Origin of the sequence: Nodosilinea sp. FACHB-141, assembly GCF_014696135.1 — a bacterium.
Taxonomy (GTDB): Bacteria; Cyanobacteriota; Cyanobacteriia; order Phormidesmidales; family Phormidesmidaceae; genus Nodosilinea.
Window position 1 is genome coordinate 230,686 of sequence record NZ_JACJPP010000007.1, and the last position, 56,957, is coordinate 287,642.

Genomic DNA, 56,957 nt, shown 5'->3' on the forward strand with positions numbered 1-56,957 from the left:
GATCGACTGTCAGAATCTGACTGGCAAAAAGGCCGTGGTGTTTGGCGACAGCACCCACGCCGCCGCCATGGTCAAGATTCTCGCCCGCGAGATGGGCATTCACGTGGTGCTGGCAGGTACTTACTGCAAGTACGACGCCGAGTGGTTTGCCGCTGAAGTGGGCGAGTACTGCGACGAGATTTTGGTCAGCGAAGACAATGGGGAGATCGGCGATCGCATTGCCCAACTCGAACCCGCCGCTATTTTCGGCACCCAGATGGAGCGCCACGTGGGCAAGCGGCTCGACATCCCCTGCGGTGTGATTGCTGCCCCCATTCACATTCAAAACTTCCCAGTGGGCTATCGCCCATTCATGGGCTATGAAGGGGCCAACCAGATTGTTGACCTGGTCTACAACTCCTTCACCCTGGGCATGGAAGACCACCTGCTGGAGTTCTTTGGCGGTCACGACACCAAAGAGATCCTTACCAAAACCATGAGCGCCGATGCCGCTGTCGAGGCGGGCCTGGGCTGGAGCGCCGATGGCCTGGCCGAGCTGCAAAAAATCCCCGGCTTTGTGCGCGGCAAGGTGAAGCGCAACACCGAGAAGTTTGCCCGTGAGCAGGGGGTTGCCAGCATCACAGCCGAGGTGCTGTACGCGGCCAAAGAAGCGGTGGGAGCGTAACCGCAAATTGCATCCCGTCTCTGTAGGGGCAAACGGTTGTTTGCCCGGCGGGGTTCTTGCCCAATCAGGGTGAACACCGTTCGCTCCTACAGGCCTACCTGGTTGAGGCAGGGCTCAACTTCAAACAATAACCCCCAGACTTTTCCCGTTGGAAAAGTCTGGGGGTTAATCGATTCAAACGCTTTTACGGATTGAAGGACTAGCTGCCCTGGCAGCCAATCCAAGTTCCCTGGTCTTCGTAGATAAAGGGAGTGCCGGTTTCGCAGAGTACAGAAACAGCGCTCTGGGGGCCAGGGATAGTCACCATAGAAACCGTGCCGCCGACGGGGCTGGGCACATCAGATAGCTCGGGCTCGGTCAGTGCCGACTCGGGGCCGACGGCATCATCGGGGTTAGGCACTTCGCAGCCCACCCAATCCATGCCCATGTCGCTGTAGGCGAAGGGCAAAAAGCCCTCTTGGTCGCAGGCCACCATCACGCCGGTCTCGGGGCCGGGCAGCCGAAGCTGTTTCACCGTACCGCCCTCTGGGCTCTCGACATCACCGAAAAATACATCAATCGTGGCTCCAGGCTCTTCGGGCGTGGGCTGCTCGGTAGAGGGAGCCTCTTCATAGGGATCCATAACTTCTACGGGGGTGGTGCAGCCTACGGCACCCACGAGGCAAAGTGCTGCCGCAGCACCCAGACGACCCCAGGCAGAGGCCGACAATTTAATACCAAGTAGACGAGAAAGAGCCATAGCAAAACTACCTATCGAGAGAGTACTTTTGAGCATTGAGCATTATAAACACTCTTGCGATGGATTTTTTAAGTCGCTAAAGGTACATTTTTGGCCAGACCGGGGCTTTTTTGCTCAAAAACCTCCGCTGGCTATGCCGTTTGATTGCCCGCTCAGCCCTTCGCCCTCAGACTTGATAGCGCGGAGGTAGGGTTAGCCGTGCAGTCGGGCGATCGCACAGATTCATCATTGGCGGCAGCGACCCAAAACTGGGGCAATATGATGGCAACACCACATTTTGTATAACGGTTAACTAATGCCTCAGGCTGCCCCTGTCCCCCCAACCCCTTCAGGTGGAAGCAACACAGCTAAATGGGTGGCGCTGGGTTGCGGTGGCTGCCTCGGCGTGACGGTGTTAGCTGGGCTAACCTTAGCGTTTTTCATCAACCGCACTATGCGGTTTACCGTTGGCCCCGACCAAGGCTCAGTCGATAGCCAAGAGCTGTTTACCTACACCATTCCCGGCGAGACTCAAACTATTTTGAACATGGGCATGTTTGGTATGCAGATGATTCAGGTGGCAAACACCGACTCGCCGCCCTCGATACTGCTAACTATGGGCCAGCTACCCAGCTACCTCAAAGGCAACGACGCTCAGCAAAGCTTTGTCGAGGAGTTTCAAAACAGCATTACTACTGAGGGCAACTATCAACTCACTGAGCAACGGGTTGAAGAGCGCACCCTCTGCGACCAACCCGTATCGGTCGTGATTCAGACAGGCAGCTTTGAAGACGGAACCACAACCTACAATGCCGCCAGCCTGTTGACCTTAGTCGAGCACAACAACGACGCTCGTTTTGTGTGGGTGCTGGCCCACGGCGATGCGCCCCAAACTACCGCTGACCAGGTGTTTGCTACCCTCGACTGCCGTTGAAAGGCCGGTCGAGGGTATTAGGTATAAAGTTCAAGGGGTTGGCCTGAGACCCTACACCTCAAACCCTAAACCCTCTATTTCACCTGCGTCACCCGCCAGCTCAGCTTGAGGTTGAGCCAGAAGTTCCAGAAAGTGACAATCGCGATCGCCACCAGATTTGCCAGGTAGGGCCAGCGCTGGTCAAACACCAGGTTGTAGATCACGTTGAGCACCAGCACATTCAGCACCAGCCCCGCCAGACATACCAGGTTGAACTTAAGAAACCGCTTTAGCCGGGCCGACCAGCCCTGTTGCAACATGCTGATATCGGCAAAGGTCCAGGCGTCATTCCAAATAAAGTTGTTGATAATTGCTACTTCGGCCGCCCCAATTTTGCTGCGGGTCAGGGGTAGCCCTAGGGGGCTGTGCAACAGGTAGAGAATCACCATATCCACTACCACGCCGCTGAGCCCGACCACGCCAAAGCGCACAAATCGCTGCATAGGAAAGCGCTGGTGCAGCTGTGACAACCGCCCCCCCAGCCGCAGCCGCAGCAGGTGGTGAATGTAGTCGATGTACTGGCGCCAGGTGACCTTGCTCGCCCCCTCCTGCCGCTCCTGAAAGACGTAGCCCACCTCGGCGATGGTGTCGATGGTGCCGCGCCCCAGCACCTCTAGCAAAATCTTGTAGCCCTTGGGGTTGAGCAGAGGTCCGGCGATCGCCTTCCGCTGCACCATAAAGTAGCCACTCATGGGGTCGCTCACTCGACCCACCACCCGGGGCAGCAGCAGCAGACCCACCGTCTGCGCCCCCCGCGACAGCACTCGCCGCGCCAGGCTCCACTCGCTAACGCCGCCGCCCTCGACGTGGCGACTGCCCACCGCCAAATCAGCCCCTTGCTGAATGGCTTTCAACAGCCCCAGAAGCACCTCTGGGGGATGCTGCAAATCAGCGTCGATCACCCCTAAAATGCGCCCTCGGGCGCTCTGCCAGCCGCGAATTACCGCCGAAGACAGGCCTCGCTCATCCTGCCGTCGCAGCACTCGCACCTGGGGATAGGTAGCCTGCAATTCTAGAGCTGTATTCCAGGTCAGGTCAGGGCTGTTGTCGTCAACCACAATCAGCTCGTAGTCTTGAGGAATCGCGCTGTCGAGTAGTGTGACCAGGCGTTCCACTAGGGGGCCAATGTTCTGGCCTTCGTTGTAGGTAGGTATAGCTAAGGACAAGGTTAGGGCTTGTAGCGCAACCCCATCATCCCCAGCTAGAGCTGGCAACGGCTCAATTTGCAATAGGCCGCTGGGGCAAGGCTCAAGCTTTTGCAATTGGGATGGGGGAATCATGGCACCGGCGCAACACACCAAGCATTCCGGTAGCCCGAGCCCTAGAGCGCACTAAGAATCTAGCGCTAATGCCTGAACCTAGCCGAAATTTTACATAGGCACCCATCCTACAGCAGTCGCTCCCCCAACGTAAATGACTGGGGTGTCTCGGCAGAAACCGTGCTATGGGCTTCTCTCGATTCCAAGTTCTGTGTTAGGAGCGGATTTGAAACTGTAAGTCTTAAGTTGTTCAAGCAAGTCCTATCTGCCGCTAAAACTCAGCCCGTAAGATGTGCCTGGGGGTAGAGAGTTGCCAGCATTAAGTCTCATATTATACAGTTCAATCTGTTATTAGTTGTCAGCGGCTCTATTCTGTCGCTTCCTTACAGAACCGGATTTTCCCCACCTATTACTAAGGACTTTAAGAACTTTATGCAAAGTCTCATAATGCTCTCAAAAGAATTTATTAGCCGCCGCTTACGCGCGATCGCCCTAGTATGCCTAGCTGGGCTAATGAGCTGGCTAACATTGGCTACTCAGCCTGCTTTCGCTGCTAACAACAGGGGCACTGCGACCCCATCGGTAGATCAAACGATGACCGAAGAACCCCGTGACCAGGCCTACGAAGAGGCTGTAGAGGTCATTGATAATCCCAACGGCGTGCAAGAAACTTACGAAAAAAATCTAAAGCAGTACAAGCAGGAAAACCCTGATCAAAAGAGCCTAGTTGAAGGTGCCAAAGACCTAGTCGAAAAAGTCACAGGCGACAAATAGAGTGAGAGATTTTCAGCCTAGGCCAATACTTTTGCAGAGTTTTTAGCTAGGGCGAACTCCTAGATACGCTATTTAAGTTGCTCGGATGCAAGGTTCAAATATTCGAACCTTGCATCCGAGCAACTTTGTTTTGTCCAGAGTTCAGATTTACTCTCCATTCAAGCTCGGCAAGCTTTTAGCGGTTGCTAAAGCAGTAGTGTAGCTGTAGAGTTTTAGCGGCTCAAACTGGACTTGAGCGTCTGATGCTAGGGCTGCTCTATTTCGGTCACCACCCCAGCCTCTATGGGGCGATTGGTAGTTTGAATCGAGCAGTTGGCCGGGGAGCTTTGGCTTTGGAGCACCCGAGTCGTTTGCTCACCGCGAATGTTGATGTAAGTTGTGGCCCCAGAGCCAGTTTCCAACCGGGCGGGGACATCGAGCCAGGTGAGGTTGTCGAGGCGATCGTGCACCCGCAGCTTGAGCTCGCCGTTTTGGCGGTACACGCGGGCCGTCGTGCGGTTAGTGCCATTGCAGACCATGACGGTGGTTACCGGAGAGTCGATGCCCGGCCCTGGCTGATCCAAAACGGTGACGTAGGGGGCGTAGACCCAACCCTCAATCGGGCCGGTAACAACATAGAGCCAGTCTCCTTGGGTTTGAATGATCTTGGCCTGGGCACCCCTGGGTATGGTGCCGCGAACACTGTGGTTAAGGCCGGGACCAGAGCGCACGTTGAGACTATCGATGTTGACCTCGGCGACCTGGGCAAAGGCCGCAGACATGGATAGGCCAACGGCAACAGCGGTGGAGAGCAGGGCAACAGCCAGGGTTTTGAGTTTCATAGTTGGTAGAGTTCTCACTGAGAAAAAGGATGCCGCAGGCCTTAGACAACGGCCCTGATGAAGCGATGGTGAATAAATCGCCCGCACCAATCTAAGTGATGAATCTAAGGAACCAATAAAGCTGTAATTACGGATACCGGACGGCGCCCCAACTACCCCTTGACCCCACTCCCTGTCTCCGTGGGCACAATGTAGCGCTGTAGCAGCACAAACACCACTATGGCGGGCAGCACCGACAAAATCGACCCAGCCGCAATCAGCCGCCAGTCGAGGGAGAAGCTGCCCGCTAGCCGGGCGACACCTAGGGGTAGGGTGTAACGCTCGGGGCGATCGAGCAAAATCAGGGGCCAAAGAAACTCGCTCCAGGTGCCAATGAACACAAAGATCCCGAGCGTTACTAGGGCAGGGCGAGTGGCGGGCAGCATGACATTCCACCAGATGCCGAGGTCAGAGCAGCCATCCATGCGAGCGGCTTCTTCTAGCTCCTTGGGCACGCCCTGAAATGCCTGACGCATGAGAAAAATGCCAAAGGCCGAGGCCAGGTAGGGCAGCACTAGCCCTAGGTATGTGTTCCGCAGGCCCAAATTGACCGCCAAAATATACAGCGGTATCATCACCACCTGAAACGGAATCATGATGGTGGCCACAATCAGTGCCAGCAAGGTATCGCGGCCCAAGAACGATAGCCGTGCCAGGGGATAGGCTGCTAGCGAGCACAGCAGCAGGTTTGCTGCCACCGTCAGCACCGCCACCACGGTGCTGTTGAGGAAATATTGACCAAAGGGGTTTGACTGCCATACCTGTCGGTAGTTAGCCAAGGTTGGCTGCTGGGGCAGGAGCTGGGGTGGGTTTGCTAGCAGATTCTCCGCTGATCCTTTGAAGGATGTGCTGAGCAGCCATAGCAACGGGAAAACCATGATCACGGCGATCGCCAACAGCAATACATAAATACCCAAGTTGCGCCAGTGAGGCCACCGGGTAAGGGATTGAACTATGGGTTGCTGCTTACGATTGGGCATGGGTACACCTGCCTGAAGCATTGGGAGACTGGAGCCAAAGAATTCAAAAGAACCTTTGAGACGGCTAGCGAGAAACGTTTGAGATGGGGCCTTTTCTAACTACCCCAAAAGCAGCTCTTGCAGCAGCCAAAATCCGGCGAAAGATTCACTCTCGCGGCTGTCTTGGATGCCAATGAAGTGTACCTGGTTGGCCTTGGCTTTGGCAGCTTCAAAGGCTTGGGCCTCAGCCAGCAGCTTAGGGCCAGGCAGACCTGCCAAAACCCAACTATCGGAGGCTCCGGTTTCCAGAATGATTTGGGGAGTTTTGCTGGATTCTATGCGCCAGTAGGCTAACTCTAGGCCCGACATCCAGGCGGCGAGGGCGGTGGCGCGGGGGGAGAAAATCAGCAGTCCGGGTATTGGGGTATTGGGGGCTAGATTCACCATGTCTAGCGGAAAGGATTCCCCAAAGTCAATCTCCCAATCGGGTAGATCGTCAAAGGCGGCGGCTTCAAGGGTGACAAAGGTCCACTGCTGCCCCAGCAGGGCATCGGGTAGAGCCTGGGGGCTCGGGGGTGGCGCTGCTACGAAGGGGGAAGGAGCGCTGGTGTAGCCCTCCATCTGGGGGTACACGGTTTGGTTGCGATCGCTCAACCACCGCTGCAAGGCTACGGTGCGACGGCTGGGCCGAGCCGGAATGCCTGCGTCTTCACAAGCTCGCAGAATCATGTTTTGCATTTGGTAGCGAAAGTACCGAATGCGGCTGGGGGGAGCGATGCCCTGGCTAGTGGCCTCAGCGATCGCCTCCTCGATCGCTCCCTTGAGCACAATAGAGTTGACGTCGCTGCTGGGCAAAAACTTGCTGTAGCGAAACAGCTGATCGGCTTTCGCTCCGGTGCCAACTAACCCTTCGCAGAGCAGCACTTCCCAAAGTTTTTTGCCATTTTCATCCAGCACGGGCCGGGAGTAAAAGTCGAGTTCCCACACGGTGCCCATAGCGCCTAGGCCTCGCTGTCGTTCAGCATACGGCTGACGTCGCCCAAACGGTTCTCAGCGTCTTCAAACACGGCTTCAGCTTCTTTAATGATCTCGCCAGGATATTTTTCTAACACCTTAGTCGAGAGAGAAATGCGGTTGCGCTCGGGGTCGAGGCCCACCACCACCGCTTTGATCGACTGGCCCACCTGTAGCACCGAGGGCAGCGACTCGACATAGTTTTTGCTGATCTGCTTGATGTGCAGCAAGCCGCTAATGCCGTCAAACTCCACAAACGCGCCAAAGGGCTTGAGGCTGGCCACGGTACCCTCGACGAGCTGACCCAGCGCTAGGGTGCTCATCACCTGGCTGCGGGCGGCGGTGCGGGCCGACATCACTAGCTTGTTGGCGGCGGGGTTGACCTCTAAGAAGCCCACGGTGAGGCGCTGGCCTACTGCATCTTCTAGATTTTCGTAGGTGCGGCCTATGTGCGATCGCGGCACAAATCCTCGCAGGCCTTCCACATCGACGGTCACACCGCCCTTGTTGAAGCCGGTGACTTTGACATCCATGACGGCGCCCTCTTCGGCCTGCTGGGCTAGCTTATTCCACAGCTGCTTGAGCTGGAGCTTGCGGATGGATAGCAGCACCTGACCGTCGGCATCCTGATCGCGAATCACCTGAAACGAGTACTCACCGCCCGGTTCGAGCACACCCTCAAAGGAGGTAATGGCGCGCACCGCTGCTTCACGAATGGGCAAAAAGGCCGCTGACTTGCCGCCAATATCCACTGTGGCCCCATCGGGAGCAAAGGAGATGACGGTGCCCCGCACGGTGCTGCCCACCTGAAAGTCGTAGTCGTGGGCCTCAAGGGCTTTGGCAAAATCTTCGGCGGAGAAAGTCAAGGGTGAGGCTCCTGGACAACAAACATAATTTAACTAGCTTTCTACTATACAACGCCTTGCCTGGGGCACCGCTGAGCAATGGCCCCGGCAAGGCAGGCCGAGACCCTTTACAATAAATGCCAAGCGGATGATGTTGCCCCCAAGAATCGATGGCCGACGAGCAATTTAGCTTATTTAACGCTGGCATTGGCGCTACCGAAGGCGCGATCGCAGACCCCAGCACCGTAGACTTTGATGCCATTCCCACTGATGGCTCGGTGCCCATTCCCTCCGGCATTTACCCTGACCTGGAGACTCTGGGCACCCACTGTCGCGGTTGTGTACGCTGCGACCTGTCAGAAACGCGCACCAATGTGGTGGTCAGTCGGGGCAGCCCCACCGCCCCGGTGCTGATTATTGGCGAAGGCCCCGGTCAGCAGGAGGACGAGCAGGGGATACCTTTTGTGGGCAAGTCGGGCCAGCTGCTGGAGAAAATTCTCGAATCAGTGCGGTTTAACACCGAGACCGATGTATACATTTGCAACATCGTGAAGTGTCGCCCGCCTGAGAACCGAGTGCCCACCACGGCGGAGGTAGCCGCCTGCAAGGGCTACCTGCTAGAGCAAATTCGTATGGTGGATCCTAAGATCATTCTTCTCACCGGGGCAACCGCTCTAAAGGCGCTTTTGGGGGTGAAGTCGGGCATTAGCAAAGTGCGCGGTCAATGGATGGAGTGGGAAGGCCGCCTGTGTATGCCCATTTTCCACCCGGCCTACCTACTGCGCAACCCGTCGCGCGATAAGGGCAGCCCCAAGTGGTTGATGTGGCAAGACATTCAAGCAGTGCGGGCTAAAGTCAATGAACTGTCAGGCAGCTGAGGGCATCCGGCAGGTTGAGTTCGGCTTTCAATACCCAGGGGCCAACAAGATCTCTGACAGAATGAATGGGTGGCTAATTGGATGCAAGGTCAAAGGTTAAGGTTCAAGGCATGGCTCTAAGTGCCCTAAGCCTTGGTAAAACCCCTGGATCGATCGCCTGATGCCGCCATCGATCGCGCCCCGCAAATAGCAAGGAGATTTTAATGGATACCAACAACCTTTTACGCCAGTTGCTGATGATTGGCGTGGGCACCACCTCTCTGGTCGCTGAGCGGGTCAAGCAGGTCAGCGAGGAGTGGGTGCGCGAGGGCAAGTTTAACCCTGAGCAGGCCCGTACTCTGATGGATGAGGTGATGGCCCAGCTCAACGAGGGCAACGGCGCGCTCGAAGAGCAGTTTCAGCGGCTGTTTCGCAATACGCTGCAAGACCTGGGTGTACCCCGTCAGGCTGAAATGGACGAGCTGCGCGGACGGCTCGATCGCCTAGAGCGCCAGGTCAGAGATCTAGAAAACCGCGCTTGGAAATAGTCTAGTTGTCTGTAGCCCAGCCACCGCTACGAGAAGAAAAATAGCCGTAGAGTAAAACCAGGTTTTCTCAGGCTAAACAGCGGTGCGAAGCTTTCTTGACTTTACGGTGGGCGGCATTGCGGCTCTGTTTCCGGTGGTAGACCCAATTGGGTCGGTGCCGATCTTCTTAGTGCTGACTACTGGGGTGCCCGCCGCGCTGCGCAACCAGTACGCCCTGAATATTGCCCGCAATGTCGTTCTGCTGCTGATCAGTACCCTCCTGGTTGGGGGCAGCGTGCTGCGGTTTTTTGGCGTGTCCCTGGCGGTGGTGCGCATCGCCGGAGGTATTGTGGTGTTCCATGCGGCTTGGAAGGCGATGAACTCTGACCCCAAGCTCAACGAGGTGGACAATCAGGATGCTGTCTATCGCATTGGCGAGCACAAAGATATTTCGTTCATGCCCATGACCATTCCGCTGCTGGGGGGGCCGGGGGCGATCGCTGTCACCCTTGGCCTAGCCGCTCAGGCGGGCAGCGATCTATCCGTTTCCACCGCGATCAATATGCTGGCGATCGCCGTCGCGATCGGGCTGATCGGTGTCGTAATTTTTCTGTCGCTGCGATCGTCTACGCTGCTGCTAAAAGCCTTGGGGGCGAGCGGCATTCAGGCGATGAGCCGCCTGCTGGGCCTATTTGTCATGGCCATTGGGGTACAGCTGATTTTGAACGGGTTAGCCGACTGGTTGACCTCATTAAATCTGCCCGCCCCTTAAGTCTGAGGGGCAGCTCGCTAGTGTTTGAAGACCTGGTCAAGGGCGTCTCGGCCCCATAGTTTTGACTTAGACTTGGGGTGTTCCCTGAAAATACCGCCCTGGCTCTGCTGATTCGGCCATAGAGATTGGGTGCAGCCAGATGTAGAGAGATCGGTCAGTTTGGCGATGTTTAACATCTAACCGGTTGATAGTCTACGGTTGGTCTGCGTAGTCCACAACACTTCATCTAGTGGTGAACTTTCTGTTTGCCGCCAGCTGTTTCAGGGAACCATTTACCCATGAGCTACCCAAGCTTCCACAGCTTTATTAAACTGCTGCGCAGTCTGCTCAAGCGCAGGCAGCCTTTGCTGTTCGAAGAATCCATTTTTTTGGCCGATCTGTGCCTCGCCTATGGCACCATTGCCGGCTTGGGCGATCGCGACAAAAAGACCCTCTTTCTGGCTGCCCACTTCAAAAATCTAGGGGCCATCTACCTCGAAGACCATCACCTCAGACAAGAGTACCGAGACCATCGTGAAGCCATCGTCCAGATGGAGGTGCTGTTTAACGCCAGCGCCCAGCTGGCCAAAGATGCTGGCCTCCAGGAGGTCGCCGACGTTCTCGATGAGTACCACCTGCGAGCCATTCCTCACAATCATCTAGCCCGAATTTTTCAGGTGCTCAACGCCTGGGTGTCGTGCCGTCAGCGCAAGGGCTGGCGTAGCTCGATGAGCGACAAAGAGGCGCTGATTATTCTCAAGCAGCGGGCCGAGATGAAGTGGTCTGACCCCAAAGTGGTGTTCCACTTTATCGAACACCTCTGCCGCTATTCGTCGCGGCCCGAGCGCCGCCAGGCCTGCACCGTTACGGGGTTTGAGGTGCCGGTCGAGATGCCCAAGGTGCGCGACTACAGCTTCGACACCCTAGAGGACCAGTTCCAGGAAGTCGAAACGACGGGGTGAATCGGGTATAGCGTTGGGTACTGCGCTTAAAACACGAGTCATACCGCGGAAAAACTTGGGCAGTGCACCGGCATATAGTCATCGCTCTAAGGAGTTATGCAAAACGTCCCAACCACCTGGCAATGGCTACAAATCTCCCGCCTCTGGATGACGCGTTGGGCAGCCACAATTATTTAATATCACTCCAGCGGTAAGGTGGTAGGGCTGCTCGGGCTAGCGAGGGCGATTTACTCAAGTAATCTGCGCTTGGTCTACAGCTGCCGTTAAGCCGCGAGAAAGTCGATTGGGGGATAGTCAGCGATAGCGCAAGGGGCTACAGTTGGGGAGGCGCAGCGATGGCCCCGAGCCGGTCTCTGACCATCGCCGCAACGTTTTGACGGTTGTTGACCGCCGGTCGCTTTGACAGTTGAGGAACTACGCCCCTCACCGCAGATCGGCCGCACAATTGAATTGTTGATCAATAGCTACTAAGGGTCTGTTATGGCTGACGACGCAATAGATATGGATCTATCCTGTTCCCCCCCACCCGCTGAGGATGGGTTGGATATTGTGTCCTACGTGGACACCATTGAGGCAGTAATTGCCTCTTTGGATCAAGGGGATGGGGCTATGGTTAGCCAAACCGATGAGGGCCATCTGTGGCGATTCAAATATGGCAGTGTCGATGTGTACGCGCAGCTAACTGGCGAAACTGAGACCGATACGCTAACCGTATGGTCCCCCGTACTCGTGCTGCCTGCCAAAGACGAGCCTCGTATGATGAAGCTGCTGCTTGAGAAGAACTGCAACGAAACCCTCGAAGCTCGCTTCGGCATCTCGGGTAATCAGGTGCTGGTGATCTCAAGCCGTATTCTGAAGGACATTTCCCCCGCCGAAATCTCTCGCCTGATGACCATTGTGGCTACCATCGCCGACGATTCCGACGAGGCGCTAGTCTCCGAATTTGGCATGAGCTAGAGGGGTATAAGGTGTGAGGTCTAGTGTGTAAGAGCAGTCCTAAGCCTTACACCCTAGATCTTGCAGCCCTAGGCCCGCGCCTCTTCAATCACTGATTTTGCGATCGAGGATAGCTGTAACCCTGGGGGGTACTGGCCTTCTTCTTTGATGCGCTGAATCATGGCAGGAGAGACTCGCAGGCCAAGGCGATCTGCGATCGCGCGCACCACGTCGCCGCGATCGATCGTGCCGGCCACGGCATCAGCGGGAGTGAGCACCGTGAGCCGAGGCAGCTGCAAGTCTTCGAGCTGGTCGATGGCCTCGGTCAGCGGCGTACCCTCGCGCACCGAAGGAATACTCAGCAGCGGCTTGGCGATGTGGCTTAGGGGCAAGGTTTCCCACTGGCTACGCTCGATCGCCCGCATATCTTCAACCGTGACCAAGCCCCGATAGCGCCCTTCAGAGGCCGCAAAGTAGGCCGGGGGGCGGTTCTCTTCAAGTAAATAGGTGTCGGCAAACTGTCGCAGCGACATGCCAGCATCAACGACCTTAAAGTCGCGGGCCATAGCGTCGGCAGCGGTAAGGGCCAGCATGGCCTCTTGCAGATTGGTCACCTGGTTATAGGCAGCGGCATTGCGCAGGGCAAACCAGCCGATCGCGGCAATCCAAAAGCCAGAGAACGCCTGATAGAACAGGGCCATGACCAGTCCAAAGGTAATTGCCAGCCAGCCCAAGAGCTGACCGGAGCGCGCCGCCCAGCGAATGCCCTTGATGCGGCTGTCGGTCACCTTCCACACCACGGCTTTGAGCACCTGGCCCCCGTCGAGTGGCAGGCCGGGAATCATATTGAACAGCGTCAGCACCAGGTTGATCTGAGCCACGCTGCCGGTGATCACGCCCACTGGGGTCGGTAGCGATGGAATTTGGGAAATACCGGTGAGCAGCAAGAACAGCCCAAAGCTGACCAACGGGCCGGCGATCGCCACCTTGAGCGCGTCTTCCGGCGTTTTCGACTCTTTATCGATGGAGGCAATGCCGCCAAACAAAAACAGCGTAATGGAGTTGACTGCAATGCCCTGTCCCTTAGCGGCAAGGCTGTGGCCCAGCTCGTGCAGCAGCACCGAAGCAAACAGCAGCAGCGCCAGGCCAAAGCCCATCGCCCAAGCCAGGTTGCCCCAGGCCGAGTGCCAGCTGGGTTCTAACCCATAGGACACGGTCACCAGCAGCAAAATGATGAACCAGGAGCTATCGACAAATAGGGGAATTCCTAAAATGGCCCCAACGCGCCAGTTGGATTGCATTGCCTAGCTCCTATGAATGCTGTCTAATACCAACCCAGACCCAAAAGTGACTAGCAAAACTAGGGCACTTGGGTCTGGGGTCTGGTTCTATTCTATCAATCGCCCTAGAAAGTCGTTGGTCCAAGGCGTGGGTGGCAGCTAGAGCAGCCCGGCGTTGCCCAGCCCCAAAATCATGCCAGCGCCGAGAATGTGGCCAAAGCTAGCGATCGCCAACAGCTCAGGCAGGCCAAAGCCTTCAAACAACATTGGCAAGCCCACGGGCAGCGCTGGCCCGGCCCCAGGCCGACGGATGGCATACTTGCCAATGGCTAGCACAAACAGGTTGCAGGTAATCATAATCAGCGCCACTTTATACGACCACTCGGGGGTGGTGGGCACGGTGTAGGCAGCAAGCAGGGTAGAAAACAGCAATGTTATTTCTCCGCTAGAGGTCTAAAATTAGGTCTTGAGAATCGAAATTGAGTCTTGAAAATTAAATCGAGTCTTAAAGAAACAGAATCTCAGGCGATCGCTAAGCGCTTAATTTAGGCATTCAGCCATTGTTGGATTATAAAAATCCGGCGACACCCACCTAACGGAATGTTCAACAGAGTTAACATGCGGGTCAAGATTTGTGGCATTACCCAGACTGAGCAGGCGATCGCGATCGCCCGCCACGGTGCCACCCACCTGGGCTTTATCTGCGTGCCCCAGTCGCCCCGCTACCTCACTCCTGCTGCCCTTGCCGAGATCACCGAGGCCTTAGATGCTGCTGGGGTAGTGACTAAAACCGTGGGAGTCTTTGCCGATGCCTCCCTAGCGGAGATGGTTGCCATTGTTCGTCGGGCTAACCTCAGCCACATTCAGCTGCACGGCCAGGAAACCCCTGAGCATTGCCAGCAGCTATTGGCCGAGCTACCCGGTATCTTTCTGATCAAAGCTATTCGAGTGCGCACCGCCGCCGACCTACTGCGGGCCGAAACCTACGCTCCCTACGTTGATGCGCTGCTGCTCGACGCCTACCACCCCCAACAGCTCGGCGGCACCGGCCTGACGCTCGATTGGGATGCTCTGGTGTCGTTTAAGCCCGCCTGCCCTTGGATGCTGGCCGGCGGGCTAACTCCTGAGAATATCCCAACGGCTCTTGCAACCCTCAACCCCGACGGCATAGACCTCTCCAGCGGCGTTGAACAGCATCCCGGCGTTAAGGATCTGGCTTTGGTTCAACACCTGTTTGAGCAGCTACAGCCCTGGCTACCGATCAGCGCTGAGGTGTAGACCAAAGCTAGCTTTGGTCAGCTTGGGGAGCAATCAGTGACGCACTGGGAGTTGCAGGGCTGACGGCGGCGATTGCCAGATCCTTGCTGTCCGCTGCGTGATGGGTGCTGTCTTTGGCTGACACCGTGAGCACCTCAGGTTGGTAGGCGGCCACATCAAACCAGAAGGTGGTGCCGATGCCCACTTCGCTGACCAGGTGTACCTGGCTGCTGTGCTTTTCAATAATGTTTTTGACAATGGAGAGGCCCAGGCCGGTGCCCTCCAGGGTGTGGACACGGTTCTCAACGCGGAAGAAGCGATCGAAAATGGCCTGCTGGTCTTCGGGGGCAATGCCAATGCCGGTGTCAGAGATCTCAATGCGAATGTAGCCGCCCTCGTTGGGGTCGTCGCCAGGGGGCACAATCTGGTGGGCCCGCAGCATCACCTGGCCACCCGACTCAGTAAACTTGAGGGCATTGCCCACCAGGTTGCTAAACACCTGGAGCAGCAGGTCGTAGTTGCCGATCACCGGAGGCAGGTTGGGCTCCACATCCTGTAATAGCTCGATCTTCTTGTCGCGGGCATTGAGGCGGTGGGTGCGCAGGGTCTGCTCAATCGGCTGAATGATATCCACCGCGTCGAGCTGGTACTGGCGGCTCGACTCGAGACGCGACAGGTCGAGCACATCGTTGACCAGGCGGGTGAGGCGATCGGTTTCGTGGTTAGCGGTTTCGAGGAATTCCTTGCGTTCGCCGTCGCTGAGGTCTTCGCCGTACTCGTGCAGGGTTTCAATGAACGACTTGATGTTAAACAGCGGCGTGCGCAGCTCGTGGGAGACATTGCTGATGAATTGGGCCTTGGCCTCGTTGAGGGCCACCTCACGGGTAATGTCCTGCACGGTGATGGCCAAGCCTTTGACGTTCTCTTTAGCCTGGTCAAGCACGGTGTTGAGCAAGATCCGCAGGGTGCGATGGCTGGGCTCGGTGATCGGCACCCGAAATTCCATCGCCTCTGAGTCGCCTTTGACAGCCTGAAACAGCGGCCGGGTTAGCTGCACTCGTACGGCGTTAGGGAAATGCTCCAAGATGTTTTTCCCGTCCAAAATCTGATCATCCCAGCCAAAGATACGGCGGGCGGTGGGGTTGACCAGCACGGCATGCATGTCGCTGTCGAGCAAAATAGCCCCGTCAGCGATGGTAGAAACTAGGGTTTCGAGCTTGGCTTTTTCGGCGGTAAGCTCTTCAATGTTTTGTTCTTCGTAGCTTTCTAGGCGCTCGGCCATGTCATTGAAGCTGTAGATCAGCTCACCGAGTTCGCCCCCCAAAGGCAGGTCGATACGCTGCCTAAAGTTGCCATCGGCAATGTTTTTCACCCCCAGCGAGAGCTCTTTGATCGGCTGAGTGATGGTGAGAGCGTTGAACACAGCCCCTAAAATCACCATCACCCAGATGGAGACAAACACCGCAATGGTGACATCGCGCGTCAGGTGCGAGGAGGCGACCACCGTGGGGTTGGGGTTGATGCCCATGGCCAAGACGCCCAGGTGAATGCCGTTGTAGTTGAGGGGCACAAAGACGTCGGTGACTTCACCAGCTGGGGTAAGGTGCTGGCGCACCAGGGGGCGATCGGTATTTTGGGCATAGCCCTCAGGCAGCTGCATTCGCCGCCGCAGCGTGAGAGAGTTTTGGACCGCTGCTTCGGAAAAAGGGATGCCGAAGAAAATGTCGCCATTCTCGTCGGCGTACAGCATGTAGCGCACGCTAGAAGTGCTTTGGTAAAAGCTGTAGGAGAAGCGGGCCAGCTCAGTGCGATCGGCTTCTTTGACCAGAGGGGCGACGTTGGCGGCTAACAGTAGGCCCAGATCTCGGGCAAAACGGGTGTCGTTGAGGCGGGCATCCATCTGAATGGTGTTGACGGCCCAGAAGGTAAGGGCACTCGTAATCATTGACACCACCAGCGTTGCCCCAGCCATCAGCCGGGTTTGGAGGGTGAAGTCGCCCCACCAGTGCAGGAAGATATCGCGAATTTTAGCCAGAAGCCTGATCAACGGAACCTATGGAATACTGAATGTTGAATTCAGCCTTTATTCTGGCATGTTCTTCGCATCTTAGCCCTAGCGCTAGTCTTCGAAGAGGGTTTCAAACTCGTGGCGCAGACTATCGTAGTTGACCACACGGGCCACAATTAGATTTTGGTCACCCTGGGCGGCGGCGAACTGCTGTTTCCAGTGGCGCACGTCGTGCTCTTGACTCAGCCAGAAGGCGACAATGGTGCTGACGATCGCATCCCAATCCCAATCGGGCTTGCGGTGCACGGCCTCGGTGGCGTCAATAAAGGCATCAAGGGTGCAGCAATAGCTGCCGAGGAAGGCCTGGCTGCGATCGCGCCGCGCCTCCACCTGCTGCTGGTGGTTGAAGAATTGCAGTACTGGGGCAATGCCAATGATGTCAAAGCTATAGCTCATGGTTTAACCGGAGGATAAAGCTAAGCAGATTAAGCTGAAATCGGCGATGAATCGCGTGCAGAGTCAATACCGATGACGCAAGTTAGTGAACAGTTTAGACAGTTCACTCAGTGAAGTTGTTCGCCTGCAACGGTTTTTGACGATTTCTACAAAATAGACGAGCGCTACTATTAAGAGACACCGCCGTCAGTTAGAGATTGCCCAGTCCCTTCGGAGCATCCTATGACCACCCTGGATTTGCCCCTTGAACTCAACCTTGAGGCTGTTCATTTTACCGATGAGCAGTTTTACCAACTCTGCATTCACAACCCGGAGATGGCGATCGAGCAAAATGCCCAAGGAGTGTTGATCGTTATGCCCCCTGTTGGCGGTGAGAACGGCAATCAAGAAATGGAGGTTGGTGGTGAACTGTATCTCTGGAATAAGCAAACCCAGCTTGGCAAAGTCTTTAGCTCGTCCACCGTTTTTCAGCTACCCGTGGGCAGCAAGCGATCGCCCGACGCTGCCTGGGTAGAGCTATCCCGTTGGGAGGCGCTGACCCCAGAGCAGCGGCGTAGATTTCCTCCCATTGCGCCTGACTTTGTAATGGAAGTGCGATCGAGCACCGATAACCTGGCGACTCTGCGTGAGAAGATGCAGGAATACATGGCTAGCGGTGTTCGTCTGGGCTGGCTGATTAATCCAAAGGATCAGCAGGTGGAAATCTATCGACCTGGGCAGGAAGCGGAGGTGCGATCGCTACCTACTCAGCTCTCTGGAGAGTCCGTGCTGCCGGGCTTCGTCCTAGATGTTTCCCCGTTTGCTTAGCCGTTGGGATATTCTCATAGCCAGCCGACCCTCATAACACTTGCTTGCAGAGCCTTGTAAGTGACAGGCGTCACAGTTCGCAAAACTCTTGAGGGCGGCTGCCCCTCAAACAACCTGCCATGAAGATGCGGGTGCAAGGGATGACTCAGCCGTGCCCTTGAGGCATTCTAAGTACAGATAAGACGAGCTTCGCACTATAACTAACTCCCTATTCTAAGCAGCCCCCGGTGCCTCGGCATCGGGGGTTATTTAATGGAAAAGCCCCAGGATGCTCGCAGCGTCCTGGGGCTTTAGTTAGGGAGACGATGGCTTATACCAAATCCTGTTTGGTTACACCCGGTTTGTAGGGGAATTGCACTGCAATGCCCCTACGAGATCCCTATTTTGAACCGGGGTTTCTCAGGGCGGATTTCGTATTAGGTGCCAACAGTCCAAGAATTGATGTAGATCTCTTGCTCGGGGGTCAGGCTATCGACTTCGATACCCATGGCAACCAGCTTCAGGCGAGCAATCTCCTTATCTACCTCAACGGGGATGGAGTGCAGACCGGGTTCGAGGGAGCCCCGGTTTTTCACCAAGTATTCGCAGGCCATAGCCTGGTTGGCAAAGCTCATATCCATGACCGCGCTGGGGTGGCCTTCGGCGGCGGCCAGGTTGACCAAGCGGCCTTCGCCTAGCACAATCACCGACTTGCCGCTGGTGAGCATGTACTGCTGGGTAAAGTTGCGCACCTGCTTGACTTCGCTAGCCATTGCGCCCAGAGATTCCAAGTCAATCTCGATATCGAAGTGGCCGGAGTTGCACACCATGGCACCATCTTTCATCGTGTCAAAGTGCTCGCGACGAATGACATGCTTGTTGCCGGTGACGGTAATAAACAGATCGCCTACGGTAGCAGCCTCAGCCATGGGCATCACCCGGAAGCCGTCCATGACAGCCTCGATCGCCCGCACCGGGTCAATTTCGGTGACGATGACGTTAGCCCCCATACCCTTAGCCCGCATGGCAGTGCCTTTGCCGCACCAGCCGTAGCCAGCCACAACCACAGTCTTACCGGCCAGCAGTACATTGGTGGCGCGGATAATGCCGTCGAGGGTCGATTGGCCAGTGCCGTAGCGGTTGTCGAAGAAGTGCTTGGTGTCGGCGTCGTTGACATTCATAGCGGGGAAGCTGAGCACCCCATCCTTGAACATGGCCCGCAGGCGCACGATGCCGGTGGTGGTTTCTTCAGTGGTGCCGATGATGTCGGAAAGCTGTGCCTGACGCTCTTTGACTAGGGTGGCGACCACGTCGCTGCCGTCGTCGATGATGATGTTGGGGCGGTGGTCGAGGGCGGTCTCGACGTGGCGGTGGTAGGTGGCGCTGTCTTCACCGCGCAGGGCAAACACGGGAATGCCGTAGTCAACTACTAGGCTGGCAGCAACATCATCTTGAGTTGAGAGGGGGTTACTGGCAATGAGCACAGCGTCGGCACCGCCGGCTTTGAGGGCGATCGCCAAATGAGCTGTCTCAGTAGTGACGTGGCAGCAGGCCGAAATGCGAATGCCTGCCAGGGGCTTTTCCTGGGCAAAGCGGTCTTGAATCTGGCGCAGCACGGGCATCTCGCGCCCGGCCCACTCAATCCGCTGTTTGCCCTGGGCCGCCAGGGAAATATCCTTAACGTCGTACTTAAATTGAAGAGTTGTGGTCATAGCGAGGGTATCAACCGTAATAAATCGTCTCTGTGCCAGTTGCCAGCGTTTCTAGCTTAACGGAATTTCACGCAGGGGACTGCCCCGATATTGTATAGGGGGTACTGTCGTAATGCTTTGGCAGGAATTTGTAGGGCCCCAGATCTCACGCCGGGTACTGACCCGATCGCACCTCCGTACAAAACTGCTGGGCAGCTTCAACGGCCTGCTGTCTGAGATTGGCGTAGACCTTGGCAAAGGGTGGCTGCCAAGCCGAAAGTCCAAGAACGTCAGCGGTGACTAGCACCTGGCCATCGCAGTGCACCCCCGCGCCAATGCCAATGGTGGGAATGCGCAGCGCCTTGGTGATATCGCGAGCTAGCTCTACAGGAATGTGCTCTAAAACGATGGAAAACGCTCCGGCCTGCTCTAGGGCTTTGGCCTCTGCCAGGATGCGATCGGCCTCGGCCTCGGTTTTGCCCTGCTTGCGAAAACCGCCAAATTGGTTGATTGATTGGGGCGTTAGCCCCACGTGCCCCATTATCGGAATACCCCACTGCACCAGTCGGCGCACGGTTTCAACCATACCTTCGTGGCCGCCCTCCAATTTGACTGCCTGGGCTCCAGCCTCCTTGAGCATTTGCCCTGCGGCGCGAATGGCGTCTTCAACGCTGGTCTGATAGCTGAGAAAGGGTAGATCGACCACCAGCAGTGCATTTTTAACCCCCCGCCGCACCGCCTTGGCGCAGATCAGCATGTCCTCTGTGGTTAGCGGTAGGGTAGTGTCGTAGCCTAATGCGACCATCGCCAACGAATCGCCCACCAGTACAATGTCGGCCCCGGCCTGGTCAACAATTTGCCCCGACATCACATCCCAGGCAGTGAGTACGGTAATGGGTTGGGCGGGTGTGCCCGTTTGCTTCCACCGCAAAATTCGATCAACGCTAACGGCCATGGCTGTGCCTGGAAAGGGATATGGTTGTCAGGATAACAAACCCTGATTCGGCTATCCCTCCAATCTGCCGCCCCTCTGAGCAACACAACTCGCTAGAATCAGGTAAACCCGTACGAAGTGGCTTATCACGATGATCCCAACCGTTATTGAGCAATCCGGGCGTGGCGAGCGCGCGTTTGACATTTATTCCCGGCTTTTGCGAGAGCGTATTATCTTCCTCGGCCAAGAAGTTACCGCCGACTCGGCCAACCTGATTGTGGCCCAGATGCTGTTTCTTGAGGCCGAAGACCCCGACAAAGATATCTATCTCTACATCAACTCTCCTGGTGGGTCGGTGTCGGCGGGCCTGGGCATCTACGACACGATGAACCATATTCGGCCCCAGATCTGCACCATTTGCGTGGGCCTGGCGGCTAGCATGGGGGCGTTTTTGCTCACCGCAGGCGAAAAGGGCAAGCGCATGAGTCTGCCTAACTCCCGCATTATGATCCACCAGCCCTTAGGTGGTGCTCAGGGCCAGGCTACCGATATTGAGATTCAGGCGAAGGAAATTCTTTACCTGAAGAAGCAGCTGAACGATGCGATCGCCAAAAATACTGGTCAGCCCATCGATAAAATCGCCCAAGACACCGAGCGCGACTTCTTTATGAGCCCTCAAGAAGCTGTCGAGTACGGTCTCATTGACCAGGTGATCGATCGCACCTCCGTTGGTTCTCGCCCCCTTACAGCGATGTAAAACCTTCTAACTTCCAGGGCTTGATGCCTTGGAAGTTAGGCTCTGCCCTGCGGGGATTGGGTTTCTAAGAACAGCAAGAACTCCAGCAGTTCGTCGTCGGTGAGGTCGTGGCGCGATAACTTGCCGTAGGTCTTCTTCAAAAACTCACGCCCCTGGGCAACGCTCCAGCCTAACCGCTGGAGCTCTACGTCGGTTTGGGCAATGATGTCCGATAAATCGACCGCTGCCGGTTCTGCGCCCAGATCCACAACCTCGTTAGCCGGGGCCTCGATGGTATCGGGCAGATCTGCCTGGAACAGAGTGATCTGGGGGGGCAGGGCTGGAGTTGCCACGGTCGCTAGGGGCAGCTCAGTAGCCGGTTGCTCTGGGATATTTCCCTGGTCTAAAACGGGGGGAACTAGGCTGAGCGGCGGTGGGGCGAGTTCTGGATGAGTTGTTGGCAGGGGCTCAACCTTGGGCTGTTCCGGAGGGGCGATCGCCTCTAGGTTGGCTAAGCCCTGACTGAGATTGGCGATCGCTGGTTCAGGCGCCTCAACCCTATCGACCTCTATAGGAAGGGGTAGGTTGGGCAGTTCAACCGTTAAGCCCAGGCGCTCTAGGGCGCGGGTAGTGGCTATATCTTCGGCCATCTCTAGGGCAGTGTTTGCCCCCAGCCCGCTGGCCAGAATTAGGTTGTCTACTCCAGCGTAGACCCGCACAACGTAGATTCCGTCGTGAATGGTGAGCAAATCTGACGTCAGGCTGCCCTGGGGATACTGGTGGCGAAATTGCGTCAGCAGTGAACTTAGCACTCAGTCGGTCTCCCCTGCGGGTGGATGGTAACCGTACTATTCTAAGGAAGTAGGGCACGTTAGACTGAAGCCATTGTGACGCTGGCCTGCTTGAGGGCGGCGAGGGACTTCCCTCAATGGCGTGCGACCATGGGTCAGGCCGGCTGACAAGCCGGTGCTTATACCCTGAATATTTTAATTGCTACTCTAGGCGGCTGAACTGAGCTAATGCTAGACCGATTACTCGATATCTCTAATAACTTTGGGGTCGATACCCTACTGCTGCTGCCGGTGCTGATTGCCCTGGAAGCGGTGCTGTCGGCCGACAACGCGATCGCCCTAGCGGCGATCGCTCAAGGCTTAGAGAGTGAAACCATGCAGCGCCGGGCGCTCAACTTTGGGTTGCTGATCGCTTTCGTTTTGCGGGTTGGGCTAATTTTGACGGCGGGTTGGGTGCTTCAGTTCTGGCAGTTTGAAGTGATGGGAGCGGCCTACCTGCTGTGGCTCGTGTACAAGCACTTCACCGCTGCAACCGACGACGCAGACCAGCACCATGCCCCGAGATTTGCCACTGTTCTGCAGGCGATTCCGGTGATTGCCTTCACCGATCTAGCCTTTTCACTCGATAGCGTCACTACCGCCCTGGCTTTATCCAAGGATGTAGTGGTAATTTTGCTGGGCGGCACCATCGGCATCATCACCCTGCGGTTTATGGCAGGGCTGTTCATTCGCTGGCTCGAGGAGTTTGAACATTTAGAAGACGCGGGCTTTATCACCGTGGCCTTTGTGGGCGTTCGTCTGCTGGTGCGGGTGATTGACTCCAATTTAGTACCCCCAGAGTGGACGATGGTGCTGGTGATTGCCCTCGTGTTTGCCTGGGGCTTTTCGAAGCGCGTCGAAGAGAGTGCCAGCGTTGAATCAGCTCATTTAGGCAATGGCAAAGTGTCCACTGTCTCTGAATTAGAGGCCCAGGGCAATGTTCCTGCGGAAGCTGCCTCCAATCAGGAAAAGGCCACCCCGGCACTCCCCCTCCAGCAAGACTAAAAAGCCCTATCGTTAGCCGCACCAAGCCGCTAGAGATAGGAGCACCAGTCGCTCCAGCCGCCGGGGTAGAGCTTAGCCATGGGCCGACCCGTCACGGTTTGAGCCAGCAGGTTGACGCAGGCCGTCACCCCTGAGCCGCAGTAAACGATCACCTCCTCGGCATCGTTCAAACCGGCCCAGTGTTGGCTTAGCTCATCGGCGGGTTTCATGTGCCCGTTCTCGGCAGAAACATCTTGCCAAAAGTAGTTCACCGCGCCAGGAATGCTGCCTGCTACTGGGTCAATGGGTTCGACCTCACCCCGATAGCGATCGGGCGATCGCGCATCGATCAGCAGCGTTCCCTCCTGGCGATCGCGCACCGTCTCAATATCGACAATCCAATCTTGGCGCGGTGCGGGCACAAAGTTTCCCGAGCGAGGTGCAGGGATCTCAGTACTGGTGGGATAGCCACCCTCTACCCAGCCTGACCAACCGCCGTCGAGTACGGCTACATTGTCGTGGCCCAGGTAGCGCAGCAGCCACCAGAGGCGCGAGGCAAAGGCAAAGCGGCTATCGTCATAGGCCACGACCAGAGTGGGCTCTGGACTGTTAGACTCTACCCCTATCGCCGTAAGCCGCTGGCTGAAAGTGTCCCAATTGGGCAGCGGGTGGCGACCCCCGTGACGCTGCACCGGGCTCGATAGATCTCGGTTGAGGTCGAGGTACCAAGCTCCAGGAATGTGGCCAGCGGCATACTGCTGCTGCCCCTGCTCGGCATCGGCTAGGGCAAAGCGGCAGTCGGCGACCACAACTTTTGGGTCACTTAGGTGTTGGGTTAGCCAATCGGCAGTTACTAGATCGCGAGGATAGGTCATAGATTAGATGAACGGGATAGCCTGAGGGGTTAAAGTCTGGTCTAGCGAGAGATGGCGGTGCATCGTAGAAGTAGGGTATAAGGTTGCTGAACTGGCAACATTAGTCGTCGTGGGACCTATTGGTGCGGAATGCGGGCGATACGAGATGTGGGTGTTCAAATAGAGTACAGTCAACCTTTTTAACCAGCAGATCCTATTTAACGAGGCGCTGTTATGACTATGGACACTCAACCGAGTACTGAGACTAAAACAGCAACGGGCTGGGTCATGGCCCTCAGTATAGGCCTGATTATTTTGGGGATTTTGGCAATTTTGATGCCTGCGATCGCCGCTGCTGTTTTCACCTCCGCCCTAGGGTGGATAGCCGTAGTCAGCGGAATTTTGCAGATTTTACAGGCGTTTCAGGCCCAAGCGATTAGAGCGCTGTGGTTGAGCTTAGGGGTGGGCGTGTTCTACCTCGTAGCGGGACTCTATATTTTATTTAACCTGTCCAAAGCGACGGCGGCACTGACATTAGCCTTTGGTCTGCTGTTTATTGCCGAGGGCATTTTTACCATCGTCATGGCGTTTACCTACCGGGCTGGGCGCACCATGTCGTGGTTTGTGGCTATCAATGGAATTATCACGCTGATTCTGGGGATCTTGGTCATTAATCGCTGGCCGTTTGGCTCGCTTTGGCTAATTGGCTTTTATGTTGGCGTTAGCCTATTGTTTAGCGGGGCTTCGCTGCTCGGGGCAGCGGTGGCCGCCCGTAGGGAAGTTGCCTAGGACCGTCCATGCCCGGAGACTACATTCTCTTTGCTCAGCACGGCTGGGCCGACACCAACCAGTCAATGATGACCCTGGCGGAGCAGCTGGCGGGCGATCGCGCGCAAATTGTGGCTCCCTGCCTCAACTACGCCATGACCTGGCTGCGGATTTCTCCCCTGGTCGATGAGGTCGATGCCCTGGCCACGGCGACCCTGGCGCGACAGCCCGATCTACTGGTCCGAATTGTGGGCCACTCGATGGGCGGCTTGATTTGGCTAGAGGTGCTCAATCGCCATCCAGACTGGTGGCCCAGGGTGGAATTTTTGACGTTGGTAGGCTCCCCTGTGGGTGGGGCCGACCTGGGCCGCCTTCTTGATCCGCTAAAGCTGGGAGTCGGCATTGCCGCTGACCTGGGGCGCGATCGCCGCCCCCTAGCCGCCCGCATCGCTGCTGCCATCACCACCCTATCGATCGCAGGCGATGTGGATCGGGGCAGCGATGGCACCATCACCATTGAAAGTACGCGGGTGCCCAACGGGCAATTTGTCTGTCTAGGGGGCATCAGCCACGCGGCCCTGCGCTGTCACCCACGCGTGGTGGAGCAGATTCAACAGTTTTGGAAGGGCGACAGCTTGAGTGCGCTGCTATTGCCCCATCCCCTGGTGGAGCAGCTGCGTCAAATCCCTGGTATGACCGACGCCCACCAGCGCGATTTTGCCCGCGCCACCCTTTGGCACACGTTCGCCGACGGCACCAATATTCGCCTGTGGCTCAGCCCCTTTGGCATTCACCACGTATTTTTGGCCTCTGCTGAGGATGAATGCCTGTACTCGGGCTATGTGGGTTGGCTGCACAGCGGGGAGCTGTGGCACAGCCTGGGGGCGCTGCGAACAGACGCCAAACTATCCCGAAGTTGGTGAGTTGGTGGGCAGCCGGTCGCCCGGCCGGCGGGTGGAGGTCAGCGGACTGGAGATGGAGAGGCCATCCTCACTGACCAGGCCAGTGGTGACATCGACGCTGCCCTCGCGCTTGCGGTGTCGGTACTGCTCGACAGCGGCGTCAACCTGGTCAGCGATCGCCCAGGCAGCCTTTGAGGGGGGCGGCGACTGCTGCAAAATATTCAGCTGAAAATAGACCTGCTCAATCAGCAGTCTTTCATCAATCACGCTGAGCTGAGTGTCGATGTTGAAATCGACCTGGTTTTTTAGCACCGCGCTCAGAGCCGCAGCAATCAGGTCGGCTCCGATGTTGATCAGGGTTGGGGCTTGACTTTTGACGTAAGCGGTCACGGTTTCGCCTACCGCCTCGGCCATCGGTCGCTGGGCTAGGGCAGTGGCTAGGGTTTCGGCGATCGCGAAGTAGGCAGGGTCAATGGTGGCGGCGATCGCTCCACTGGCATTAAAGGACTGCACCAGCTGGCTGATCAGACCCAAGGCTTCTGCACGGGTCAGGGGCCGAGGGTCGGCAATTGCCTTGCCTAGCAGCGGCATGACAGCGGTGACTATTGTCCTTAGAGCTTCTGGAGCGAGATCGGGCCTATAGCGCTGCACGTAGGCAGTGAGAATATTCTGTGCCTCTTGCTCCAGACGCTGCTGCCAGCGGTGGGTTTCTTTAGCTAAGGCACTGGTAGCGCGATCGACAATGGCATTTTTGAGATCATCGGCGGTGAGACCGTCGAGTACCTGTTGAGCCACGACGTCGATCAGAGCGGCGGGCTCTTCGGGCAGATATAGCCGTAACAGGGTGCCAAGCAGGCCCTGCACCTGCTCGGGAGAATTGGGTAACCCATAGAGTCGTCCGTAGGCGCTGAAACCGCTAATCAGCGTTGCGGTCACCTCGGGGTTACGGGAAGCAGAGGTCAGATCCTCAGGCGGCATTGTCAACCTCCTCGGGGGGAGTGAAGGGACTATCGACTATTGCCTAGGCACCTTTCCCAATCCTAATTGCAGATCGGCCCGGGCCGCTTCACCTCTGCGGGTAATCTACAGGCGTGCTAAATGGTCTGCTCTAGATTGCCGTTGTAGCCGCGCGGGGTAATCAGCCAGGAGCCGTGGCGCTGGGTGCTCTGGTTGCCGATCAGCACCACCGTCAGCATGTCGATGGGGGCCTCTAGCAAGTCAGCCAGCGTGGTGCGGTGAATCATCTCGTCTGGGCGGTAGACCGACTTCACCACTGCTACCGGCGTGTCGGGCGATCGGTAAGCCATAAAGATGCGGTGGGCAGCCGCAATCTGCTCGGTGCGGGTTTTTGATTTGGGGTTGTAGAGCGCCACCACAAAGTCTGCTTGGGCCGCTGCTTCTAACCGCTTCACAATCACCGGCCAGGGGGTGAGTAGGTCGCTGAGGCTAATGGCGCAGAAGTCGTGCATCAGCGGTGCTCCTACCCGAGCCGCAGCAGACTGAAGTGCTGAGATGCCGGGGAACACCTCCACTGAGGGAGTTTCGCCATCCCAGCCGGTGCCTTGAAGCTGCTCTAGCACTAGCCCGGCCATGCCGTAGATGCCGCAGTCACCGGAGGACACCACCGCTACACTCAAGCCCCAGCGAGCCAAGTCAATGGCGCGATCGGCCCGCTGGCGCTCTTGGGTAATGGGCCAGGGTTCAACAATTTGACTTGGGTGGCAGAGGGGGCGAATTTGGTCAATGTAGAGCCCGTAGCCGATGACGACGTCGGCGCGGGCGATTGCCCCCTTAGCCGCTGGTGTAATCTGATTCAAATCGCCGGGGCCGGTGCCCACCAGCGCTAGATGCCCCGACTTAGGAATGTATTCTCGTTCGGATTGAGCGATCGCCACCGTCACCGCCCCGAGCTGCCCCTCCACCCGCACTACCTGCTTGGTCACCCGCAGATCGCCCCCCGCCGCCAACATCGCTGCTGCCTCTGCCACGCTGGGGGTCTGCACTGCCTGTTCCACCACTGTGGAAGGGTTGGGCACGGGGATGGTTTTCAATTCTTCGGCGGTAAAGCAGCGCAGGGGCCACTGACGTTCTTGGCAGAGGGCAACTAACCCAACTTCGTCGGATTTGAGGTCGAGGCTGGCGATACCTGCGATCGCCCCTTCAGCAAAGTGCCCGGCCTGGCAGATCCGCGCGATCGCTGCCTCAATCACCGCCTGTGGCGTACCGCGCTCACAGCCGATGCCCACCCACAGCACTCTCGGGTGCCACTGAGCTTTAGGAAAATCGTTGTTGGGGGCAAACTGCCGCTGAATCGGGCTGATCCACAGCCGGGCTGCAGGATTGCGGACCGACTCAAAAACAAAGGGATGGGCGGGTGGCAGGTGGTCTTGCCAGAGGGTGGTGCCGCAGTCCTGAAGCACCTCAATGGGTTTGCTGTGGGCCAGAGCGGCACTCACTCCCGTCCAATCGCCGCTACCCTTGCTCCAGCTAAAGGGCACCCCCAGCACATCCACCCCCGGCAGTCCGTGGGTCGAAGCGGATCCAGTAATCACTGGCTCTGCCCCCAGCAGCAGGGCAATTTGATGGGTCAGTGCATCCGCACCGCCCTGGTGGCCGCCGCAGAGACTGATCACCTGACTCCCGGTTTCAGCCACCACCACCACTGCGGGATCGATCGCTTTATCGGCCAACAGCGGCGCAATTAGCCGCACCACCGCCCCGGTAGCCAGGGCAAAGATGAGCCCGTCGTGGGTGGACCAGAGCTGGGCAAGGGTCTCGGGCAGGGAACCTTCGTAAACCTGAGCTTGGATCGCTAAAGTCTCCGCTTCGGTGGCTAGGCTGTGAGGCAGCCATAGGTCAGCGGGGAGACCTGTAACCAGGGGCAGCAGAGATTTGAGTCCGGCGGGGGTGACAGCGATCGCAGCAAAGGACGGCAACAATAGACCTCAAAGAACCTGGAGTACTTCATCTTAGAAGACATCATTGCCCCAGGGCACTGCAAGGTCGAGTTGTCTGTAGCTTTGCTCTGCACATAACGGTAAACAGCTAGGGGTAGGACAGCCTAGACGGCTATCCCACAAAACTTTGAATATCTCTCAACTCTTGTGGGATAAGCATCCTGCCTGTCTTAGCCCCTACCGACTCGGCTTAGTAGTAGTTGCCAACCTTGCGGTGGTGGATAGCGGTCTGGCCATCAGGGTCGGACACCTTGCCGTCCTGCACCGTGCAGTAGACGATCCAGTGGTCGCTCACCTCCATGCGGCTGGTGACTTCGCACTCTATGTAAGCCAGGGCATCGGCCAGCAGAGGCGAGCCATTGTTGGCGGGGCGAGTGCGCACTCCGGCAAAGCGATCGGCACCGGGGGCAAACCGCTTGAGAAAGTGCTTCATCAGGCCTAGGTGGTTGCCCTCTTCGAGAATGTTGAGCACAAAGGTGTCGCCCACCTGCATCAGCGACTCAATGGCGCGGTCTTTTGCCACCGCCACCGAAAAGCCCAGGGGCTGAAAGCTAACCTGGGCCACCCAGGAGGCTAGCATCGCGCTGGAAACCTGACCCTTTTTAGCGGTGATGATGTAAAGCCCGCTGCTGATGCGGCCCAGCGCTTTCTCTAAGTCGACATCAAGGGATTTCAGCTTTTTCAGCTTGCCTGCCTGGGCGAGGCCCTGACCCAGGTCAGTACCGGCCTCTTCGCACGACTGATAGGTGCCCTCGGTGGGGTTATCTTTAATGCGAATGGGCGCAAAAGACTGGATCAGCTCCAGATCTTGGAACTTGTTGGCGAGGGGATCGATCGGCTCATCGTCGCCACCGTAGGACTCGTAGAGACCAATAGTTTGCTTGCCGTGCACCGCCGCCAGAATGGTGCCCAGGGTAGTCTGGGTTTCTCTGGCCCCGACCCCAGAGGCGGGGGGCATGCCGACGACTAATCCCTTAGCCCGAGCTACCAGCTCCGTTACCTCTTGAGGGTCGGCAGAGCGCATGTCCATCATTTCAACGGCGACGCCAGTTTTGGTGATGCCGCGCGCAATGGATTGGGAGAGGCGATCGCTATACCCGTAATCTGATACGTAAAACACCGCCACCAGGTCTTCGGCCTTGGTCTTCTCCTGGCTCCAGCGCTGGTAGCGGCCGGTCAGCTCCGCTACGTTGTAGCGCAACAGAGGTCCATGCCCCGTGGCCACCATCTGCACCGGGGGTAGGGCTTCCATGCGCTTCATCGCACCGAGCACTGACCTGGCGTTGGGGGCCATCAAGCACTCGTAATAAAAGCGAAAATCGGGGGAAATCAGCTCTAGGTTTTCATCGTAGGGAGCATCGCTGCAAAAGTGCAGGCCAAAGGCGTCGCAGGTAAACAGCACGCCGGTTTTGTGGTCGTAGGTAAAGATCGTGTCGGGCCAGTGCAGGTTGGGGGCGCTGATAAATTCCAGGGTGTGGCCGTTGCCCAGATCCAAGGTGTCGCCGTTTTTGACGATCAGGCGCTCAAAGGGGCGGTGCACCAGGTCTTCGAGGAAGGCGATCGCCACCTTAGCCCCCACCACCACCGCCTGGGGAGCCAGCTCTAGCACGTCGCGCACCAGGCCGCTGTGGTCGGGCTCGGTGTGGCTAATGATCAGGTAATCAATGGTTTTGGGGTCGATTTCGCCGGTCAGGGTCTTGAGATACAGCTCCCGAAACTTAGCGTGGGAGGTATCGACCAGGGCGACTTTCTCGCCGCGAATGATGAAGGAGTTGTAGGTGGTGCCGTTTTGCAGGCCAAACTCAATGTCGAAGCGATCGCGATCCCAGTCTAGCGAGCGAATGGTGGTGGTGTCGTCAGCTACCCCTTCGACTTGAACCGTGAGGCGCTTTTGCGCTGGTGCCGCTACAACCATGGAGAACCTCCTGCAAAATCTAGGTGCTGCCAACCCGGAGTGCAAGCCAGGGGTTTAGCAACAAAAACGTTTCTTAACTATAGGTATTCTCGCTTAAAACCGTGAGGCTTGGGGTCAAAATCCCTTATCGCTTTGATTGCGATCGGTAACCATTGACAATAGAGAAAAGGCAAATTTTGAATACCCTAGAATTAAGCCTATAGGACATCTACCCTCGTCGCCCTGGTACCCAGAATGGCTGCCAACCTGGAGCGCTTCCAGAGCAAAAATAGCTTTTGCAGAATAGTCCTCAACTTGCTCTAAGTTCGGCTGAGAGTCTTTCAGCTCGGTTGTTTTTCCTATTTTCCTGCGTAGCAACCCATGTCACTTCCCACTGGAGCTCTAGTGCTTGAACCCACCGCCGATGGGTCGATGACGCTGTTTTCAGAAGATTTTGGCGAGTGGTTCCACAGCCGCGACGGGGCCTACGCCGAGGCCAAAACCACCTATGTAGACGCCACCGACTTGGCCAGTTTGGCCTTAAACCCAACCCTAACCGTGCTCGATGTCTGCTATGGGCTCGGCTATAACACCGCCGCCGCTCTATCTACTGTTGCTCAGGTCAACCCTGCCTGCCAAGTGCGGTTGGTGGCTCTAGAACTCGATGCTCGCGTGCCACGTCAGGCTATAGAGGCCGGTTTAATTAACGGGTGGCCTACAAGCGTGCAAACCTGCCTGCGGGAACTGGCCGCTACTGGCCAAGCGACTCGCCCTGGGCTCGATGCCACCCTACTATGGGGCGATGCCCGCCAGCGCATTCAAGCGATCGCCTCGTCGGGGTTTAAAGCCGACGCGATTTTCTTTGACCCGTTTTCGCCGCCCCGCTGTCCCGAATTGTGGACGGTAGAGTTTATTGAGCAGGTAGCGGCCTGTTTGCACCCCCAGGGTCGTCTGGTCACCTATTCCAGCGCTGCTGCGGTGCGGGTGGCTTTTCAGCTGGCCGGGCTCTCCATTGGGCCGGTGAATGCTCTTGGCCGCCGCTGGCCGGGTACTCTGGTTCAGGTAAACCCCGAGGGCTTGATGCCGCTGTCGCTGCAAGAGCAGGAGCATTTGCTGACTCGTGCTGCAGTCCCCTACCGCGACCCTACCCTGAGCGCCAGCGCCGATGCGATTCGGCAGCGCCGCCAGCAGGAGCAGGCTGCATCAAACCTAGTACCAACGTCGCGCTGGCGCAAGCGGTGGCTGCCCCCATATGAAAAAAAGCTGTCTCCTCGATAGGCTGTAGGTTCGCTCTGTTGATCGGTTGTCGCCATTTTTAAGGTTCTTACTGTGCCCTACCGAAACCCTCTGCCACCCCGCGTGCTTGTGGTCGACGACCACGCCCCCAGCCGCATGACTGCTGTAGCGCTGCTGACCATCGATGGCTACCAGGTAGAGCAGGCTAGCTGCGGGCAGAGTGCCCTAAACCGAGTCTTGCAGCACCAGCCTGACTTGATCTTGCTGGATGTGATGATGCCCGGCCTCGACGGGTTTGAGGTGTGTCGTCAGCTCAAAGAGAACGAAAACACGCGGCTAATTCCGGTGGTGTTTGTCACGGCCTTGGGCGATCGCGAAGCCCGGTTGCAAGGCATTGAATCGGGGGGCGACGATTTTTTAACCAAGCCCTTCGACCAGCTCGAACTTTCGGCCCGAGTCAAGTCGCTAATTCATCAAAAGCGTCTCAACGAAGATCTCGACCATGCCGAAAAGGTGTTGTTTTCCATTGCTCGCACTATAGAGAGCCGCGACCCGAATACGGGGGATCACTGCGATCGCCTGGTTAGCCTCGGGCGTGCCTTTGGCGAATATCTGGGGCTTTGCCCAAGCCACATTCGCGATCTCGCCTGGGCGGGCTACCTGCACGACATTGGCAAGGTGGGCATTCCCGATGCCGTGCTGCTCAAAACCGGTCCCCTCACCGTGGCCGAGCGCACCATCATGGAGCAGCATGTCGCCATCGGTGAGACCATCTGCTGTCCCTTACGCACCATGCAGGGGGTACTGCCGATCATTCGTCACCACCACGAGCGCTGGAATGGCAGCGGCTATCCCGATGGCCTCGTCGGGGCGGCTATTCCGCGACTAGCTCAGATTTTTCAGCTGATCGACATTTTTGATGCGCTCACCCACGATCGCCCCTACAAACCCGCCTTCTCCATGGAAGAATCGCTCCAGATCATACGCCAGGAAGTAGAGCGAGGCTGGCGCGACCCAGTACTAGTTGACCAGTTTGAAACCTTTATTTGCGCCTATCACTCCGGTGCAGTTTTGGGCATAAACAATACCGCTCGACAGGGTGAGCAGCTCCAGCCCGCCAAGCAGAGTCACGCTTAATTTGCGCTAGGTGAGGGCTGTTTACTAAAAACTATGGCCTGTCGAGCTTCGTTTTCCACAAATATTTTGATTATGTAGCGCGGTTGTCTTTTTTGAAGGACAAGCCGCCCGTACATTTATTTAATATTCCTGATTACGCCACCTAAACTTTGCTTGGGGCTGTAATTCCTAGTGGAATCGCTTCGCGAATCGCCAAGGTGTTGACTTTAGAGCCCCGACAAACCGATTTTGAAATCGAGCTTTAGCTAGCTTGCCCCCAGCTAGATGCTGCCTGAGGTGGCAAAAATTTAGGGCTTTTTAAGCCTCATACTTGGTGTCTGGCCCGAACCGAGATAAACATAATCAAGCCTTTACAAATTAATTTGGACGCACATTTAGGGGATTTTACACACCGTGGACGCACCGCAGAAGCTGGCTTTTATTGTTCAATCCAACCGCTTGCAGGGGCTCATGTGGCAGGCGCTGCTGAAGTCCCAAAAGCTGGCCGTTATTCTAGAGCCTGCCAAGGGTGACTTAGCCGACTGCATTAGCCAAATCGCTAGCGCTGGGCTGACCTTGCCCGATGTCATTGTGCTAGATGCCGAAGCAGCGGAGCTCAACCCCTACGAGTTTTGTCGCTGGTGCCGCGCCACCTTCCCCACCATGCACATTTTTCTGACCCGGTGCCGTCAGCTTCATATCTCAGATACTGAGCGGCGCTGGGCTAAGCAGCAGGGAGCCACAGACTTTCTCTGCGGGTTTGACCGCGATACCCTGATGAGCGGTGCCACCGACAATGTCAAACGCATCTTGACCAGCCTTGACTACCCCTTTCTCAACGAGAAGGCGCTACTCACGGTGCTGCTCAATATTCGTCGTCAGTTGGGTACTACCCAAGCCACCGGAGCTCTTGCCAATCGTTCAGAGCGTCCTCAGGTCAAAGGTGCTGGGCTTACCTTGGCCGGTGCTAAGCCGTCTCCAAATGTGCCTAGCAGTCCAGCAACTCCGTCTACGGCCCCCGATCCTCTCAACGATGTTGACTGGGTCGCTTCTGGTCTCCGTGCCCTGGGCGATGGGTTAACTCGCAAGGCTGCTAAAGAGTCGTTCGCACCCCCGCCAGCGGTCAAGTCAAGCGCGCTACCCAAGCCGAGTGCGTTACCCAACTCCTCAACTACCGATGAGAAACTAGCCGATGGTAGTACCGTGCGCCGCTACCGGGGAGTGGTTTACTAACGCTCGCCAGCGTAGCCTGAGGCGTTGAGTTCGTCCTTAAATCTGGATAACGCTATCACCAATTAAACCGGCAGAGATTTGTTGAATCTCTGCCGGTTTAATTGGTTGGTTGCCGCAATTAAGCGTCGACTTCAGGAGCTGAGTCGGCTTTTTTAGACGCAGATTTAGTAGGCGATCGCTTGGTTGTGGTCTTAGTGGTTTTTGAGGCCGCAGATTTTTTCGTGCCAGTAGACTTGGTGTCCGTAGACGACTTGGCGGTAGTCGTTCTAGTCGTTTTCTTAGCCCCACTGGCTTTGCTAGCTGCTGCCGTCTTGGTGGTGCGCGAGGTGGTCGCCTTGCCCTTGCCACCCTTGCCTTTTTTAGGCGATGCCTTGGCGTTGATCCAGCCGATCGCCTCCTCTAGGGTGACGGCCTCGACCTCGACCCCCTCGGGCACCGAGGCATTAACCTTGCCGTGCTTAACGTAGAGGCCATAGGGGCCGTTAAACACCGCCACCTGCTCATTGTCGTCGGGGTGGGCACCCAGCTCCTTGAGCGGATCGACCTTCTTGCGCCCGCGCCCGGCCTTGGGCTGGGCCAGCAGTTCTAGAGCGCGCTCAAGGGTGACGGTGAGCACGTCGTCGTCGCCTTTAAGGGAACGGTAGTCGCGGCCCTCTTTGCCCTGGTCGTGGACAATGTAGGGACCAAAACGTCCCTGACCGGCCTTAATGGACTTGCCCGTTTCTGGGTGGGCACCTAGATTACGGGGAAGCTGCAGCAGCCCCACCGCCATTTCCAGGGTGACAGCCTCCATCTGAGTGCCCTTGGGCAGGGAAGCTCGCTTGGGGTTGGGGTTGTCGTCCGTGGGCTCGCCCAGCTGCACATAGGGGCCGTAGGGGCCAATGCGCAGAAAGATCGGTTCCCCAGTATCGGGGTGCAGGCCCACTTTGTCAGGGCCTTCGACCTTCTGCTTGATGATGCGCTCAATCTGCTCGCTATCGAGGTCAGCGGGGGGCACATCGGCAGGAATAGAGGCTTTTACCGACTCTTCGCCAGTACCAATTTCGACATAGGGGCCATAGCGACCAATGCGGATTTTGGCATCGAGATCGTCGAGCAGCACCGTGCGGGCGGCGGTGGGGTCGATCTGAGTTTCGCGCTCTTGCACCAGGGTCTCCAAGCCCTGGTCACCGGAGTAAAACGCCTTCAGGTAAGGCAGCCATTCGACTTCGCCAGTGGAAATGTCGTCGAGGGTCTGCTCCATGCGGGCGGTAAAGTGCACATCCACCAGGTCGGGGAAGTTTTGCTCCAGCAGCTCGGTCACCGCGAAGGCCGTGAAGGTTGGGATCAGGCTGTTGTTGACCAGGTTGACGTAGCCGCGATCGATGATCGTGCTGATCACCGTAGCGTAGGTGCTAGGCCGGCCAATGCCTTCGCTCTCGAGCACTTTGACCAGGGTGGCCTCAGTGTAGCGGGCGGGGGGCTGGGTTTCATGACCGATCGCCTCCAAATCCGTACAGCTGAGGGCATCGCCCGTGGCTAGGGCAGGCAGCAGCACCTCTTGGTCTTCGATCGCCGCATCGGGGTCGTCAGAGCCTTCCACATAGGCCCGAAAGAAGCCGGGAAAGTCGATGCGCTTGCCCGTGGCACGAAAGAGGGCGTTTTCCACCTCAATGGAGGCGGTGATGTTGGTTTGGCGGGCCTCGGCCATCTGGCTGGCTACAGTGCGCTTCCAGATCAGGTCATAGAGGGAGGCCTCGCGGCCAGTAAGCCCCGTTTCCTTGGGGGTTCTAAAGGTGCTGCCAGCGGGGCGAATGGCCTCGTGGGCCTCCTGGGCACCCTTCGATTTGGTGGCGTACTGGCGGGGTTTGGGGCTGAGGTAGTCGGTGCCGTATTTGGTGGTGACGCAGGCGCGGGCGGCGGCGATCGCCTGCTCCGACAGGTGCACCGAGTCGGTACGCATGTAGGTGATGTACCCCTGTTCGTAAAGGTTTTGGGCCACCCGCATCGTGTCGCGGGCCGAGAGCCTGAGCTTGCGGTTGGCCTCCTGCTGGAGGGTCGAGGTGGTAAAGGGCGGGGCGGGCTTGCGGTTGTTGGGCCGCTCTTCCAGGTTGCTGACGGTCCATAGACCGGACTGGAGGCGGGTTTGCAGCTCGCGGGCCTGGGTTTCATCCAGCAGTACTACATCGCGGCCCTCGGCTACGCGACCGGTGGCTTCGTCAAAGTCGCTGCCGTTGGCCAGACGGGTGCCGCCCAGGGAGTAGAGCTTTGCCTCAAAGGCGTTCTTATCCTTGAGCAGGCTGGCCTTGAGATCCCAGTAGGAGCCTCGGCGGAAGGCGCGGCGTTCTTGCTCGCGCTTGACCACCACCTTGACCGCCACCGACTGCACCCGACCGGCGGACAGGCCACCGGCAATCTTCTTCCACAGCAGAGGCGAGAGGGTGTAGCCCACCAGGCGGTCAAGGATGCGGCGGGTCTCCTGGGCATGGACCAGCTGGCTATCGATGTCGCGGCAGTTGTTGAGGGAGGCCTGAATCGCCTCCTGGGTGATTTCGTGGAACACCATGCGCCGGGTCGGCACTTTGGGGTTGAGCACCTGGAGCAGGTGCCAGCTGATGCTTTCGCCCTCGCGGTCTTCGTCAGTGGCCAGCAGCAGTTCGTCGGCCTGCTTGAGGGCATCCTTGAGGGTTTTGACCACCTTTTTCTTGTCGCTGGGCACGATGTACAGCGGCGCAAAATCATCCTCAGGGTTCACCCCGAGCTGAGCCCACTTCTCGCCCTTGACGTTGGCAGGAATCTCGCTGGCCGATCGCGGCAAGTCGCGCACGTGCCCCATAGATGCCTCAACCCGGTACCCCGACGGCAGGTAGTTGCGAATCGTTTTAGCCTTAGTGGGTGACTCGACAATGACAAGGGTTGACATAGGTCTGCTGGCGCTTCGGTGGTAATCGTTAGCAATCGCGGGCGGGCTCGGTAACCTACAGCTTTATAGCGGCTTTTAGCAAACCTATCTATATAGTTTGCGGCGCAGGTGTGGTGGCCAGATGATCAACACTGTACTGCACACCTACCGAACTGCTGGTGTGTTTAGCCATGAAAACTTAATCATTGGCAGCCTTCAGCAGTGCTTAAGGTTGAGCGAATCAACCATAAGCTACATAAATAGATCATTCTGTTAGCTATCGTCCAGCCCTACTCAATTTGCGGCTTAGGGCAGCGCAAAGGAAAAGTTCTCTGGTCGGAGGGCTGCGATCGCGTTACCATCGGCCCAGGGCACGCCATCAATTCCCTTGCATGTTGAGTGGAATTGGGGCGACAGGCGATCGTCAACCTGAGGATGATCATTGAGTCTTAGCCCCTGGTCACCGTACGGTTGACCTGGTACGGTAAAAAATAATCTTGCGGGAAAAAGAACCCATGGATCTCGTCAACCTCGGGGCACAGCTCAACGCTGGCACTATCTGGCCAGAGGCCGTTCTGGTAGTCACGATCTTGGTGATTCTGGTCGGCGATCTGATCCAGGGTCGCTCCTCTTCCTCTTGGACCCCCTATGCGGCTATGGCCGGAGGACTGGGGGCCACCGCTGCCCTCGTGTTGCAGTGGTCGATGGTCAACCCCGTTGGCTTCTTAGGGGCCTTTAATGCCGATGATTTGAGCATCGTATTTCGCGGCATTATTGCCCTCTCAGCTGTGGTGACAGTGCCGATGGCGATTCGCTACGTCGAGCAGTCGGGCACCTCCCTAGCCGAATTTTTGGTGATTTTGCTCACCGCTACCCTGGGAGGCATGTTTCTCTCGGGGGCCAGCGAGCTGGTGATGATTTTTGTCGCCCTAGAGACCCTCAGTATTTCGTCGTACCTACTGACCGGCTACATGAAGCGCGACCCCCGCTCCAACGAGGCGGCGCTCAAGTATCTGCTGATCGGGGCGGCGAGTTCGGCGATTTTCCTCTACGGCTCGTCTCTGCTGTACGGCTTGTCCGGGGGAGAGACGCGGTTAGAGGCGATCGCCACCAGCATCGTCGGCGACGGCACTCAAGCCCCTATCGGCTTGGTGGTTGCTCTGGTGTTCGTGATTGCCGGTATTGCCTTCAAAATTGCCGCCGTTCCCTTCCACCAGTGGACTCCCGACGTTTACGAAGGCTCCCCAACCCCAGTGGTAGCTTTTCTGTCGGTGGGTTCCAAGACCGCTGGCTTCGCCCTCGCCATCCGTCTGCTGGTCACCGCTTTTCCCCTAGTGTCGGAGCAGTGGCACTTTGTCTTCACCGCCCTGGCAATTCTCAGCATGGTGCTAGGCAACGTGGTAGCCCTGGCTCAAACCAGTATGAAGCGTCTGCTGGCCTACTCCTCCATCGGCCAGGCTGGGTTTTTGATGATTGGTCTGGTGGTAGACACCGACGCAGGCTATGCCAGCATGCTCTACTACCTGCTGGTCTATCTATTTATGAACCTGGGCGGCTTCACCTGCGTGATCTTGTTCTCGTTGCGCACGGGCACTGACCAAATCAGTGAGTACGGCGGCCTATACCAAAAAGATCCTCTGCTCACCCTAGGTCTCAGCGTTTGCCTCCTCTCTCTTGGAGGCATTCCGCCCATGGCCGGGTTCTTTGGCAAAATCTACATCTTTTGGGCGGGTTGGCAGGCTGGAGCCTACGGTCTGGTGCTGGTAGGCCTGGTGACCAGCGTGATCTCCATCTACTACTACATCCGCGTTATCAAGATGATGGTGGTCAAAGAACCCCAGGAAATGTCTGATGCGGTGAAGAACTACCCCGCCATTCGCTGGGATCTTCCTGGTCTGCGTCCCATGCAGGTGAGTCTAATCTTGGCGGTAGTGGCAACGTCTCTGGCGGGTATTTTGTCGAACCCCTTGTTTACTATTGCCAACAATGCAGTTATTCAAACCCCCATGTTGCAGAGCCATGGTGCGCAGGTAGCTGTGAGCCCGATCGCTGATACTGCGCAGAACTAAGGGCTGAAGTGTAGGGTCAAGGGTTCAAGGTGTAGAGCACATCCTTGAACCCTTAGCCGATGCAAAAAAGTTGACTAAGTATCTGGTTGATTGCCGCCCTGTTCAAGGCAGGGCGGCAATTGCTTAAGGTAAGCCAGGTAAAGTCCGGGTTAGGACAGCCCCAAAAGATTCGAATTCAAGCCTCTTGGGCATTTTTTCGCTCTTCTATTCCCATTCTTTTGCTTTTGTTGTTCTCTCCACTACGCAGCCCAATCTGGTCAAATGGATCAGGTTAGACTCGTGGAGCTAGCTTCTGTAGGCATCACCGAATTGAGCTGAGGCTTTGGTTGGTGCGCCTCAGGATAGGCGGCGAGGGGCAGCAGCAGCCGGCTGTGGGTGCGACCATCGTCAAGGATCGAAAAGCTAATTTCACCCCCCAGCTGAGCGATCAGCAGTTTGCAGATGGCCAAGTGCAGCCCTGGCGGACCGTCTAAAGCCGAGGGGGCCAGCACATCGGCGGGATGGCTCTGGCTGAGTTCTTCGAGCAGGCGCGGTGAGCACTGGCCGTCATCGGTGACCGAGAGCTCGAGCCAGTCGAGGTTGAGCACCCGGCACCAGAGATCAATGCGTCCTCCCACCGGGGAGCGGTTGCAGGCGGCCACCATCACCTCATAGAGAATTAGCTCTAGCTTGAGCATGTCGCCGCCCAGCACGACGTTGCTCTCGTTGTGCACCTTAGACCAGAGCTGACGGGTCTCTAGAATCGGGTTGACTCGATCGATCAGGCGGTTAAGCAAGCTAATTAATGGCATGGTCTGGTGCTGTTGGTGCAGCTGCCAGCGCTCGCCTACTAGAATGGTTTCGGCGTTTTCCATCACGGCGGTAAGCTGATCGTGGAGCAGCTGAAGCTCACCCGCGATCGCTGAGTCTTTGGCCTGAAGATGGGCTAAATTTTGAGCCGTCTGCCCCAGCACTCGGTAGAGATCCTCCAAGCGGTGGTGTTTGTACCAATTGAGATTTTCGAGATCCTGGCGCTGCTGAGTCAGCATTGCCGTCATGGCCAGGTGCCGACGTGACCAGGCCAGCTGACTAGTGAGCAGCTTAAAGATGGTGAGGTGGTGGTTGGCCCACTGCCGATGAGCGGGCGATACGGCGACTACTACGCCCGTAACCACATGGGACGGAGCCGTTCTCAAGGCGGTAATGAGCAGGCGGCTGCCTAGAGGCGCAATAAACCAGTCGGTCGTTTCGGTGGGCAGCTCATTGACCGTCAGGGGCAGCATGCCATCGGTCTGAAGCGCCCAATTGATCACAGCGTCAGAGCCCACCGGAATTGGATGGTTGCTCTTAACGCTGACGCTGGTATCTTGGCTAACAAATTGAGTGACGGCAGCGGTAGGGCTACCAGGCGGCCAGCTGAGCAGCAGCACTGCCGATCCGTGCAGCAGCTGCATGACGTGCTGGAGAGTAGTTTGCTCAAGCTGATCGGGGTGCAGCCCTTTGTGCAGCGCCTGCAAGCCCCACTGAATTGATTCGTAAATGTGCTGTTGCTGGTCGAGCTGGCGCTGGAGCTGCCACTGGTGCAAAATCACGCCGATTTGTCGGGCTACGGCCTCAAACAAGGACTGCTCAGTAGTGGTCCACTGGCGGCTAATGGTGTCGCAGATTAGCACCATGCCCTCGGGGGCGTTGCCCGGGGCCACGTTGCCCGCCAGCACCGCCTGGGCACCCAGCTCCAGCAGGGAGGGTCGCCAGGCCATGAGCTTGAGATCGTGGGAGAGGTTATCAATGCTGATAGCCGAGGAGCTGCGCTCGAGCATTTCCCAGTCGATATCGTCGAGACAGGGCCACAGCATCGGCACCCCCCGAGGGCGGTTGGCCTGGCTCTGAAAGCAGAGATCGTAGCCGTTGCGATCGGGGTTAAACAGCAGCACAAAAAACTGCTGAATGCTCAGCCGGTCCTGCAGCACCTCAAAGCAGGTCTGCAGGGTGTGGTGCCAATCAACATCACCATGGATGCCCTGGATAACGCCGGTGGTGAGATGCTGATCGAGCTCAGTTTGGCGCACGGTTTCTCTGGCGGTGGCGGCGGGTAGCGCCACGGTAAGTAATTGCGCCGCGCCAATCAAAAACTGCTTTTCGGGCTCCTTCCAAATGCGAGGGGTGGTGCCCTCTACCGAGACAAAGCCCATCAGGTCACCCTGGCGGCTAATGGGAGCAATCATTAGAGATTCGGCCTTGAGCTGCTGCATCAGGCGATCGGAGATGATGGTTTTGAGGGCACCCCGGCTCTCGCCCACCACCACGAGCTGCTGGTTACAGAGGGCTTGGTAGAGACCGCGCACCTCATCGACGGCAATGTGCAGCGATCGCTCGTCTTCGAGCGATGTAGGGCGGGGCGCTAGCCCGGGCGTGCGCTGCCAAAAGTAGTTGCCCTTGGGCTCAAACCAAAAAACGCGAGTCCGCTGGGGCGCAACAAACCGCTGGGTTTCGCGCACCACCTCCTTGAGCTGGCTATCGATATCAGGCAAACTGCCCAAGCGGCCAATTAGAGCCAGTAGAGGTTGCTCAAGGCGTTTGGTCTGCTGCCGCTGCTGCTCAGACTCAAACTGGTGCAGCGCCTCAGCCAGTTCCCCCATAACAATGGCTAGGTAGGAGCGTTCCCCTAGGGAGGCACTCTTGCCCCAGTCGGGAGACGCCAGCACTAGCAGGCCAAAGCAAACATCCTGACGCTTGATGGGGAAGATGATGGCGCTTTGCAGGGCCATCTGCTTGGCGATCGTGCCCCACTCCCCGGCGCGAATTTCGTTTTGTAGGTCGGCCACAATTAGGGGGCGCTGCTGCACCACCACCTGCTCCATCACATCTCCTGGAGTGAGATTGATCATGGTGCGAATCGCTCGCATCGGTCGGGGACTGTGGCATCCCTTGGTGACCAGGCGGTGGTTAACGCGATCGTACAGACCTACCCAGGCCACTTCAAAATCCATCTCCTGGCGCACATGGTCGAGGGCCAGGGTCACCGCTTCCTCGGCGGTGGTGCTGCCCCGCAGCGATTTGAGAATGCGCGACAGGGCCATAATTTGATGGTCATGCCGGTCAGAGGAAGAATCGTGGGGTTGGGATTGCGCCATGGGCGTCAACAATCTCCTCGGTTGCAGGAAAGGGGGTTAGAAACAGATATCTGGCCCACCAGGCCGATCCCTAGATGCCCAGGGAGCTAACCGAGTCGCCGGGCTACCCCTCGGCCAGGATACTGGCTGGAGCCATAACCTGCCGAGTGCAGTGACTTAATCTCTGTAGACTCCACCCAGATCTGCCAATTAGTCTTAGCGGCCGTCCAGGGCTGCTTTAATGGGGAAAGCCAACCACAGACGACGCGGTGCTGCTAACCCAAAGACCGTTGACCATGTGCTCCTGGCGTGCTCTGTAATGCGCAGGTTGTGGGCATCACCAGATCTCACCCCTAGCCAGAATATTAGTCTACCCGCCCTCTATTTGCATACACCACTGCCGTTTGTGAAAGATCCCTACCGTCAGCTTGTGCGTCCTCTGTTGTTTCACGGGGTGACGCTTGACCCAGAGTTTTTGCACCACCGCACCATGGATTTGCTCAGCTGGTTAGGGCACCCGGGAGAGGGAGCAGTGGTGGCCCAACTCCGGCCCTGGCTACGGCAGCAGTTTTGCCTCACTGACCCGCGCCTGGCCCAGACCTGCTGGGGTCTGAACTTTGCCAACCCCTTGGGTCTGGCAGCGGGCTTTGATAAAGATGGTTTGGCGGCGCGAGCCTGGTCTCAGCTCGGCTTTGGCTTGGTCGAACTGGGCACCGTCACCCGCCATCCCCAGCCGGGCAACCCCCAGCCCCGCCTGTTTCGTCTAGTGAAGGATGAGGCGGTGCTCAACCGCATGGGCTTCAATAACAAAGGGGCAGCGGCTCTATCCGATCGCCTCGGATCCTACTGGAGCACCCAGCGGCCTACAATCCCGATCGGCATCAACCTGGGTAAGTCGAAGGTAACTGAGCTGGCCGATGCCGCTGAAGACTATCGGTTTAGCTTCCGACAGCTCTACCCCTACGGCGACTATTTTGTGGTGAATGTGTCGTCGCCCAATACGCCAGGGCTCAGGTCGCTCCAGGCCGCCGACCAGCTTGGCCCTATTTTGGCGGCGCTACAGGAGGATAACAGCGATCGCAAACCTCTGCTCGTCAAAATTGCCCCTGACCTGGCCTGGCCCGATATTGATGCCGTTGTCGAGCTGGCCCAAGCCTACGGATTGGCGGGAATTATCGCCACCAACACCACGATCGCAAAGGAGAGCCTCAAAACCAAGACCCTGCTACAGACCGGTAACGCCGTTGTAGACGAGGCGGGAGGGATTAGCGGCGCTCCACTGCGATCGCGATCGACCGAGGTGATTCGCTATATCTACCAGCGCACCGAGGGCACTCTGCCGATTGTGGGGGTAGGGGGGATTTTTACCGCCGCCGATGCCTGGGAGAAAATCACCGCTGGGGCTACGCTGCTTCAGGTTTATACCGGCTGGATCTACGAAGGACCCTGGATGGTGCGGCGGGTTTTAGCAGGACTGTTGGCTAAATTAGAGGAGCATCAGCTGTCTAACATCGCCGACGCTGTAGGGTTGAGCCACAGGTCATAGAGCATTGAGCTGGATGTCGGTGCGCCCTACATAAGTTCTTGAAAGTTTAGATGTGTCATAGCTTGCCCTGGCTTTTGATGCGCAGGTAGCTTTCGACCAGCGGGTCTGAAATTTGGTGGGCTGGGGCGTCGAGCACTAGCACCCCGCGCCGTTTTAGGCGAGCGAACGCGGCCTCGCGCTGGCTGAGCAAATCTAACGCAACGGCCCGCTGGTAGGCGGCATCGACCTCGGTGGTGGACTGGTGGGCCTGGCGATCGATCGCCGGATCCCGCAGCGTAATACAGAAGGGCAGGTGACGCGGGCGCAGCCGGGCCAGGGCCGAGAGCAGTTCGGCGCTGGCGGTTTCATCCACAATGTCGGTGATCAGCACCACCAGGGAGCGGCGGTGCTGCTGCTGGGCGGCGTGGGTGGCGGCAGCCAGATAGTCAGATTCTTCGAGCACGGGCTGAATGGGGGTGAGGCGATCGATCATCTGCTGAAAGTTGGCTCGCCCGCCCTTGGGAGGGAGCCAAGTGTGCAGGGTGCGATCGAATATGCCCAGACCGACGCGATCGCCCCGGCTCACCCCCGCCAGCGCCAGCGATAGTGCCGCATTCATGCCCCAGTCGAAGCGGTTGAGTCCTTGCACCTGGGCGGTCATCAAGCGACCGCGATCTAAAAGGATTAATAACGTTTGCTCGCGCTCTGGCTCTAGTACCCGCACTAGAGGTTGGCTGAGGCGGGCGGTGGCCTTCCAGTCGATGAAACGGGGGTCGTCGCCGGTGCCATACTCGCGTAGCTCAGCAAACTCGGTGCCCACACCCATGCGCCGCTTTTGTTTAAGGGTGCCGGTGGATTGCAGGGCCAGTTTGACGGAAAGCTGGTTGAGGCCGATTAGATCGGGATAGACGGCGACAGTTTCGGTAGCGGGTATCGTCCAGTCTGCCCAGGCCAGGCCTAAGGGACTGCGCTGCTGGATTTGCAGGTCGCCCCAAGGATATTTGCCCCGCTGCTTGGGGTTGACGGTAAAGGTGAGCGTTTCGGGTTCCCGGCCGCTGAGGTGAATCGCCAGAGGCATGGTGGTGCCGTCAAAGGCGGTGGGGTAGTTATCGAACAGACGCAGGCGCACAGGAGTAGAAGATTCCCCATGTAAAGAAATAGGGTTATCGCGTCCGATCGATAGGCGGTGGAGCGGATCCCGTTTGATTGTGGCAAGACGAGATTTGACTCGGAACCCATCCCAAAACATCACGGCTATGACTGCGACATTGAACAACAGCAGGGCGAGCAGGGCCACGATAAGCCGGTTGGGACTGTCAAAAAAATTGGTGAGCAGGGTGACGACGAGCCCACCCCCCAGCAGTAATCCGTAGGTGCGCCCGGTGGGGATGATTGCCATTAGCGAGGCACCGCTACGCTGTCGAGTACGCCCTGAATGACGCGATCGCAGGTTAACCCATCCAGTTGCGCCTCGGCCTCCAGCATCAATCGGTGGCGCAGCAAGGGCATGGCCACGGCCTTGACGTTGTCGGGGGTGACAAATTCTTGCCCGTTGATCCAGGCGTGAGCTTTGCTAGCGGCCAGCCACTGCACGGTGGATCGGGGGGAGGTGCCCAGCTCTAGGTCGGCGTGCTGGCGGGTTTTGTGAGCTAGGGCCAGCAGGTAGTCGAGGATATTTTCCTGAACGGTCATGGCTTTGACGGCCTGACGAGCGGCGAGAATGTGGTTGGCGGCGGCGATCGGTTTAAGCTGGCCAATATCCAGCCGTTTGGCCTCAAACCCGGACTGGGCATTGAGCAGCATTTGCTTTTCTGCCGCTGGGGCCGGATAGCCGACCACGAGCTTGAAGAGGAAGCGATCGAGCTGGGCCTCGGGCAAGGGATAGGTGCCCTCGAACTCCAGCGGGTTCTGGGTAGCCACTACCCAAAACAGGTCGGGTAAAGGATGGCTGGTGCCATCTAGCGTCACCTGCTGTTCTTCCATGGCTTCGAGCAGGGCCGATTGGGTTTTGGGCGGGGTGCGGTTGATTTCGTCCGCCAAAAGAACCTGGGTGAACACCGGGCCTTTTTTGAGGGTAAAGGTGCGGCTGGTGAGATCAAAGACGTTGGTGCCCGAGATATCCGACGGCAGAATGTCAGGGGTGAGCTGAATGCGGCCAAAGTCGGCTTGGATCAACCGCGACAGGGCGCGCACCATCAGGGTTTTGCCGGTGCCGGGTACTCCTTCGAGAATGACGTGCCCCCCCGCCAGCAGGGCCACCAACAGCTCCTGCACCAGGGGTTCTTGCCCGACCACCACGCCGCTGAGGGTTTTGCCGATGCGTGCGATCGCCCCCTGGAGATCATTCTGTCGATCAGTTTGGCGCTCGGTCATGGCCCGCTGGTGTCTCCTGTGGTGTTGCCGGGGTAATGAAGGGATTGTAACCGCTTGAGCCAGTCGCGCAGCTGACTTTCGCCTTTGAGGGTAGGGGGATTCAGAATTGCCGCCAAGTCAGTGGCGGGTAGGTTCGTCTGGGCATTCCAGGCGGCTTGCAGTTGATCTACCGGCAGCAGCGTATTGCCCAGCCCCAGCGATTTCTGCAGGCGAATGCGCTCAGCCTGGCTCAGGGTCTGCACCACAAAGTCGCGGCTGCCTGCCTTGTGCAATACCCCAGCCAAGGCGTGAATGTAGGCTCGGCTGTTGTCTACTTGTAGCGCGGGCAGGGTTTGCCGCTGACCCAGTCTGCGGTTGAGGGCCAGCAGCGCCAGCAGCGTTACCGCCAGGGCTTGAAGCACCACAATGGCCAGAGGTGTGCGTGCCAGGTAGTTGAGCCAGCTTGCGTCGTCGCTGCCGACCTCGGTGGCGATCGCCTCCTCATCTCGGTACCCATGCAGATACTCATCGATCCATACCCGCCCGCCCGCGCTGGTTACCAGCTCTGTCAATAGGGCAAAATTTCCCGGCTGGTTGGCGTAGGCGTTGGCGGCTAGGTGGGGCGTGGCCACCATCGTCACCTGCCCCGAGGCTAAGGCCTGCTGCCAGACCACCGCCCCAAACTCGTCTTCGAGGCCAACGCCCAGCTTTGGCCCTTGGCTGTAGCGGCGTCGAGTGTCAACCTTTACCGGGCCGGCTTCGCTGGTCAGGGTTTGGGAGAAGGGGGCTGCCGTCGCTGGCACTTTAATGCCCAGCACCACCAGCCGATGACCGGCTTCTATCCAGTCGGGCATCCAGGGCAGCAGGGCCGATAGACCTGGCTCGTCGATAAACCCCGGCAGCACCACTACCAGGGTTTCGGGGATGGCTGCCCGATTTTGAATTAGGGTAACTGAGGATTCCTCGGCCTCGCCGAGCTGCTGGAGCAAATCGTCTACTGGGCGCTGCCAGCGCTGCACGGTGATGCCCTGCTGCTCTAGGGAGCTGTACCAGGTGCTATAGCCTGCCGGACCTCGGTGCCAGGTCGAGCCACTATCTGAATGGCTGGTGGCGGGAGCGCTAACTAGCGTTAGCCCCAGCAGCAGCGCCAGGCTCAGCGATGCCAAAATCCACCTGCGGCGGTTGAGGGGGAGCGGTCGCGTCACGATTGGGCGATCTCCTGGTAGGCGCGGCGGCAGCGCTGGTAGGTTTCCTCTGTTGCCAGGGCCTCGCCGTAGGTAATGCGCTCGTGGGTGCGAATCAGCAGCTCATAGGGGCGGCTGGGGTCAGCAGCGATGCAGTCGAGGTATTCGCCATCGGTGCGGCTAGCTCGGTAAAGCACTCGCTCAGTGTCGTTGAGCCGCGCTAAACCCGCCATGTAAAGGGCCTGGCAGGCTCCAGCGTAGTTGCCCTGCTGGGCCAGCCGCTGGGCCTCACGCCACCAATGGGCCGCCTGTTTGAGAGCGGCCTCGGTGGGGGTTGAGAACTGGGTCGCGCTTGATTTAACCCGCCGCTGCCGGTATTCGAGATAGGCCAGAATGGCGCGGTAGAGCAGCCAGCCTATCCAGAGGGCCAGGGCTGCGATCGCCAGCCAAAACAGCCCCTCGGCGAGTGGGCCGAGCCAGCCCCAATTAGGCACATCGGGTTGGTCAATATCGACCTGAGAAAACTGGTACTCAAACCATTCCCCCACGTTTTGTCCTCCCTGGCGAATTTGCCAGGCAAGAGAATCGGTGCGGTGGGTCAGGTCGGCCATTGCAGGGGAGAAGTCAAAGCTGGCCCCATTATGGCCCAGAAGCCCCGGTGAATCACCAGCTGGTCCTTCAATATCAATATTTTAGAGCGCAGCTGCCCCGCTAGTGCAAAACACGCTGTCGGGTGAATCGGCCTGACTTGCCACTGTGCTAACGGCGGTGAACTCTGCCGTTGTTAGCAGGGCTTCGACCTGGGCGACCTCATAGGCGGTAAATCCGTGCTGGGTTAGCCCCTGGTCTTCTAAGTAGGCCTTTGACGCATAGCCAATCACCAAGCGACCGCCGGGCTTGAGCACGCGCCGACACTCGGCCAGTACCTGGGGCGCGTTGGCCCAAAAATATAGGGTGTTGACAGTGCAAACCTGGCTGAACTGCTGATCGGCAAAGGGTAATGCCTCGGCACTGGCCTGGTGAAGTTCGACTAGATCTTGGTTAATTGGACCTTGAAAGCGCCGCTCACAGAGCCGCATAGCGTCGGGCGATCGCTCCACCCCCACCACCTGAGATGGTTTGCCTGTCGCTACCAGTTTGTGGACGAGGTCACCACCGCCAAACCCGATTTCGAGAATGCGATCGCCTCGCTGAAGCTGTAAAGCCTCTAGAACTAAGTCGTTGAGAGCAGCATTGCGGCGATTGAGAAACTTCAGCAAGAGCCGCCCAAACCACCCTGAGGGATCGCCCAACTGCTGGGCCAAAAATGACTTGAAGGAATTAATCCCCATAGTTTTGCTCCAGATAGAGGCGTGAAACGGTTCTGTCGCCAGTCGTTAGATTTTTGATTAGAACAACACCGGCAAAGATTTAACCCCATGGACTTCGACAGAGGGAATAAACTCCAGTTCTCTGTTAGGCACAATGCGAAGATTGGGCAGCCGTTCTAGCACAGCGCTTAAAACAATTTTGGCCTCTAATCTAGCCAGCGGCGCACCCAAACAAAAATGAATGCCATTGCCAAAGGCCAAGTGAGGATTGGGATCGCGATCGACTACAAACGCGTCGGCGTGCTCAAACCGAGCCTCGTCGCGATTGGCCGCACCCATCCAAACGGTGACCATTTCCCCGGCTGGAATAGTCTGCCCTTGGAGCTGAGTTTCGACCTGAGTGAACCGTGCCATAGCCTGTACTGGCGATCGATAGCGCAAGACCTCTTCGATTGCCAGCGGCAGCAGTTGAGGATCTTGTTTGAGCTGTGTGAAAGCCTCTGGATAATCGTTAAAGCAGAGCATGGCGTTTCCCAAGAGATTGGTGGTGGTCTCGTTGCCGCCCACAAGCAGCACGATGCAAAAATCCACGAGTTCTTGGGCTGAGAGGGTCTCGCCTGCTTCGTGGGCCGCAATTAAATCGCTAATCAGGTCTTGACTGGGATTCTTGCGGCGCTCGGCTAGCAGGTGCCGAAAGTAGTCAGCCATGGCGGTTAATGCGGCCTTGTCGTAGACCACAATGCCGTCTGACCAGCGTTTGAAATCGCCGCGATCGCTTACCGGTACGCCCAAAATTTCAGCAATCACAATCACCGGCAGTGGAATCGCTAAATCGTGCATAAAATCCATCTCACCTTGATGCTGAACCCCGTCAAGCAACTCATGAGTAATTTGCTTGATCCGGGGAGCTAGGGACTCTACTCGTCGGGCGGTGAAAACTTGGGCTACGAGCGATCGCAGCGCTCTATGCTTCGGTGGGTCGGTGAAATTTAGGCTTTCAGTCAAATCGGTTTGCTCGGGCGGCTGCGGGATTTTAGATGAAAACGTTTTCCAGTCAGAAAAGACTTGCTTAACATCGGCGTAGCGAAACACCATCCAGCTTTGGTGCGCTGGGTCGTAAAAGACCGGCCTGTCGCGGCGCATCTCGGCATACCACGCAAACGGATTGCGAAAAAGTTCAGAATTTTGCACGATACATCTCCTAATATCTAAAAATTTGCAAGGCAAAGCGGGCCAGCTAGAGGTGGCTAAAGCGCTCAGCGCTTTTGAGGCAACTTGTCGGGTTGATACTTAAAAACTAAGAGGCAGAAAACCAGCTGATGCCGGTAGTTATGGCAACGGCTGTTGCAGCGCCATACAGCGTGATGCCAATGAGTGAAAAGACTAAAAGTTGCCGGGGTGAAATGCCCGTAAGCGGACCAACAATAGCAACTGTCCAACTTCCTAAAAGCGGAGTCATGGGGATGAGAAACCAGACACCGTAGCGCTTAAAAGCTTGTCTAACGCGCTGCCCACCGCGTTTCTCAAGGTGCAGTAGCCAAGCGCGCGGTTGAGGAATCTGCATGAGGCGATCGTAGCCCCACAGCATCAGTGGAATAGGCAAAAAATTGCCCAGCACTCCCCAAAATACTGCTGAAACTGTGTCTAACCCCAGAGCCATGCCTGCCGCGACGGCCGCATAAACCTCAGCGTAGGGAAAGAACCCCACTGACCAGGTCGTCAGCGCTTTAGTGATGTACTCTGCTATTGACATGGTGGTGTTTCGAGCTGGGATGGTAAGGGGTTAGATCGCTAGGACTGATAAAAACGGCAGGTTTGCTCCTCGGCAGGTTGCGGTAGGCATTGTAAACCCTTGTCTTGACCGAAGGTGGAATGGCAAACCGCACCTTGCCGAGACGAGCAGTTAGTTTAGTGCAGCCGTTCAGAGGTAAGCAATCGTACCTCTCTAACTGCCTTGAACCAGGCAAAGCCCAGCAAGATCGAGTACCCAGAAAATAGGAATGCCGCGTAGCGTCCAGCAGTTTTGGGCTGCATGTTGCTCATCAGTTCGGCAAAGCCAGCCAAAATGGGAATTTCCCCTAGCATGCCAGGCAGCGCGAGGCAGATTGCGCCCTGTAACCAGTCTTTGGTTTCAATGCGCCGCCATCGCATCAGCCCGACAAAGACCAGCGTATACAGTGCGCCAGTGCTAGCAACGTTAAGCCAATATTCCATCACCGATCGCTCAAAGAAAATCGAGCCCACCTGCCGGTAGGCCATGGTGGCCGCTGCCCAAATGCTAAATCCAACCAACACGAGGCTCAAACGATCTCTTGTGTTCATGGTGGTTACCTATGAAACGATGTTAACGTAATAGCAGTTACGTTAATGATAAATGTAATAACTATTACGCTAACTGTCAACATGAGTCGACCGACTGAACCTCAAAAGAAAGCTGAGTTGCTCGAAAAATGCCTGGAGGTAGCCATTGAGACGGGTGCGCTAGACGCTAGCATTAACGCGATCGCCAAACGCATCGGCACCAGCGGGCGCATGCTGGTCTACCACTTTGGCTCGAAGCAAGAGCTAGAGCGCCAGGTAATCGCCCGGCTGGAGGTGCGTCTGCGCGCACAGCTACAGTCGCTGCAAAGCACAGCTGTCGCCGATGCCGATACCGTTGCCGAGTCTCTGCTGGCGATGTGGCAGCAATTTACCACCCCAGCGATGCAGGGCTGGCTGAAGCTGACGATGGATCTCAACCTGCGGGCCATGCAGGGAGATGCCGAAACTCAGCAGTTTTTGGAGCGTGAAACCCAGCAGTGGATTGAATCACTGACGGTGCTGATAGGCGATGAAGCGGTGGCGCGATCGCTGTTTCACCTATTTCAGGGGGCCACCCTCGACTTTTTGACTACCGGCAACGCCCAGCGCGGCGAGCAGAGCATAAAGGCATTTTTGGATGGCATGCGATTCTCCTTTGGAGAGGCTGCGCCAACACCCTCCAGAGCCCCAAACAACGCCTAACCCTGCTCCTGATCCAAGTCGATTTTGAGGGTGAGCCGCAGGGGCAAAAACAGCTGCCAACGGATGGCGATCGCACGGATGCCAAAAATTACCCCCATCGCAACCAATCGACAGAAGGGAGACGGCATCAGGTGCAGCAGCGCCACGTAGAGCATGCCGCCCAGCACAATCGGCGTCGCATACAGCTCCCGCGACAGCAGCAGTGTCGGCCGATGGGTCACCACATCGCGAATAATGCCCCCGGCAATGCTGGTAATCAGACCCATCACCACCGCCACCGCCGCCGAATGCCCAAAGGCTAGGGTTTTGTCGATCGCCTGCACCGCAAACAGAGCCACGCCCATGGCATCTAAATACGACAGCAGGCGCAGTGGCAGTTTAAGAATGAAGCGAATGCCTATAAATGCGGCAAACGACGCCCCCATGGCCACCCAAAAAGCCGTCAAATCCTCTAGCCAAAACACTGGCACATCGAGAATCACATCCCGCAGGGTGCCGCCGCCGATCGCCGTCAGCAGCCCCACCACCACAATGCTGAAGATATCGAGGCGCTGCCGGGCCGCCGACAGCACCCCAGAGATAGCAAACACCGCCACCCCCGCCTGGGCTAGAACATATTCCATGGGATTCTCCAACGCGGGAGCTTCTCGCTTAAAGAGAAGCTCTGCTGATTATCCCCTACTGCCCCGGTCGGGCTCGGCCCCAAGAGAATGGTGAATGAAAAGCCGCCCAGCGGCGATCGCCTCCTCGCTGCTAGGGTAAGTTTCGCCGTCATTGAGCACAGCCATCTCTGGGTTAATCACCCAGCAGCGGTAGCCCCAACCCTGGTGATAAGTCACCCCAGCCACCCAGCCAGGGAATACCGAAACATGAATCAAACGACTGTTATCCATCGGTATTGGCCCCTTCAGCCTGTCATTCGACGCCTATGAAACCCCGGCCTGTGCGCTCCGCTAAGCGAAACCCACGCGTCAGTCCAACCGCTGACTTATCTATCAGGGGCGGCTCAATTTGGTTCAAGTGTACTATACTAATTAAACGAAGACAACGGACTTACAGCCAAAGTCATGACCCCACTTCGTTGCAGCGTTTTTCCCCTGAGGGTGACTACCCTTCTAGGCTGAAGTGGGGTTTACTAAGGTCATCTTCCCGGCCTCGCTCCAGGCCCACTCCATTCCGCTAACCCGATTCACCCCCAGGCAGCTATGGCATCTAAAAACAACGCAGGTTCCGAAAAGCAAAAGGCCCTGACCATGGTGCTCAGCCAGATTGAGCGCAACTTTGGCAAAGGGGCCATCATGCGCTTGGGAGAAGCCAGCCGCATGACGGTCGAAACCATCCCGACGGGAGCGCTAACGCTGGATTTGGCTCTAGGGGGCGGCCTGCCCAAGGGCCGAGTGATTGAAATCTATGGCCCAGAAAGCTCTGGTAAAACCACCGTCGCTCTTCATGCCCTGGCAGAGGTGCAAAAAAACGGCGGCGTAGCGGCTTTTGTAGACGCTGAGCATGCCCTCGACCCCGTCTATGCCAGGGCTTTGGGAGTCAATATTGACGAGCTATTAATCTCTCAGCCTGACACGGGCGAAATGGGCTTGGAAATAGTCGATCAGCTGGTGCGCTCTGCCGCTGTCGATGTAGTGGTGGTTGACTCGGTAGCAGCCCTGGTGCCCCGCGCCGAAATCGAGGGTGAAATGGGCGATGCCCACGTGGGCTTGCAGGCCCGCCTGATGAGCCAGGCGCTACGCAAAATTACCGGCAGCATTGGCAAGTCGCAGTGCACTGTGATCTTCTTGAACCAGCTGCGGCAGAAAATCGGCATCTCCTACGGCAACCCAGAGGTTACTACGGGTGGTAATGCGCTCAAATTCTACGCCTCAGTGCGCCTTGACATTCGCCGCATTCAGACCCTCAAAAAGGGCACCGAAGAGTACGGCATTCGCGCCAAGGTCAAGGTGGCTAAGAATAAGGTGGCGCCCCCCTTCCGCATTGCCGAATTTGACATTCTCTTTGGCCAGGGGATTTCGACCATGGGCTGCCTGGTCGATTTGGCCGAGCAAACCGGTGTGATTGTCCGCAAGGGGGCCTGGTATAGCTACGGTGGCGACAACGTCGGCCAGGGCCGCGACAACACAGTGCAGCGCTTGATCGAAGACGCCGACTTCGCCGCCAAGGTGGAGGCCGAGGTGCGTGAAAAGCTGGCCATCAACGGTGCCCCTGTCACGGTCGAAGAGCCCGAGGACGATACCGAAGCCCCTGATGACGCTGCTGAAGCCCTACTTGAGGATGAATAAAGCTGTGGCCAGCGGTGGTTGTTTAGCCACTGGCTCTCACTGAGGGTAGTGACGCTTGAGCACCGCTCGGGGGAGTATGGGGCTACGATTACTACGTTTTCCCTATGGATGCTCCCTCCAATCGCGCTAACTCGGGCACGGGCCTGGCTATTGCCACTGCGATCGCGATCGCAGCTGCGGTGGTGTTTAACACCCTCTTCAACCGCTTCCCGCCTGGGGGGCAAAACGTGGGTCAAATCGCCAACACGGTTTTGGAGGGGGTGCTGATCACTCCAGCCAACTACGCCTTTGCCATCTGGGGAATTATTTACCTGGGCTTATTTGCCTACGCGATCTATCAGTTTCACCCTGAGCGGCGACGGGAGCCTCAGCTTCAGCAAGTCAATAAGCTGCTAATTGTGGCCTGTGTGGTCCAGACGATCTGGATTGTGCTGTTTTCTCTCCAGCAGTTTGGCTGGTCCATTCTGGCCATGCTGGGCATTTTGGTTCCCCTGATTGGCATTTATCTGACGCTGAATATTGGTCTAGATGGTCAGCGACCAGCGTTGGGCCATCGTGTTTCTCGCCGCCGTCGCTGGATGGCGCACATTCCCTTTAGTCTCTATCTGGGTTGGATTGCGGTGGCCACCATCGTCAACGTGGCCTCAGCCCTCTACGCGTCAAGCTGGAGCGGTTGGGGCATTTCGTCGGTGACCTGGACGGTGGCCATGATTGTGGTGGCTGCCATTGTGGCCGAAGTGGTGATCTATCAGCGCGGCGACATCGCCTTTACCCTAGTGTTCGTCTGGGCGTTGGTAGCGATCGCCGTGCGCCAGAGCGATATTCCCGCCATTCGCTGGATGGCGCTGATCGCGGCGGGAGTGCTGGTGTTTTGGCTGGCTCTGGTAAAACGGGGCTGGCCGAAGCGATCACAGGAGTAGCTAGCCGCCATCGCTAACGGAACCGCCTATTCCTCTAGGCTCAACCCGAAGTCAAACCCAGTGGAATAATGGGAGGGTAGCGTTTTTCGCTACAGACCTTTTAACCGCCTTCCCATGACCCCTGAATCCGACTCAATGCAGCCCTGGCTTTCGCTCAAGCGGCTTTTTCTGATAATTGTGACCGCCCTGGTGGGGCTGGTAGTGGTGCAATCGCTGCTGAGTAGCTGGAATGAACCCCAGGTGGCAAGCCAGCTCCAGCTGTATCAAACCGACCTGCTACTAGAGGGCAGTGCCTGGAAGGGAGAGGGGTTGCCCGAAGATCAGTGGCCGGTAATCCGCGAGGGCCTGCTGGGCAAAGACCCTGTAGACAACGCCAAAAAGCAGTATGAGGAGGTGCGGGAGGGAGCCGTTGAGGGCATGGATCGCTGGCGATCCCAAACTGCCCCCACCGATTCCCTCGCCGATGGCACTAACGCGGGCAAGCCCTTGGCCCGGCGACTGCAAAGCGCCTTTGACCAGCAGCAGGCGCTCATTCATCGCCTCGACCTGCGACTGGGCTTGATGGATGCCTACCAGGGCCAGCCCGAGGCCGCCCTGAAGCGTTGGCAACAGGTGCGCGACAGCGACACCGCCCCTGCCCCGGTGGTGCGCACTGCTGATACCCTGATTCGCCTCTGGCAAGACGGTGACGTGCTCCCCGAGGATGAGGCTTGGCTAGAGCAGGCGCTCAACGGCTGGTTTGAGTACCGCGCCCTCGACCAGCTCTACGGGGCGGAAGGTCGAGAGGGCGATCGTACCCAGCTCCAAACCCAGGAGCAAGAGACCGCCCAGGCCAAATTGGTCAAACTGGCTCTGGTGGGCGCATTGCCGACCTTCGGGGCGATTGTAGGCATCGGGCTGATCATTTGGCTGGTGGCCCAGCGAGTGCTGCGGGGCAGCCAGTCGGTGCTGCGCCAAAACGCCGACCGTGGCTGGGAAATTCCCTGGACGGGCGAAATTGTTTGGCAGGTGCTGATCGTCGGCTTTTTCTTTGTCGGTCAGATCTTGCTGCCGTTGGTATTGGGCGGGTTGGGCTTTAGCAGCGGCAGCCTCAGCAGCCGAGGGCGGGCAATTTTTTCACTGGTCTACTACCTGCTGATGGCGGCGGGATCTTTGGCGGTGCTGTGGTGGTCGATTCGCTCCTACCGACCGGTGCCGAAGGAGATGTTTAGCCTGAAGCCCTCGGGAACTGGGCTGCTGTGGGGGCTGGGGGGCTATTTTGTGGCCGTGCCGCTAATGTTTGGGGTGGCGCTGCTCAACCAGCAGATCTGGCAGGGGCAGGGAGGCAGCAATCCGCTGCTGCAAACGGTGCTCGAAGAGCAGGACGGCGTGGCGCTGCTGGTGTTCTTTTTGACGGCGGCGATCGCCGCGCCCCTCTTTGAAGAATTTCTGTTTCGCGGCTTTTTGCTGCCCTCGCTGACTCGCTATATGTCGGTGGGCTGGGCGATCGCCCTCAGCGCCCTAATCTTTGCCGCCGCTCACCTGAGCCTGTCGGAGGTGCTGCCTCTAACTCTGCTAGGGGCGATTCTGGGGTTTGTGTATACGCGATCGCGCACCCTGATCTCACCCATGGTGCTGCACAGCGCTTGGAACAGCGCCACCATGTTGGGTTTGTTTATTCTCGGCGGGTAGCGGCAGGATTTTAGCAGTTAGGCAACCCTTGTAGGTGCACCCTCTCAGAGGATGCACCTACAAGGGTTCGGTCTTCAGAGCATAATAAGTAATATGTTTTCTCACACTTAACCTGTGCATAGACCATGGGTACCTCATCAAACAAGCGTCGAGTTTCAGTCACCATTGATGCCGACTTGTTGGAAGCGATCGATCAAGTCTCTGACAATCGCTCAGCGGTGATCGAAGAAGCCTTGCGATTCTGGCATGTTCAAAAAATCAACGAGAAATTGCAGCAGTATTATCAAACCCAAAGCCAATCTGACCTAGATCACGAAGGGCAGTGGGCCGATTTTGCTTACCACCAGCTTGACGAAGCTCTAGATCATGAAGGGCTTTAGGCGATGGCTGAGCCTTACCCCTTGCAAGGTCAAATTTATCTAATTAAAGCAATCCGTAGCCTGGGCGATACAAAAAAGCGGCCAGCGGTGGTGGTCTCAATCAATGTGCGCAACGAGCTGAGTCAAACCGTGTTGGTAGTACCTTTCACCAGCGATACTCGCAGCGGCGAAACACCCACCCGCATCTTGCTTACAGCCGGTGAAGGAGGGTTAGAAACAGACTCTCTGGCCACCTGCGACCATGTGCTTGCCGTCCGC

Annotated in this window: 54 protein-coding genes (2 of these 54 only partly in view); 25 read left to right on the forward strand and 29 right to left on the reverse strand. The window is 57.4% G+C overall.

The annotated features are described in order from the left end of the window. Nucleotides 1-664 carry the 3' portion of a ferredoxin:protochlorophyllide reductase (ATP-dependent) subunit B gene (gene bchB, locus H6F59_RS04440; protein WP_190695649.1) on the forward strand. The gene continues 875 nt to the left of window position 1, outside the view, so only the last 664 of its 1,539 coding nucleotides appear in the window; the start codon falls outside the window, past its left edge; the stop codon is at nt 662-664. 199 nt (nt 665-863) lie between these two features. Here the strand turns inward: bchB and H6F59_RS04445 are convergent, their stop codons facing one another. Beyond that, nucleotides 864-1,403: a hypothetical protein gene (locus tag H6F59_RS04445; RefSeq protein WP_190695653.1), complete on the reverse strand. Its 540-nt coding sequence runs from the start codon at nt 1,401-1,403 to the stop codon at nt 864-866. Nucleotides 1,404-1,758: 355 nt separating this feature from the next. Here H6F59_RS04445 and H6F59_RS04450 point away from each other — a divergent pair, with 355 nt between their 5' ends. Next, entirely contained in the window at nt 1,759-2,316 is a 558-nt protein-coding gene (locus H6F59_RS04450; RefSeq protein ID WP_190695656.1) for a hypothetical protein, read from the forward strand. Between the two features lie 74 nt (nt 2,317-2,390). Here H6F59_RS04450 and H6F59_RS04455 read toward each other — a convergent pair whose 3' ends face one another. After that, nucleotides 2,391-3,635, reverse strand: a complete 1,245-nt coding sequence (locus H6F59_RS04455; RefSeq protein ID WP_190695659.1) for a glycosyltransferase — start codon at nt 3,633-3,635, stop codon at nt 2,391-2,393. A 411-nt stretch (nt 3,636-4,046) separates the two neighbouring features. On the opposite strand from H6F59_RS04455, the gene H6F59_RS04460 reads away from it, so the two are divergent. Next, a complete protein-coding gene (locus tag H6F59_RS04460) occupies nt 4,047-4,388 on the forward strand; it encodes a hypothetical protein (RefSeq protein WP_190695661.1) in 342 nt (113 codons plus the stop codon). A 245-nt stretch (nt 4,389-4,633) separates the two neighbouring features. Here H6F59_RS04460 and H6F59_RS04465 read toward each other — a convergent pair whose 3' ends face one another. The 4 genes from H6F59_RS04465 to H6F59_RS04480 all read right to left on the reverse strand — a co-directional run bounded on the left by H6F59_RS04465 (nt 4,634) and on the right by H6F59_RS04480 (nt 8,087). Next, nucleotides 4,634-5,209 (reverse strand): SH3 domain-containing protein, encoded by a 576-nt coding sequence (locus tag H6F59_RS04465; protein ID WP_190695663.1) that lies wholly within the window; start codon nt 5,207-5,209, stop codon nt 4,634-4,636. Between the two features lie 152 nt (nt 5,210-5,361). Continuing rightward, nucleotides 5,362-6,228 (reverse strand): carbohydrate ABC transporter permease, encoded by an 867-nt coding sequence (locus tag H6F59_RS04470; protein WP_190695665.1) that lies wholly within the window; start codon nt 6,226-6,228, stop codon nt 5,362-5,364. A 99-nt stretch (nt 6,229-6,327) separates the two neighbouring features. Further along, nucleotides 6,328-7,203 (reverse strand): Tab2/Atab2 family RNA-binding protein, encoded by an 876-nt coding sequence (locus H6F59_RS04475; RefSeq protein ID WP_190695667.1) that lies wholly within the window; start codon nt 7,201-7,203, stop codon nt 6,328-6,330. A 5-nt stretch (nt 7,204-7,208) separates the two neighbouring features. Continuing rightward, nucleotides 7,209-8,087 carry a S1 RNA-binding domain-containing protein gene (locus H6F59_RS04480; protein WP_190695669.1) on the reverse strand — a complete coding sequence of 293 codons (879 nt, stop codon included), beginning with the start codon at nt 8,085-8,087 and terminating at the stop codon, nt 7,209-7,211. A 149-nt stretch (nt 8,088-8,236) separates the two neighbouring features. Here H6F59_RS04480 and H6F59_RS04485 point away from each other — a divergent pair, with 149 nt between their 5' ends. From H6F59_RS04485 to H6F59_RS04505, 5 genes are all read left to right on the forward strand, one after another. Then, the gene (locus H6F59_RS04485) at nt 8,237-8,944 is read left to right on the forward strand and encodes a uracil-DNA glycosylase family protein (protein WP_190695672.1); all 708 of its coding nucleotides are present in this window, start codon (nt 8,237-8,239) and stop codon (nt 8,942-8,944) included. A 203-nt stretch (nt 8,945-9,147) separates the two neighbouring features. Next, the gene (locus H6F59_RS04490; protein ID WP_073608028.1) at nt 9,148-9,471 is read left to right on the forward strand and encodes a phasin family protein; all 324 of its coding nucleotides are present in this window, start codon (nt 9,148-9,150) and stop codon (nt 9,469-9,471) included. Nucleotides 9,472-9,553: 82 nt separating this feature from the next. Then, entirely contained in the window at nt 9,554-10,222 is a 669-nt protein-coding gene (locus tag H6F59_RS04495; protein WP_190695674.1) for a MarC family protein, read from the forward strand. A 278-nt stretch (nt 10,223-10,500) separates the two neighbouring features. Beyond that, a complete protein-coding gene (locus H6F59_RS04500; protein ID WP_190521904.1) occupies nt 10,501-11,163 on the forward strand; it encodes a hypothetical protein in 663 nt (220 codons plus the stop codon). A gap of 480 nt (nt 11,164-11,643) precedes the next feature. Further along, nucleotides 11,644-12,120 (forward strand): YbjN domain-containing protein, encoded by a 477-nt coding sequence (locus H6F59_RS04505; RefSeq protein WP_190521906.1) that lies wholly within the window; start codon nt 11,644-11,646, stop codon nt 12,118-12,120. A 68-nt stretch (nt 12,121-12,188) separates the two neighbouring features. Here H6F59_RS04505 and H6F59_RS04510 read toward each other — a convergent pair whose 3' ends face one another. Further along, a complete protein-coding gene (locus H6F59_RS04510; RefSeq protein WP_190695677.1) occupies nt 12,189-13,400 on the reverse strand; it encodes a site-2 protease family protein in 1,212 nt (403 codons plus the stop codon). A 138-nt stretch (nt 13,401-13,538) separates the two neighbouring features. Then, nucleotides 13,539-13,811, reverse strand: a complete 273-nt coding sequence (psaK, locus tag H6F59_RS04515) for a photosystem I reaction center subunit PsaK (RefSeq protein WP_190521911.1) — start codon at nt 13,809-13,811, stop codon at nt 13,539-13,541. Nucleotides 13,812-13,997: 186 nt separating this feature from the next. Between psaK and H6F59_RS04520 the strand changes: the two genes are divergently transcribed. Next, entirely contained in the window at nt 13,998-14,657 is a 660-nt protein-coding gene (locus H6F59_RS04520; RefSeq protein ID WP_190697161.1) for a phosphoribosylanthranilate isomerase, read from the forward strand. Between the two features lie 7 nt (nt 14,658-14,664). Here H6F59_RS04520 and nblS read toward each other — a convergent pair whose 3' ends face one another. Both nblS and H6F59_RS04530 read right to left on the reverse strand, forming a co-directional pair. Further along, a complete protein-coding gene (nblS, locus tag H6F59_RS04525) occupies nt 14,665-16,683 on the reverse strand; it encodes a two-component system sensor histidine kinase NblS (protein ID WP_190695679.1) in 2,019 nt (672 codons plus the stop codon). Nucleotides 16,684-16,755: 72 nt separating this feature from the next. Then, nucleotides 16,756-17,100: a hypothetical protein gene (locus H6F59_RS04530; RefSeq protein ID WP_190695681.1), complete on the reverse strand. Its 345-nt coding sequence runs from the start codon at nt 17,098-17,100 to the stop codon at nt 16,756-16,758. A 222-nt stretch (nt 17,101-17,322) separates the two neighbouring features. Between H6F59_RS04530 and H6F59_RS04535 the strand changes: the two genes are divergently transcribed. Beyond that, a complete protein-coding gene (locus H6F59_RS04535) occupies nt 17,323-17,907 on the forward strand; it encodes a Uma2 family endonuclease (RefSeq protein ID WP_190695684.1) in 585 nt (194 codons plus the stop codon). Between the two features lie 416 nt (nt 17,908-18,323). Here H6F59_RS04535 and ahcY read toward each other — a convergent pair whose 3' ends face one another. Both ahcY and panB read right to left on the reverse strand, forming a co-directional pair. Beyond that, the gene (ahcY, locus tag H6F59_RS04540) at nt 18,324-19,598 is read right to left on the reverse strand and encodes an adenosylhomocysteinase (RefSeq protein ID WP_190521922.1); all 1,275 of its coding nucleotides are present in this window, start codon (nt 19,596-19,598) and stop codon (nt 18,324-18,326) included. A gap of 145 nt (nt 19,599-19,743) precedes the next feature. Further along, nucleotides 19,744-20,532 carry a 3-methyl-2-oxobutanoate hydroxymethyltransferase gene (gene panB, locus H6F59_RS04545; RefSeq protein ID WP_190695687.1) on the reverse strand — a complete coding sequence of 263 codons (789 nt, stop codon included), beginning with the start codon at nt 20,530-20,532 and terminating at the stop codon, nt 19,744-19,746. Between the two features lie 130 nt (nt 20,533-20,662). Between panB and clpP the strand changes: the two genes are divergently transcribed. Next, nucleotides 20,663-21,268, forward strand: coding sequence for an ATP-dependent Clp endopeptidase proteolytic subunit ClpP (clpP, locus tag H6F59_RS04550; protein ID WP_190521926.1), 606 nt, complete (start codon nt 20,663-20,665; stop codon nt 21,266-21,268). A gap of 35 nt (nt 21,269-21,303) precedes the next feature. Here the strand turns inward: clpP and H6F59_RS04555 are convergent, their stop codons facing one another. Then, complete coding sequence (locus H6F59_RS04555; protein WP_190695690.1) at nt 21,304-22,059, reverse strand: hypothetical protein; 756 nt, start codon at nt 22,057-22,059, stop codon at nt 21,304-21,306. Nucleotides 22,060-22,266: 207 nt separating this feature from the next. Here H6F59_RS04555 and H6F59_RS04560 point away from each other — a divergent pair, with 207 nt between their 5' ends. Beyond that, entirely contained in the window at nt 22,267-23,082 is an 816-nt protein-coding gene (locus tag H6F59_RS04560; protein WP_190695692.1) for a TerC family protein, read from the forward strand. 29 nt (nt 23,083-23,111) lie between these two features. Here the strand turns inward: H6F59_RS04560 and H6F59_RS04565 are convergent, their stop codons facing one another. Further along, on the reverse strand, nt 23,112-23,936 hold the full coding sequence (locus tag H6F59_RS04565; RefSeq protein ID WP_190695695.1) for a sulfurtransferase: 825 nt from the start codon (nt 23,934-23,936) through the stop codon (nt 23,112-23,114). A 219-nt stretch (nt 23,937-24,155) separates the two neighbouring features. Here H6F59_RS04565 and H6F59_RS04570 point away from each other — a divergent pair, with 219 nt between their 5' ends. Together H6F59_RS04570 and H6F59_RS04575 are read left to right on the forward strand one after the other, a co-directional pair. Continuing rightward, on the forward strand, nt 24,156-24,704 hold the full coding sequence (locus tag H6F59_RS04570) for an HdeD family acid-resistance protein (RefSeq protein WP_242021270.1): 549 nt from the start codon (nt 24,156-24,158) through the stop codon (nt 24,702-24,704). A gap of 8 nt (nt 24,705-24,712) precedes the next feature. Continuing rightward, entirely contained in the window at nt 24,713-25,606 is an 894-nt protein-coding gene (locus H6F59_RS04575) for a triacylglycerol lipase (protein ID WP_190695702.1), read from the forward strand. On the opposite strand, the gene H6F59_RS04580 is transcribed toward H6F59_RS04575, so the two are convergent. From H6F59_RS04580 to H6F59_RS04590, 3 genes are all read right to left on the reverse strand, one after another. Next, complete coding sequence (locus H6F59_RS04580; protein WP_190695705.1) at nt 25,589-26,563, reverse strand: hypothetical protein; 975 nt, start codon at nt 26,561-26,563, stop codon at nt 25,589-25,591. The genes H6F59_RS04575 and H6F59_RS04580 overlap by 18 nt on opposite strands. Before the next feature lie 116 nt (nt 26,564-26,679). Next, the gene (cobJ, locus tag H6F59_RS04585) at nt 26,680-28,521 is read right to left on the reverse strand and encodes a precorrin-3B C(17)-methyltransferase (protein ID WP_190695708.1); all 1,842 of its coding nucleotides are present in this window, start codon (nt 28,519-28,521) and stop codon (nt 26,680-26,682) included. Between the two features lie 211 nt (nt 28,522-28,732). Further along, a complete protein-coding gene (locus H6F59_RS04590) occupies nt 28,733-30,457 on the reverse strand; it encodes a diflavin flavoprotein (RefSeq protein ID WP_190695711.1) in 1,725 nt (574 codons plus the stop codon). A gap of 360 nt (nt 30,458-30,817) precedes the next feature. Between H6F59_RS04590 and H6F59_RS04595 the strand changes: the two genes are divergently transcribed. The 3 genes from H6F59_RS04595 to H6F59_RS04605 all read left to right on the forward strand — a co-directional run bounded on the left by H6F59_RS04595 (nt 30,818) and on the right by H6F59_RS04605 (nt 34,021). Beyond that, nucleotides 30,818-31,714: a tRNA (5-methylaminomethyl-2-thiouridine)(34)-methyltransferase MnmD gene (locus H6F59_RS04595; RefSeq protein WP_190695713.1), complete on the forward strand. Its 897-nt coding sequence runs from the start codon at nt 30,818-30,820 to the stop codon at nt 31,712-31,714. Nucleotides 31,715-31,828: 114 nt separating this feature from the next. Beyond that, entirely contained in the window at nt 31,829-32,809 is a 981-nt protein-coding gene (locus tag H6F59_RS04600) for an HD domain-containing phosphohydrolase (RefSeq protein ID WP_242021306.1), read from the forward strand. Between the two features lie 393 nt (nt 32,810-33,202). Continuing rightward, the gene (locus H6F59_RS04605; protein WP_190695716.1) at nt 33,203-34,021 is read left to right on the forward strand and encodes a hypothetical protein; all 819 of its coding nucleotides are present in this window, start codon (nt 33,203-33,205) and stop codon (nt 34,019-34,021) included. A gap of 118 nt (nt 34,022-34,139) precedes the next feature. Here the strand turns inward: H6F59_RS04605 and topA are convergent, their stop codons facing one another. Next, entirely contained in the window at nt 34,140-36,923 is a 2,784-nt protein-coding gene (gene topA, locus H6F59_RS04610) for a type I DNA topoisomerase (protein ID WP_190695719.1), read from the reverse strand. A gap of 494 nt (nt 36,924-37,417) precedes the next feature. On the opposite strand from topA, the gene H6F59_RS04615 reads away from it, so the two are divergent. Continuing rightward, nucleotides 37,418-38,971 (forward strand): NAD(P)H-quinone oxidoreductase subunit N, encoded by a 1,554-nt coding sequence (locus H6F59_RS04615; RefSeq protein WP_190695723.1) that lies wholly within the window; start codon nt 37,418-37,420, stop codon nt 38,969-38,971. Nucleotides 38,972-39,237: 266 nt separating this feature from the next. Here H6F59_RS04615 and H6F59_RS04620 read toward each other — a convergent pair whose 3' ends face one another. Then, nucleotides 39,238-42,084 (reverse strand): GAF domain-containing protein, encoded by a 2,847-nt coding sequence (locus tag H6F59_RS04620; RefSeq protein WP_190695726.1) that lies wholly within the window; start codon nt 42,082-42,084, stop codon nt 39,238-39,240. A gap of 385 nt (nt 42,085-42,469) precedes the next feature. Here H6F59_RS04620 and H6F59_RS04625 point away from each other — a divergent pair, with 385 nt between their 5' ends. Continuing rightward, nucleotides 42,470-43,609, forward strand: coding sequence for a quinone-dependent dihydroorotate dehydrogenase (locus tag H6F59_RS04625; protein WP_313887112.1), 1,140 nt, complete (start codon nt 42,470-42,472; stop codon nt 43,607-43,609). Nucleotides 43,610-43,664: 55 nt separating this feature from the next. Here the strand turns inward: H6F59_RS04625 and H6F59_RS04630 are convergent, their stop codons facing one another. The 8 genes from H6F59_RS04630 to H6F59_RS04665 all read right to left on the reverse strand — a co-directional run bounded on the left by H6F59_RS04630 (nt 43,665) and on the right by H6F59_RS04665 (nt 50,756). Continuing rightward, on the reverse strand, nt 43,665-44,981 hold the full coding sequence (locus H6F59_RS04630; protein ID WP_397193105.1) for a DUF58 domain-containing protein: 1,317 nt from the start codon (nt 44,979-44,981) through the stop codon (nt 43,665-43,667). Between the two features lie 5 nt (nt 44,982-44,986). Further along, nucleotides 44,987-45,961 (reverse strand): MoxR family ATPase, encoded by a 975-nt coding sequence (locus H6F59_RS04635; protein ID WP_190695755.1) that lies wholly within the window; start codon nt 45,959-45,961, stop codon nt 44,987-44,989. Next, nucleotides 45,958-47,145: a DUF4350 domain-containing protein gene (locus H6F59_RS04640; protein ID WP_190695757.1), complete on the reverse strand. Its 1,188-nt coding sequence runs from the start codon at nt 47,143-47,145 to the stop codon at nt 45,958-45,960. Before H6F59_RS04640 ends, H6F59_RS04635 begins: the two co-directional genes overlap by 4 nt. Further along, the gene (locus H6F59_RS04645) at nt 47,142-47,735 is read right to left on the reverse strand and encodes a DUF4129 domain-containing protein (RefSeq protein WP_190695761.1); all 594 of its coding nucleotides are present in this window, start codon (nt 47,733-47,735) and stop codon (nt 47,142-47,144) included. The genes H6F59_RS04640 and H6F59_RS04645 overlap by 4 nt, the downstream gene beginning before the upstream one ends. Before the next feature lie 81 nt (nt 47,736-47,816). Beyond that, a complete protein-coding gene (locus H6F59_RS04650; RefSeq protein WP_190695766.1) occupies nt 47,817-48,455 on the reverse strand; it encodes a class I SAM-dependent methyltransferase in 639 nt (212 codons plus the stop codon). A gap of 57 nt (nt 48,456-48,512) precedes the next feature. After that, nucleotides 48,513-49,625, reverse strand: coding sequence for a cytochrome P450 (locus tag H6F59_RS26955; protein ID WP_199325606.1), 1,113 nt, complete (start codon nt 49,623-49,625; stop codon nt 48,513-48,515). Between the two features lie 106 nt (nt 49,626-49,731). Further along, a complete protein-coding gene (locus tag H6F59_RS04660) occupies nt 49,732-50,187 on the reverse strand; it encodes a small multi-drug export protein (RefSeq protein ID WP_190695770.1) in 456 nt (151 codons plus the stop codon). A 155-nt stretch (nt 50,188-50,342) separates the two neighbouring features. Then, nucleotides 50,343-50,756 (reverse strand): DUF5367 family protein, encoded by a 414-nt coding sequence (locus tag H6F59_RS04665; RefSeq protein WP_190695773.1) that lies wholly within the window; start codon nt 50,754-50,756, stop codon nt 50,343-50,345. Nucleotides 50,757-50,837: 81 nt separating this feature from the next. On the opposite strand from H6F59_RS04665, the gene H6F59_RS04670 reads away from it, so the two are divergent. After that, nucleotides 50,838-51,437 (forward strand): TetR/AcrR family transcriptional regulator, encoded by a 600-nt coding sequence (locus H6F59_RS04670; RefSeq protein WP_190695776.1) that lies wholly within the window; start codon nt 50,838-50,840, stop codon nt 51,435-51,437. Here H6F59_RS04670 and H6F59_RS04675 read toward each other — a convergent pair. Next, on the reverse strand, nt 51,434-52,060 hold the full coding sequence (locus H6F59_RS04675) for a trimeric intracellular cation channel family protein (RefSeq protein ID WP_190695779.1): 627 nt from the start codon (nt 52,058-52,060) through the stop codon (nt 51,434-51,436). The two genes, H6F59_RS04670 and H6F59_RS04675, sit on opposite strands and share 4 nt — an antisense overlap. A gap of 48 nt (nt 52,061-52,108) precedes the next feature. Then, nucleotides 52,109-52,330, reverse strand: coding sequence for a hypothetical protein (locus H6F59_RS04680; RefSeq protein ID WP_190695782.1), 222 nt, complete (start codon nt 52,328-52,330; stop codon nt 52,109-52,111). Nucleotides 52,331-52,642: 312 nt separating this feature from the next. Here H6F59_RS04680 and recA point away from each other — a divergent pair, with 312 nt between their 5' ends. The 5 genes from recA to H6F59_RS04705 form a co-directional block, all read left to right on the forward strand. Then, nucleotides 52,643-53,728 carry a recombinase RecA gene (gene recA / locus H6F59_RS04685; protein ID WP_190695785.1) on the forward strand — a complete coding sequence of 362 codons (1,086 nt, stop codon included), beginning with the start codon at nt 52,643-52,645 and terminating at the stop codon, nt 53,726-53,728. A gap of 104 nt (nt 53,729-53,832) precedes the next feature. Then, complete coding sequence (locus H6F59_RS04690; protein WP_190695787.1) at nt 53,833-54,648, forward strand: tryptophan-rich sensory protein; 816 nt, start codon at nt 53,833-53,835, stop codon at nt 54,646-54,648. Nucleotides 54,649-54,762: 114 nt separating this feature from the next. Continuing rightward, the gene (locus H6F59_RS04695) at nt 54,763-56,319 is read left to right on the forward strand and encodes a CPBP family intramembrane glutamic endopeptidase (RefSeq protein ID WP_190695790.1); all 1,557 of its coding nucleotides are present in this window, start codon (nt 54,763-54,765) and stop codon (nt 56,317-56,319) included. Between the two features lie 125 nt (nt 56,320-56,444). Continuing rightward, nucleotides 56,445-56,699 (forward strand): ribbon-helix-helix domain-containing protein, encoded by a 255-nt coding sequence (locus H6F59_RS04700; protein WP_190695792.1) that lies wholly within the window; start codon nt 56,445-56,447, stop codon nt 56,697-56,699. A 3-nt stretch (nt 56,700-56,702) separates the two neighbouring features. Further along, on the forward strand, nt 56,703-56,957 hold the 5' portion of the coding sequence (locus H6F59_RS04705; RefSeq protein ID WP_190695795.1) for a type II toxin-antitoxin system PemK/MazF family toxin. Its footprint extends 120 nt past the window's final position; only the first 255 of its 375 coding nucleotides appear in the window; the start codon lies at nt 56,703-56,705; its stop codon lies beyond the right edge, outside the window.

Coding starts and splice junctions, on each gene's coding strand:
- H6F59_RS04445 (WP_190695653.1), bottom strand. CDS start 1,403: ATGGCTCTTTCTCGTCTACTTGGTATTAAATTGTCGGCCTCTGCCTGG.
- H6F59_RS04455 (WP_190695659.1), bottom strand. CDS start 3,635: ATGATTCCCCCATCCCAATTGCAAAAGCTTGAGCCTTGCCCCAGCGGC.
- H6F59_RS04460 (WP_190695661.1), top strand. CDS start 4,047: ATGCAAAGTCTCATAATGCTCTCAAAAGAATTTATTAGCCGCCGCTTA.
- H6F59_RS04465 (WP_190695663.1), bottom strand. CDS start 5,209: ATGAAACTCAAAACCCTGGCTGTTGCCCTGCTCTCCACCGCTGTTGCC.
- H6F59_RS04470 (WP_190695665.1), bottom strand. CDS start 6,228: ATGCCCAATCGTAAGCAGCAACCCATAGTTCAATCCCTTACCCGGTGG.
- H6F59_RS04475 (WP_190695667.1), bottom strand. CDS start 7,203: ATGGGCACCGTGTGGGAACTCGACTTTTACTCCCGGCCCGTGCTGGAT.
- H6F59_RS04485 (WP_190695672.1), top strand. CDS start 8,237: ATGGCCGACGAGCAATTTAGCTTATTTAACGCTGGCATTGGCGCTACC.
- H6F59_RS04490 (WP_073608028.1), top strand. CDS start 9,148: ATGGATACCAACAACCTTTTACGCCAGTTGCTGATGATTGGCGTGGGC.
- H6F59_RS04500 (WP_190521904.1), top strand. CDS start 10,501: ATGAGCTACCCAAGCTTCCACAGCTTTATTAAACTGCTGCGCAGTCTG.
- H6F59_RS04505 (WP_190521906.1), top strand. CDS start 11,644: ATGGCTGACGACGCAATAGATATGGATCTATCCTGTTCCCCCCCACCC.
- H6F59_RS04510 (WP_190695677.1), bottom strand. CDS start 13,400: ATGCAATCCAACTGGCGCGTTGGGGCCATTTTAGGAATTCCCCTATTT.
- H6F59_RS04520 (WP_190697161.1), top strand. CDS start 13,998: ATGCGGGTCAAGATTTGTGGCATTACCCAGACTGAGCAGGCGATCGCG.
- H6F59_RS04530 (WP_190695681.1), bottom strand. CDS start 17,100: ATGAGCTATAGCTTTGACATCATTGGCATTGCCCCAGTACTGCAATTC.
- H6F59_RS04535 (WP_190695684.1), top strand. CDS start 17,323: ATGACCACCCTGGATTTGCCCCTTGAACTCAACCTTGAGGCTGTTCAT.
- ahcY (WP_190521922.1), bottom strand. CDS start 19,598: ATGACCACAACTCTTCAATTTAAGTACGACGTTAAGGATATTTCCCTG.
- panB (WP_190695687.1), bottom strand. CDS start 20,532: ATGGCCGTTAGCGTTGATCGAATTTTGCGGTGGAAGCAAACGGGCACA.
- clpP (WP_190521926.1), top strand. CDS start 20,663: ATGATCCCAACCGTTATTGAGCAATCCGGGCGTGGCGAGCGCGCGTTT.
- H6F59_RS04560 (WP_190695692.1), top strand. CDS start 22,267: ATGCTAGACCGATTACTCGATATCTCTAATAACTTTGGGGTCGATACC.
- H6F59_RS04565 (WP_190695695.1), bottom strand. CDS start 23,936: ATGACCTATCCTCGCGATCTAGTAACTGCCGATTGGCTAACCCAACAC.
- H6F59_RS04570 (WP_242021270.1), top strand. CDS start 24,156: ATGGACACTCAACCGAGTACTGAGACTAAAACAGCAACGGGCTGGGTC.
- H6F59_RS04575 (WP_190695702.1), top strand. CDS start 24,713: ATGCCCGGAGACTACATTCTCTTTGCTCAGCACGGCTGGGCCGACACC.
- H6F59_RS04580 (WP_190695705.1), bottom strand. CDS start 26,563: ATGCCGCCTGAGGATCTGACCTCTGCTTCCCGTAACCCCGAGGTGACC.
- H6F59_RS04590 (WP_190695711.1), bottom strand. CDS start 30,457: ATGGTTGTAGCGGCACCAGCGCAAAAGCGCCTCACGGTTCAAGTCGAA.
- H6F59_RS04595 (WP_190695713.1), top strand. CDS start 30,818: ATGTCACTTCCCACTGGAGCTCTAGTGCTTGAACCCACCGCCGATGGG.
- H6F59_RS04600 (WP_242021306.1), top strand. CDS start 31,829: ATGACTGCTGTAGCGCTGCTGACCATCGATGGCTACCAGGTAGAGCAG.
- topA (WP_190695719.1), bottom strand. CDS start 36,923: ATGTCAACCCTTGTCATTGTCGAGTCACCCACTAAGGCTAAAACGATT.
- H6F59_RS04615 (WP_190695723.1), top strand. CDS start 37,418: ATGGATCTCGTCAACCTCGGGGCACAGCTCAACGCTGGCACTATCTGG.
- H6F59_RS04620 (WP_190695726.1), bottom strand. CDS start 42,084: ATGGCGCAATCCCAACCCCACGATTCTTCCTCTGACCGGCATGACCAT.
- H6F59_RS04635 (WP_190695755.1), bottom strand. CDS start 45,961: ATGACCGAGCGCCAAACTGATCGACAGAATGATCTCCAGGGGGCGATC.
- H6F59_RS04645 (WP_190695761.1), bottom strand. CDS start 47,735: ATGGCCGACCTGACCCACCGCACCGATTCTCTTGCCTGGCAAATTCGC.
- H6F59_RS04650 (WP_190695766.1), bottom strand. CDS start 48,455: ATGGGGATTAATTCCTTCAAGTCATTTTTGGCCCAGCAGTTGGGCGAT.
- H6F59_RS04660 (WP_190695770.1), bottom strand. CDS start 50,187: ATGTCAATAGCAGAGTACATCACTAAAGCGCTGACGACCTGGTCAGTG.
- H6F59_RS04665 (WP_190695773.1), bottom strand. CDS start 50,756: ATGAACACAAGAGATCGTTTGAGCCTCGTGTTGGTTGGATTTAGCATT.
- H6F59_RS04670 (WP_190695776.1), top strand. CDS start 50,838: ATGAGTCGACCGACTGAACCTCAAAAGAAAGCTGAGTTGCTCGAAAAA.
- H6F59_RS04675 (WP_190695779.1), bottom strand. CDS start 52,060: ATGGAATATGTTCTAGCCCAGGCGGGGGTGGCGGTGTTTGCTATCTCT.
- H6F59_RS04680 (WP_190695782.1), bottom strand. CDS start 52,330: ATGGATAACAGTCGTTTGATTCATGTTTCGGTATTCCCTGGCTGGGTG.
- recA (WP_190695785.1), top strand. CDS start 52,643: ATGGCATCTAAAAACAACGCAGGTTCCGAAAAGCAAAAGGCCCTGACC.
- H6F59_RS04690 (WP_190695787.1), top strand. CDS start 53,833: ATGGATGCTCCCTCCAATCGCGCTAACTCGGGCACGGGCCTGGCTATT.
- H6F59_RS04695 (WP_190695790.1), top strand. CDS start 54,763: ATGACCCCTGAATCCGACTCAATGCAGCCCTGGCTTTCGCTCAAGCGG.
- H6F59_RS04700 (WP_190695792.1), top strand. CDS start 56,445: ATGGGTACCTCATCAAACAAGCGTCGAGTTTCAGTCACCATTGATGCC.